The sequence below is a fragment of the Streptomyces luteolus genome, from assembly GCF_029968015.1.
GTDB classification, from domain to species: Bacteria; Actinomycetota; Actinomycetes; order Streptomycetales; family Streptomycetaceae; genus Streptomyces; species Streptomyces luteolus.
Window position 1 is genome coordinate 1 of sequence record NZ_JASCIS010000031.1, and the last position, 56,697, is coordinate 56,697.

The window sequence follows — 56,697 nt, forward strand, 5'->3', positions numbered from 1 at the left end:
ACCCGGTGACACCACCCCCCAGGTCATGTCTTCGACAGGGGGACACAGTCATGCCGGGCCCGAAGGCCAGCGGCCCTCTTGCAGGACCGCGAAGAAGATAACGGGGACCCCCATGACGCCGTGGCCTGATCCGCACAGATCGGGGAGGCGGACCCAGCCCTCCGGATGCACATCGGCGCGCTGCCGTCGCAGCAGCCGCCGGACTGGTGGAACATCAGCGGTCCGTGGTGCGCCCGCAGCCGCCGCACCAGTTCGGCGGCCGCGGGGGTCAGCTCCACGCGGGGCTCGTCAACCATGCGGACCAGTCCACGCCCCGCGACGTTGCAAGATCCGAAGGAGACGGCCTAGGCGCCGGCGCGGGCGCGGCGGCGCAGGACCGCGACCGTACCCGCCCCGGCGAGTGCGACCAGGCCCACGCCGATCGCGATGTCCGTGCCGGTGGTGCCCTCGTGCGCGCCGCCGAGTCCGCCGCGTACGCCCCGGGTCGGTGAGGGAGAGGCGGACGGGCCGGCGACGGTGATCGAATAGGTCGACGTGCCGCCGCCGGGGCAGGCGACGTCGACCGTGTGGCTGCCGGGGCGGGCGTTCCGCTTGATGGTGGCGTTGCCGGTGTAGAAGCCGCCGGAGCCGGAGGAGAGCGGGACGCTGCGGGTGAACGCGTCGGACGTGGCGGTCGCGGAGGAGGCGGTGCAGCCGCCGGAGACGGAGACCACGACGGACGCTCCGGGTGGGGCCGGGCTCGGCGTGATGGACAGGGACGGCTGCGGTTCCGCCACGGCCGCCCCGGCGACGCCGACGACGGCGAGGGAGGAGACGGCGAGGGAGCCGAGCAGGTGTGCAGGACGCATGGGGAACCCCACTTCCCGGCGCGGGCCGTCGTTCCGGATCCGTCGGCTGCCTGACCGCGCCGCGCTCTCATGGAACGTGGCCGGTGCGGGCGTCAGCACCTCGGTACGGACCGCCGAACGGGCGGCACCCGTCCGTGCCGCCGACCGAACCCGCTGGTCATACGACCGGGGCCGGGCGCCGCACCCGCCCGGCCCCGGTAGCCCGTGTGTGTGAGGGACACCCGGGCCGAGGGAGGAAGCCGAAGGAGCGAGCCGAGGAAGGTTGGTGCGGTCGCCGGGCCGCGGCTGTCCTCTGCTGCGCGGCCCGGCGACCAGATCGTGAGGGCCTGTCAGGCCTTCCGGACCGCCGCGTGACGTGTCGTCAGGATGCGGTGGACGAGCCGGGCGCCCGCGCGGGCCGTCCGGTGGTCGACGTCGAGGTCCGGGTTGAGCTCCGCCACGTCCACGACCAGCGGCTTGCCGCTCGCCGCGATCCGGGCGCAGACGCGCTCGACGATCTCCATCTGCACGCCGTGCGCGGCCGGGGCGCTGACGCCGGGCGCGACCGCGGCGGGCAGCACGTCGAGGTCGATGCTCAGGTGCAGCACGTCACCGCCGTCGACGAACGCGTCGGTGAACGCGTCCACCCTGGCCACGTCGAGCAGCCCGCACTCCGTGTCCGGCAGATACCGCACGCCGAGCGCGTCCGCCGTACGGAACAGATGCTCGGTGTTGCTCGGCTGGCTCACGCCGAGGACCTGGTAGTTCAGCCGCCGACCGTGCTCCTCCTCGCTCCGCGCCATCTGCAGGAACGGCGTGCCGGAGCTGGGGCGGACGTCGTCGCGCAGGTCGAAGTGCGCGTCCAGGTTCAGCACGGCGAGCCGTCCGCCGGACCGCAGCACGCCGCAGTCGCGCAGGCCCAGATACGTGCCGTACGCCACCTCGTGACCGCCGCCGAGGACGATCACCGGGGAGCCGCTGTCGAGCAGCGCGGTGACGGCCTCGCCGAGGCGCCGGTGGCCCGACTCCAGGTCTCCGTCGGCGACTTCGACGTCACCGGCGTCGAGCGCGGTCAGCGGGGCCGGGAGCGCCATCGACGCGAGGGCGGCCCGCAGCTCGCGCGGACCGTTCGCCGCGCCCTGCCGCCCCTTGTTGCGCCGTACGCCCTCGTCGCTGCGGAAGCCGACGAACGCCGCGTCCCACGGGCCGGGCTCACCACAGGCCGTACGGACGACGTGGTGCCAGCGCAGATGGGCGTCCCCGGGACCGTCGTCCCGGCCGTGCCACCGCTCCGCGGGCGCGTCCACGGGGACGGAGAGAGTGGCGCTCACTTGGCCTCGCCCTCGGTCATCGGGATGCGCACGCCGCGCTCGCGGGCCACGTCACCGGCGTGCTCGTACCCGGCGTCGACGTGCCGGATGACACCCATGCCGGGGTCGTTGGTGAGCACCCGGGACAGCTTCTGCGCGGCCAGTTCGGTGCCGTCGGCGATGCAGACCTGGCCGGCGTGGATGGAGCGGCCCATGCCGACGCCGCCGCCGTGGTGGAGGGAGACCCAGGAGGCGCCGGAGGAGGTGTTCACGAGGGCGTTGAGCAGCGGCCAGTCGGCGATCGCGTCGGAGCCGTCGAGCATCGCCTCGGTCTCGCGGTACGGGGACGCCACCGAGCCGGAGTCCAGGTGGTCGCGGCCGATGGCGACCGGGGCGGACAGCTCGCCGTTCGCGACCATCTCGTTGAACTTCAGGCCGGCGCGGTGGCGTTCGCCGTAGCCGAGCCAGCAGATGCGGGCGGGCAGGCCCTCGAAGGAGACGCGCTCGGCGGCCATGTCGAGCCAGCGGTGCAGGTGCTCGTTCTCCGGGAACAGCTCCTTGATGGCCTTGTCGGTGGCCTCGATGTCCTTCGGGTCGCCGGACAGGGCGGCCCAGCGGAACGGGCCGAGGCCCTCCTCGAACAGCGGGCGGATGTGCGCAGGGACGAAGCCGGGGAAGGCGAAGGCGCGCTCGTAGCCCGCCTTGCGGGCCTCGTCGCGGATCGAGTTGCCGTAGTCGAACACCTCGGCACCGGCGTCGAGGAAGCCGACCATGGCCTCCACGTGCAGCCGCATCGACTGCCGCGAGCGCTCGGTGAACCCGGCCGGGTCCGCCTCGCGCTCCTTGTCCCAGTTCTCGACCGAGACGCCGACGGGCAGGTAGGCGAGCGGGTCGTGGGCGGAGGTCTGGTCCGTGACGATGTCGATCGGGGCCTTGCGGCGCAGCAGCTCCGGGAAGACCTCGGCGGCGTTGCCGACGACGCCGATGGACAGGCCGCGGCGCTCGTCACGCGCCTGGACGGCCAGCTCCAGGGCGTGGTCCAGGTGGTCGGCCTTGACGTCGAGGTAGCGGGTGCCGATGCGGCGGTCGATGCGGGTCTCGTCGACGTCGACGCAGATCGCGACACCGTCGTTCATCGTCACGGCGAGCGGCTGGGCGCCGCCCATGCCGCCGACACCGGCGGTCAGCGTGATGGTTCCGGCGAGCGTGCCGTCGAACTTCTTGCGGGCGACCGCGCCGAAGGTCTCGTAGGTGCCCTGGAGGATGCCCTGGCTGCCGATGTAGATCCAGGAACCGGCGGTCATCTGCCCGTACATGGTGAGGCCGCGCGCCTCCAAGGAGCGGAACTCCTCCCAGTTCGCCCAGTCGCCGACCAGGTTGGAGTTGGCGAGCAGCACACGCGGCGCCCACTCGCTGGTGCGCATGACGCCGACGGGCTTGCCGGACTGCACGAGCATCGTCTCGTCGTCCTTGAGCGACTTCAGGGTCCGCACGATCGCGTCGTACGCGGCCCAGTCACGGGCGGCCTTGCCGGTGCCGCCGTAGACGACCAGGTCCTCGGGGTGCTCGGCGACCTCCGGGTCGAGGTTGTTCATGAGCATGCGCAGGGCGCCCTCCTGCTGCCAGCCGAGGCAGGTGAGTTCGCTGCCACGGGGTGCGCGGATGTGGCGGGCATCGGGGGAGGTGCCGGTCATGTTCACTCCAGGTCGCTTACGGAGGTACGGAGGTACGGAGGTACGGAGGTACGAGGTACGGAGGTACGGAGGTACGAGGTACGGAGGTACGCAGGCACACGCCGTACGAGGAGGTACGGGGGATGCTGTGTGCTCCATGACAGGCCCGGCGCGAGCCGCGATCCAGCGACGGGCCGCGAAGTTCTCGGATCCGAGAACGCGATCCGCCGCGGCCCCTGCCGCGACCGCCCTGACCAGGGCAAGTCGCCTCGCCTACACTGCCGGTGAGTCTCGGGCCGCGGCACGGCGGGCCGATGGGGGACGAGGACGGTGGACGGCTTGGTCGTGAGCGCTGAGGAACTCGCCAGGCTCTATGCGGCGCAGGAGCCCGGCTCGGCCCCGGCCTATCAGCGGGTCAAGGACCTGGTGGCGGGCCAGATCGCGGGCGGGAGCTGGCGCGAGGGGCAGGCGCTGCCCTCGGAGAGCCAGTTCGTGGAGTCCCTGGGCCTGTCCCGGATGACCGTCAACCGGGCCCTGCGCGAGCTGAGCGCCGAGGGCCTGCTGCGCCGCGTGATGGGTGTGGGCACCTTCGTGGGGCGGCGCAAGAGCAGCTCGGCGCTGGTCGAGGTGCACGACATCGCCGACGAGATCCGGGGCCGCGGCCATCAGCACACCGCCCGGGTGCTCTCCCTGCGCGAGGAGCTCCCGGACCCGGAGACCGGCGCCCAGCTCGGGCTCGACGGGCGGCGCAGCGCGTACCGCTCCCGGGTCGTGCACCTGGAGGACGGCAACCCGGTTCAGCTGGAGGACCGCTTCGTGCACCCGGACTTCGCGCCCGGCTATCTGCGGCAGGACTTCACGGCCCGTACGCCGTACGCGTTCCTGTCCGAGGTCGCGCCGCTCGGCCGGGGCGAGCACATCGTCGAGGCCGTGCTGCCCTCGGCCGAGGAGTGCGAGATCCTGCGCGTCGGCCCGTCCGAGCCCTGCCTGCTGATCCGGCGGCGTACCTGGTCGGGCGAGGCGGTCGTCAGCGTGACGCGGCTGATCCACCCTGGCTCGCGCTACCGCCTGGAGGGGACGTTCGACGCGCACTGAGGCGCGTACCGGACGCGGGACGCCGGCCGGACATCGCGGCCGTCAACCGGGCCGCCGCGCGTTCCAGGACCTCGCGCACCTCGTCGGGGGAGTGCTTGCTGTAGTGCCGCTGCCAGGTGGAGCTGAGCGCGGCGACGGGCCGCTCGTTGTGGTCGAACGCCGCTACCCCGAGCGACCTGAACCCGTCGGAGACCAGCTCGACCTCCTCCGACCAGCCGCGTTCCCGGTCGGTGGCGAGCAGGTCGATCAGCTCGGCGAGCGAGCGCGGCCCCTTGCCCGTCCGCGTGATCAGGCTGGCCTGGCGCGGGAAGAGGGCGCGCAGCTGGGCCGGTGAGGAGTGCGCGAGGACGGCCCGGCCGTTGGCCGTGAGGTGGGCGGGCAGCCGTACGCCGACATCGGTCACGAGCGCCAGGTCCGCCTCGCCGGAGCGGCCGGACGGCGGGCGCTCCTTGAGCAGGTACACCGTCTCCGCCCCGTGCACGATGCCCAGGTGCACGGTCTGCCCGAGTCGGGCGGAGGCGCTGCGCAGGATCGGATGGGCGAGCCGCTCCAGGGGTTCGTGCCGCAGATAGGCCGAGCCGATCTCGAACGAGGCGACCCCGAGGCCGTACGCCTGCTCCTTCGGCAGATACGTGACGAAGCCGCGGTCCACCAGGACGGTGAGGATGTGGTACGCCGACGAGCGGGGGATGCCGAGCTCGCGTGCGAGAGCGGCCGCCTGCACCGGTCCGGAGCGGCCCGCGAGATGCAGGAGAATGTCCAGGGCTCGCCCGACGGCGGGCGAGGCGCTCGACGTCGTCTCTCGTTCACCCATTGGTCCACCTCTTGACGGGCCTGTATATACAGGAATATACAAGGCCCTCGTCATGCGGGATGTGCCGACGGAAGCCGTAGACCGGCCCGTGATCCAACCCCGCCACCTCGTCCGGAACACGGCGTTCCAAGGAGGCCCTTCCTTGACCAGCGACACCTCGTCGTCCCTGCAGCGCGGGCTCAAGTCCCGGCACATACGCTTCATCGCCCTGGGTTCCGCCATCGGAACCGGTCTCTTCTACGGTTCCTCGGAATCCATCAAGGCGGCCGGGCCCGGTGTCCTGCTGGCCTATCTCATCGGCGGTGCCGCGGTCTTCCTCGTGCTGCGCTCGCTGGGCGAGATGGCGGTGAGCAGTCCGTGCGCGGGATCGTTCGGTGAATACGCAACAAAATACCTCGGAAGGCTGCCCGGCTTCCTCACGGGCTGGACGTACGCCCTGGAGATGATCGTCGTCTGCCTGGCGGACATCACGGCCCTCGGGCTCTACATGGGCTTCTGGTTCCCCGACGTGCCCCGCTGGATCTGGCTGCTCGCGGCCGTCGCCGTCATCGGCGTGATGAACCTGTTCAGTGTGAAGGTCTTCGGCGAGCTGGAGTTCTGGCTGTCGTTCGCCAAGGTCGTCGCCATCGTCGCGATGATCCTCGGCGGGCTCGCCATCCTCGTCTTCGGCATCGGCGGCGACGGCGGCGCGAGCGTCTCCAACCTGTGGAGCCACGGCGGCTTCCTGCCCAACGGGGTCCAGGGGCTCGTGCTCTCCTTCGCCGTGGTGATGTTCGCCTTCGGCGGCACCGAGATCATCGGCGTCACGGCCGGTGAGGCGCAGGACCCGGAGAAGACGATCCCGAAGGCCGTCAACACCATCCCCGTACGCATCATCCTGTTCTACGTCCTGACCCTCGCCGTGCTCATGTCGCTCGACCCGTGGAAGCACATCGGGGCCGAGGGCAGCCCGTTCGTGGAGATCTTCGCCGGGCTCGGCGTCACGGCCGCCGCGGGCGTGCTGAACCTCGTCGTGATCATCGCGGCGCTCTCCGCGATCAACAGCGACATCTTCGCGGCCGGCCGGATCATGTACGGCATGGCCGAGCGCGGCCAGGCCCCGGCCGTCATGCGCAAGGTCTCCCGCAACGGCGTGCCCACGATGACCGTCGGCATCATGATCGGCGCCCTGCTGTTCGGCGTGGTGCTCAACTACCTGATGCCGGAACGGATCTTCCTCGTCATCGCCTCGATCGCCACCTTCGCGACGGTGTGGGTCTGGCTGATGATCCTGCTGTCCCAGGTCGCCGCCCGCCGCCGGATGACCCCGGAAGAGGTCGCGGAGCTCAAGTACCCGGCCCCCTTCTGGCCGTACGGGCAGATCGTCACGATCGTCTTCATGGCGGGTGTGGTCGTGCTGCTCGCGTTCTCCGAGGACACGCGGATCGCCCTGATCGTGGGTGGGGTGTGGCTGGCCCTGATGACGGCGGTGTTCTTCCTCTTCGTACGGCCGGGGTTGCGTTCCGCCGAGCCGGTTGACCGTGAGTCGGTGGACGCCGCCGAGCCACTGGAGACCGCACCTCGGGCGTAGGGCGTTCTGTTCCCCTCCCCGCCCCTTCCCGAAAGTCCTCGCCGGACGGGCCTCCTCAATCGCCGGAGGGGCTCAAATTGAGCCCCTCCGGCGATTGAGGAGCGGGGCCCGGGGCGGAGCCCCGAAGCGCCGCAGGCTTTCGGGAAGGGGCGGGTCAGGGGAGGAAAACCGGCGGCACCGCGAACCACGCGGTGCCGCCGGTTCTCGTCTGTCAGGGGCACCGTCAAGCGTCTGGGATGCCAGACAGCAACCCCTCCGTACCCCCTGCCGAAACCCCCCCGACCTCAGGCTTCATTGACCCATGAACGAAACCTTCGTAGGGGTCGGCCCCCTCTCCGCCGCCGATGTCGTGTCCGTCGCCCGGCACGGGGCCCGCGTGACCCTCAGCCACGAAGCCCTCGGCGAGATCTCCCAGAGCCGCAAGGTGATCGAGAACCTCGCCGACGACGTGGTTCCGCACTACGGCGTCTCCACCGGCTTCGGCGCCCTCGCCACCCGCCACATCCCCGTCGAGCTCCGCGCCCAGCTGCAGCGCAGCCTCGTCCGCTCCCACGCGGCCGGTTCCGGCCCCGAGGTCGAGCGTGAGGTCGTCCGCGCCCTGATGCTGCTCCGCCTCTCGACGCTCGCCACCGGCCGTACCGGTGTGCGCCCCGAGACCGCGCAGGCCTACGCGGACCTGCTCAACGCCGGTATCACCCCGGTCGTGCACGAGTACGGCTCCCTCGGCTGCTCCGGCGACCTCGCCCCGCTCGCCCACTGCGCCCTGGCCGTCATGGGCGAGGGCCAGGTGCGCGACGCCGCCGGCGAGCTGGTGTCCGCCGCCGACGCGCTCGCCGCCGCCGGGCTCACCCCGGTCACGCTGCACGAGAAGGAGGGCCTGGCCCTCATCAACGGCACCGACGGCATGCTCGGCCAACTCGTCATGGCCGCCCATGACTTGAGGCTGCTCCTGCGTACCGCCGACATCGCCGCCGCGATGAGCGTCGAGGGCCAGCTCGGCACGGACGCCGTGTTCGCCGCCGACCTCCAGGCCCTGCGCCCGCACCCGGGCCAGGCCGCGAGCGCCGCCAACCTCACCGCGCTGCTCAAGGACTCGGGGATCGTTGCGAGCCACCGCGGCCCCGAGTGCACCCGCGTGCAGGACGCGTACTCGCTGCGCTGCAGCCCGCAGGTGCACGGCGCCGCCCGCGACACCCTCACGCACGCCGAGACGGTCGCCGACCGCGAGCTGGCCAGCGCCATCGACAACCCCGTCGTCACACCCGACGGCCGCGTCGAGTCCAACGGCAACTTCCACGGCGCCCCCGTGGCCGCCGTCCTCGACTTCCTCGCGATCTCCGTCGCCGACCTCGCCTCGCTGAGCGAGCGCCGTACGGACCGCTTCCTGGACGTCGCCCGCAACCACGGCCTCAACGCGTTCCTCGCCGACGACCCCGGCGTCGACTCGGGCCACATGATCGCCCAGTACACCCAGGCCGGAATCGTCTCCGAGCTCAAGCGGCTCGCCGCCCCGGCCTCGGTGGACTCGATCCCCTCCAGCGCCATGCAGGAGGACCACGTGTCCATGGGCTGGTCCGCCGCGCGCAAGCTGCGCCGCGCGATCGACGGCCTGACCCGGGTCGTCGCCGTCGAGATCCTCACCGCGGCCCGCGCCCTCGACCTGCGCGCCCCGCTGGAGCCGTCCCCCGCCACGGCCGCCGTCCTGGCGGGCCTGCGCGAGCACGTCGAGGGCCCCGGCACGGACCGCTACCTCGCCCCGGAGATCGAGTACGCCGTCCAGTACGTACGCGAGGGCCGCGCCCTCGCCGCCGCCGAGTCGGTGACCGGCGAGCTGGGCTGAACCGGCGGGCGTCGGCGGGGCGGGTCAGGAACCCGCCCCGCCGATCCGACGGCTCAACTGCTCGGCCGTACGCGACACTTGGGCCGCGATCCGCCGCTGCTCCGCCGCGTCGACCTCCGCCGCGGGGAACGTGACCGCCACCCCGGCCACCGGGTGTGCCTGGTGGTCGAGGACGGCCGCGGCGACCGAGGCGAAGCCCGGGGTCACCTCGCCGTCCTCCGTGGCGTACCCGCGGCGGCGGGCCTCCACGAGCAGGTGGCGGAGCGCGGTGAGTGAACCGGGGCCCGTCTCGTTGCGCAGGACGAACGCGGAGGTGTCGGGGAACAGGGCGCGTACCTGTGCCGGGGAGAGGCCCGCGAGGACCGCTCGGCCGCTGGCGGTCAGATGGGCGGGCAGCCGGACGCCGACCTCGGTGACCAGCGGGGCCCGGCCTGGGGCGCGTTCCTCGATGACGTAGATGACCTCGCGCCCGTGCAGCACGGCGAGGTGGGCGTTGTGGCCCGTACGGTCGACCAGCTTCGCCAGCGGCACCCGGGCCAGGCGCTGGAACGGGGCCTGACGGCTGTAGCCGGAGCCGAGCTCGAAGGCCCCGACCCCAAGGCCGTACCGCCGTTCCTCCGGCAGATGCACGACGAAACCCTCGCGCGCCAGTGTGTCGAGCAGGTGGTACGTGGTCGAGCGCGGCACCCCGACGTCCCGGCTGATCGCCGCCGCGGGCACAGGGCCTGCCTGCCCGGCGAGGTAACGGAGGATCGCGAGCACCTGAGCGGCGGCGGGTACTTGGGCCATGGCGGGAGGTTACGTCCGGGCCCGCGCCCCTTCCCGTAGGCCTGCCCCGATGTTCTGGGATCCGAGACACCGACCGGCGAGGTCTCAGGGGCCGACGATCTCGCGCAGCGCCGCCAAGTGCCCCTGGTACGCCTTGCGGCCCGCGGCCGTCAGCCGCAGCCACACCCGCTGCCGGGTGTCCCGCACGGCCTTGCGCTGCTCCACGTACCCGGCATCGATCAGTGCTCCTGTGTGTTTGCTCAACACCGATGCGGACAGGCCGAGTTGCTCCTGCAGCACCGCGAACTCGGCTTCCCCCGCCGCCTCCAGGAGTGCGCAGATGCGCAGCCGGTTCGGGGCGTGGATCAGGTGGTCGAAGCCGTTCAACGGGCGCCGGCCTTGCGGTGCAGTCGTACGAAGGCGAGGTGGAAGCCGACCGACACCGCGGCGGCGAGGGCTGAGGCGGCGACGATCCACGCCGACCGGCCCGTGAGCTTGAACGCCCAGGCCGAGCCCACGAGCAGGAGCGGGAGTCCGGTCACCAGCGGCACGGTCACCGTCTTCGGCAGGACGTCGAAGCGGAGCGCGACGCCCGTGCGGCGCCGCCAGGCGCGGCCCGCGTAGGCGAAGAGGGCCAGGTAGACGAGCGTCGACACCGCGAGCGTCGCCGTCCAGGCCGGGGTAGGGAGCAGCCAGTCGCGGTCGCTGAGCATCCCTCCGTAGGCGACGGGGAAGAGCGCGACGTACGCCGTGATCACCGTCGCGAACCAGAGCGGCCAGGGGGTGGCGGAGCGGGCCGCCGTCGACTCCTGGACGCACGCCGCGTCGGCGAGCGCGGCCCGCGCCTCGTCGGGGGTGGGCCGGTCGGGGAAGTGCGTGTCAGTTTCCACATCGGAAAGCGTATCGGTGAGTTTCCGGTGTGGCAAGTGAAGGGTTTCTGGTGTGGAAAGAGAGCGGTGGGGGGCAACTCCCTTACGCGTCGCGTAGTTGCCCTGAGATGCGCACTCCGTGCCGCATCTCCAGGGCGCGTGCAGGGGAGGCGGCGGCGAAGCCGCATGCCTCAGGGGCGCGGGGAACTGCGCGAGCGACCACGACGCCGCCGCACCCGTGCACGAGACCCCGACCGCCCCCGACCTGCCGCTGGGCCCGGGGGCGGGCATCCACCGCTGCACCGGCCCCGTGGACGTGGGCGGCATGTCGGGGGCGGTCGTGGCGTGCGGGATTGGGGTGAGGCGCTGGGCACTCTGACGATGTTCGGGATCATCGACGCGACGAGCGTGAACCGCGACCTGGGCAGCCCCGCGGCGGTGTTCTGGACGGGGGCGGGGGTCGCGGGGACGCTGGTGCGGAGGGGCTCGCGCTGAGCCCCTCCGGGGGGCCGTGCCTACTTCTTGCCGTCCAACCGCACGTCCTTCTTGTCGTCCAACCGCACGTCGACGTCGCCCCGCTCCGTCCAGAACCCCTCATCCGCGTCCTGCAGGCGCGAAGCCGCATGCTTCATGTGGCGGCGGACCGCGTCCCGGGCCGCGCGCGCGTCGCCGGACTCGACGGCCGCGAGGATCGCGTGGTGCTCGACCCGCACCGCCTCGATGAAGTCGTCCCGGCGAGCCTCGTTGGCGCGGGTGACGCGGATGCCGCCGCGCAGCACCTCGCCGAGGTAGCGGACGGTCGAGACCATGACCTCGTTGCCCGTCGACTCGGCGATCGACTGGTGGAACGCGAGGTCCTCGTCCACGCCGTCGCCCCCGGCGGCCACGGCCTCGTCGATCGCGGTGAGGGCCTGCCGCATCCGCTCGACGTCGGCCGGGGTGGCCCGGGTCGCGGCGAGGGAGGCCGCCTCGCCCTCCATGGCGCGGCGGACCTCCACGATCTTCAGGACCTTCGCCTTGGTCGCGGAGCCCTCGCCGTCCGCCTCCAGGTCGAGCGGCCGGGTGCGGCGCGGCATGACGAACACGCCGCGGCCCTGCCGGGGTTCGACGAGGCCGGCGTTGCGCAGCCGGGACACGGCCTCACGGATCACCGTGCGGCTCACGCCCAGCTGCTTCACCAACTCGACCTCGGTGGGCAGCTTGTCGCCCTCGGCGAGGCGTCCGGACTCGATCTCCTCCGAGAGGATCGCCGCGACCCGGTCGGCAAGCCGTACTGGGCCACTCACCTTGGAGAACATGCGTGCCAGTCTATCCGTCAGCCCTCGACCGCCCCGGCGGCGGCCGCCGCACCGGCGGTCACGGCTTCCGGGTGGTCCTCGACGTACGCCTGTACGACCGCCTCGAAACCGTCGTCGGGTGCGAGGCCGAGCGCCGCCGCCCGCGCGTTGTCGAAGACGGCGGGCCAGGAGCCGACGATCGCCTCGACCGCCGGGTCCGGCTCGACCGTCACGAGGTCGGCGACCGCGTCACCGGCGACCCGCCGCACGGTGTCGAGCATCTCCGCGACGGTGACGGTCAGCGCCGGAAGGTTCACCGGGAGCTCCCCGTCCAGCCGGCCGGGGCCGCTGCCGCGCTCCGCCTCGGCGATCCGCAGGATCCCCTCGACGGTGCGCCGCGGCGAGGCGAGCGCGACCCGCCGGTCCGGGCTGACCGGGCAGACCGCCGGAAGCCCGGCGAGCGGCTCGCGGACGATGCCGGACAGGAAGCCGGAGGCGGCCGCGTTCGGCTTGCCCGGGCGTACCGACACGGTCATCAGGCGGGCCACGCGCCCGTCGAGGAAGCCGCGGCGGGTGTACTCGGCGACGAGCTGCTCGCAGATCCGCTTCTGCACGCCGTAGCTGGAGCGCGGCGCGGGCAGCGTCGACTCGCTCACCACGGGCGGCAGCGGCAGCGCGGCGTCCGATCCGTACACCGCGACGCTGGACGAGAACACGATCCGGGGCAGCGGACCGCCCGCGGCGGCCTGGGCGCGGGCGGCCTCCAGGAGCGCCCGCGTGGTGTCCAGGTTGGCGCTCATGCCGAGGTCGAAGTCGGCCTCGCACTCGGCGGAGACGGCGGACGCCAAGTGGATCAGTACGTCGACGGGCTCCGCGAAGAGGTCGTCGAGCCGTTCCACGAGGTCGCCGCGGACCGCCCGCACCAGGGGGTCGGCCAGGAGCGGTGAGCCCTCGGGCACGAACCGGTCGGCGAGCACGAGCCGTTCGACGGGCGCCCCGCCCAGGGTGCGGCGCCGCAGCAGGGCCTCGGCGACCTTGTGCCCCAGGAAGCCGAATCCGCCGGTGATCACGATCCTCATGCCTGTGCTCCTCGGTTGTTCCTGTGCTGTGCGCCCTCGTGGTCCCGGATCCAGCCGAGCCCCTCGCTCGTGCCGGCGCGCGGGCGGTACTCGCAGCCGACCCACCCGCCGAAGCCCAACTCATCGACGACAGCGAGCAGATGACGGAAGTTCAGCTCGTTCGCGTCGTCCGGTTCGTGGCGGTCGGGCACGCCCGCGATCTGCAGATGGGCGACGCGGCCCGTGGGCAGGTCCCGGCGCAGCGTCGCCGTCAGGTCGCCCTCGACGATCTGGCAGTGGTACAGGTCCAGCTGCACCTTCAGGTGGGGCGCGCCCACCTCCCGTACGACGGCGTGTGCGTCGGCCTGCCGGTTCAGGAAGTAGCCGGGCATGTCACGGGTGTTGATCGGCTCGATGAGCACATCCACACCCGCGGCGGCGGCCCTCTCGGCGGCCCAGCTCAGGTTGGCCACGTACGTCGCGCGGCGCTCGGCCCACTGCTCGGGGGTCGCGTCCGCGGGTACGAGTCCGGCCATCACGTGCACCTGGCGGCAGCCGAGCACGGCCGCGTACTCCAGGGCCCGGTCGGTCCCGGCGCGCAGTTCGGCCTCGCGGCCGGGCAGTGACGCGAGGCCCCGCTCGCCCGCTTCCCAGTCGCCGGGCGGCGCGTTGAACAGCACCTGGCGCAGGCCGTGTTGGTCGAGCAGGCGGCGCAGTTCGGCCGGGTCGTGGTCGTACGGGAAGAGGTACTCGACGCCCTCGAAGCCGTCGGCGGCGGCCGCGGCGAAGCGGTCGAGGAAGGGGTGTTCCGTGTACATCATGGACAGGTTCGCGGCGAACCTCGGCATGGCTGCTCCTGTGCTCGGTACGGAAGCGGGTCCGGAAGTGGACGCGGACCCGGGCCCGGAAGCGGACGCGGACCCGGGCCCGGAATCGGTCCCGGTCCCGGTCCCGGTCCCGGTCATCGGTTGACGACCTGCTTCTTGGTCGTGAGGACCGCGGCGGCGCCGATGACGAGGCTCAGGGCAAGCACGTACATCGGGATCTCGGCCGACCCGGTGGCGTCCTTCAGCGCGCCGATCATGTACGGGCTGACGAAGCCCGCCAGGTTGCCCACCGAGTTGATCACGGCGAGCCCTGCGGCGGCAGCGGTGCCGCCGAGGAACGCGGTGGGCAGCGACCAGAACAGCGGGGCGCAGGTCAGCACACCGGCGGCGGCGCAGGACAGGGCGATGAGGGAGAGCGTGGTCGAGCCGCTCCAGCCCGCGGCCAGGGAGAAGCCGACGGCGCCCATGAGGCTGGGTATCACCAGGTGCCAGCGGCGCTCGCGGCGCTTGTCGGCGGAGCGGCCGAAGAGGTTCATCGCGACGAGCGCGGCGAGGAACGGCACGGCGCTGAGCACACCGATGGTGAGGGTGTCGTCGATGCCGGTCGACTTGACGAAGGTCGGCATCCAGAACGTCAGCGCGTACTGGCCCATCACGAAGCAGAAGTAGATGAGGCACATCAGCCACACCTTCGGGTCGCGGAAGCCGTCCCAGGCGCCGCCGTGCTTCTGGTGCGCGGTGTCCTTGGCGAGCGCCGCCTCCACGATGCCCTTCTCGTCGTCGGAGAGCCACTTGGCGCCGCGCACTCCGTTGTCGAGGTAGAAGAGGCAGGCCACACCGATCAGGATCGCCGGGATGGCTTCGAGCAGGAACATCCACTGCCAGCCCTGCCAGCCGTTCTTCCCGTGGAAGGCGTCCATGATCCAGCCGGAGAGCGGGTTGCCGAAGATACCGGCCACCGGGATCGCCGACATGAACATCGCGATGACGCGGGCCCGGCGGTGGGACGGGAACCAGTACGTGCAGTAGAGGATCACGCCCGGGTAGAACCCGGCCTCGGCGGCTCCGAGGAGGAAGCGGAGCGCGTAGAACGTCGTCTCGTCGGTGACGAACATGAACGAGCCGGAGACCAGACCCCAGGTGATCATGATCCGGGCGATCCAGGTGCGGGCGCCGATGCGCTGGAGCATCAGGTTCGACGGCACTTCGAAGAGGAAGTAGCCGATGAAGAAGAGCCCCGCACCGAGCCCGTACGCCGCTTCGCTGAGGCCGAGGTCGTCGGACATCTGCAGCTTGGCGAAGCCGACGTTGACGCGGTCCAGGTACGAGAAGACGTAGCAGAGGACCAGGAACGGGACGATACGGAGAACGACCTTGCGGAACACGGCGTTCTCGCGGGCGAGGTCGGGGGCCTCGGGCGTCGCGGTGGACGTGGACATGCGGAATCCTATCTGCGGCTCAGGGGATTCTCGGGCAGGAAGATGAACGGTCGTACGGGGACGGGTCGTACGGGGATGGGTCGTACGGGGATGGGTCGGCCGTCCCGGCGGTCACCAGGAGGCGCCGAACGTGGCCTTCAGTTCGTCGAGCGCGGGGACGGGGAGGGGCTCGGGGCGGCGGTCGGTCAGGAGCCAGAGGCGTGCGGTCTCCTCCAGCTCCTCGAGCACGGCGAGCGCGGACGCGGCGTCCGGGCCCCAGACGACCGGGCCGAGCCGGTCGAGCAGCACGGCCCTGATCGGGGTGGAGTCGGCGGCCCGCCGGGCGATGTGCCCGGCGACCAGGTCGGCCACGCGCGGATCGCCGGGCCGGTGGTACGGGACGAGCGGGACGTGCCCGACCTTCATGACGTAGTACGGCGTGATCGGGGGGAGCACGTCGTCCCGGCTCCACACGCCGGCCAGGGTCAGCGCGACGAGGTGCGTGGAGTGGGTGTGGATCACGAACCGGGCCGTGGGGTCGGCCTCGTAGATCCGCCGGTGCAGCGTGAGCGTCTTGCTGGCCCGGTCGCCCGCGACCCGGGTGCCGTCGGCGCCGACCAGGGCGAGGCGCTCCGGCGCGAGGAAGCCGAGGGCGGCGTCGGTCGGCGTGATCAGGTGCGCGTCGTCGAGCCTGGCGCTGAGGTTGCCGGCGCTGGCGTGCACGTACCCGCGTGCGAAGAGGCTGGTGCCGACGCGGACGATCTCGGCGCGGGCCGCGTCCACGGCCTGCTCGGAGGGGAGGGTCATGCGGGCTCCCCGGAGGCCGTGAGGCGGGCGAAGGCGTCCATGAAGAAGCCCGGGCCGCCGAAGTTGCCCGACTTCAGGGTGATGTGGAGGGTGTCCCCGCCGGGCAGCGCCGCCGCGCACCACGGCACGCCCGGGTCGATCTGCGGACCGATGCGCAGCCCGGTGAGGCCGAGTGCCCGCACGACCGCGCCGGAGGTCTCACCCCCGGCGACGGCCAACTGCCGTACGCCCAGGTCCACCAGGCCCCGCGCCACGCGGGCGAGGGTCTGCTCGACCAGCTCACCGGCCTCGGCGGCCCCGAGCCTGCCCTGCACGCTCTTGACGGTGTCCGGCGTCTCGGTGGAGTAGACGAGCACCGGCCCGTCGGCGAGGTGCCGGGCGGCGAAGGCGAGGGCCTCCCCGGCGACGTCCTCACCGGCGGCGATCCGTAGCGGGTCCACGCTGAACGCGGGCCGACCGGTGCTCAGGAACTCCCGCACCTGACCGTTGGTCGCGGTGGACACCGAGCCGGAGACGACGGCCTGGAGGCCCGCGGGCTCGGGGAGCCCGGCGGCGGCGCGGGACGGCTCGAAGCCCCAGTTGGCGGGCAGGCCGATGGCGAGCCCTGAACCGGCGGTCACCAGCGGGAGGCCCTTGACCGCCGCGCCGAGCGTGACGAGGTCGTCGTTGGAGACGGCGTCCACGATCGCGGCGCCGAACCCCTCCTTGCGCAACTCCTCGATACGGTCGAGGACTTCGTCCGCACCGGCCGCGACGGCGGTGTGGTCGATCAGACCCACCGGGCGCGCGGACTGCGACCGCAGTACGGACACCAGGTTGGAGTCCGTCATCGGCGTCAGCGGGTGGTGGCGCATGCCGCTGTCGCTCAACAGGACGTCCCCGACGAAGAGATGGCCCTTGAACACGGTCCGCCCGTTGTCCGGGAACGCCGGTGTGGCCACCGTGAAGTCCGTGCCGAGAGCGTCCATCAGGGCCTCGGTGACGGGGCCGATGTTGCCGTCCCGGGTCGAGTCGAAGGTCGAGCAGTACTTGAAGTAGATCTGCTCCGCACCCACCGAGCGCAGCCAGTCGAGGGCCCGCAGGGAGACCTCGACGGCCTCTTCGGCGGGCGTGGTCCGCGACTTGAGGGCGATGACGACGGCATCCGCGTCGACCGGCCCCGGGGTGCCGGGCGCGGGTACGTCGATCAGCTGGACGACGCGCATGCCCGCGCGTACGAGGTTGTTGGCGAGGTCGGTGGCGCCGGTGAAGTCGTCGGCGATGCAGCCGAGTCGGATCGTCATGGTCAGTTCTCCTCCGCCTGCCGGTGCTCGGGCAGCTCGACATCCTCCGGGCCGGGCGACTCGACGGCCTTCGGGCCGGGCGACTCGACATCCTTCGAGCCCGGCCGCTCGGCGTCCTTCAAGCCGGGCAGCTCGATCCCCGGGAAAGTCTTGATCACCGCGCTGTCGTCCTCGCCGCCCAGACCGGACGCGGAGGCGTGGAGGAACATCTGGTGCGCGGTGGCCGCGAGCGGCAGCGGGAACTTCTCCGGGCGGGCCGCGTCGAGCACCAGGCCGAGATCCTTGACGAAGATGTCGACCGCCGACAGCGGTGTGTAGTCCCCGGCGAGGACGTGCGCCATCCGGTTCTCGAACATCCATGAATTGCCCGCGCTGTGCGTGATCACCTCGTACAGCGCCTCGGCGGGCACCCCGGCCTTGATGCCGAGGGCCATCGCCTCGGCGGCCGCGGCGATGTGCACGCCCGCGAGCAGCTGGTTGACGATCTTCACCTGGGAGCCGGTGCCCGCCTCGTCGCCCAGCCGGTAGACGGTGCCGCTCATCGCTTCGAGCACCGGGTCGGCGACGGCGTACGCGGCGGGGGAGCCCGAGGTCATCATCGTCAGCTCGCCGCTCGCGGCCTTGGCGGCGCCGCCGGAGATCGGGGCGTCCAGGTAGAGCACGTCCCGCTCGGCGAGCCGCTGCTCCAGCCGGGCCGACCAGTTCGGGTCGGCGGTGGAGCACATCACGTACACGGAACCGGGACGCAGGGAATCGGCCGCCCCGCGGACGCCGCCCGCGCCGAACAGGACCGCCTCGACCTGTGCCGCGTTGACCACGACGCCGACGAGGACGTCGACCCCGGCCGCCAGCTCGGCGGCCGAGGCGCAGGCCGTACCGCCGTCCTCGGCGAAGGCGGTGGCCACCTCGGGGCGCAGATCGTGGACCCCGACGTCGAAGCCCGCGCTCCGCAGGCTGCGGGCCATCCCGAGCCCCATGGCCCCGAGGCCCACCACGCCCACGCGTGGCGGTGCCTGCCTGACCTGGTCGTTCATGAAACATCCTCGTTTCGCAGTGCGGTACGGGGCGGGAGCCCGGCACCGAAACCGTGCGGCGATCGCGTCATATGATGACCTGCGGACAGCGGCCCAGGGAACTGTGATGCCGGTCACAGGGCCGGGTCCGGCTCGCGCGAATTTCGAACCGGCCCGTCCTGGGCAGGACTTGCCGGACTTCGAACCGGCCCCTCCTGGGCAGGACTTCCCCATGGACGAACAGGAAGCCACTACTCCGGACGCGGCCGGTCTCGGCCCCTGGGCCCGCCACCGCCGCACACCCCTGTACGCGACCCCCCGCCTCACCGCCTACCGCGACGAGGTGACGTTCCCCGACGGCAGCACCGGCCCCTACAACTGGGTGCGCGTCCCCGACCAGGTGCGGGTGGCCGCCCTGGTCGATGGGGCGCTCCTCGTCTGCGAACAGCACCATTACCTGACCGGCGTGATGTGGCAGCTGCCGGGCGGCTCCGTCGACCCGGCGGACGGCGACTCCGCCACGGCCGCCCGCCGTGAACTCGCCGAGGAGACCGGCTACCGCGACGGCCACTGGACCGACCTCGGCACCCTGCATCCCCTGCCCGGCGCCGCCCCGGCCCGCGTGCACCTGTGGAGCACGGTCGACCCGGACCCGTACCCGGCGGCGCCGGAACCCGTGGAGGCGGACCTGAAGATCCATCACATACCCCTGGCCGAGGCGGTGTCGGCGGTCCGCGACGGGCGGCTGCGGTGCGCGGCGAGCGCGGCACTGGTGCTCGCGGTGGCCTTGGGGGAGGGGCGCAGGTCCTGACGACCGGACGGGCCTGGCCGCCCGCCCGGTCGCGGCGTCTCAAGTGCCCCGGTGAGCGGCCCCGCGCTGTTCCCAGGTGCCCCTTGCCGGTACCGCACGCGCCGCCTCCGCGAGCGCGGCGACGGCCGGTTCGCCCGCCCTGTCGCGGTGCCAGGCCAGGGCGGCGGTGGACGGCAGCAGATCCGGTACGTCGACGTAGCGGACGCCCGGACGCGGGAAGAGGTGGCGGGCGGTGGCGGGCAGCATCCCCTCCACACCGGACACCGTGGGCCGGTGTGTGGCGCGCACAGAAGGGGCGCGGTGTGTGGCGCGTACCGGAGGGGGCACCCGGTCAGGAACGAGTCAAGGAGGACCGACATGCCTGCAGTCGAGTACTGCCTGGTCGCCGTGGACTGCCCGGACCCGGTCGCCCTCTCGGGCTTCTACCAGGGGCTCCTCGGGGGCGAGGTGAAGAAGTACGACGACACCTGGTACGACCTGTACGCGCCGGGCGGCCACCGCATCGCCTTCCAGCGCGCCCCCGGCCACCGCCCGCCCCAGTGGCCGCGCGCCGACGACAACTCCCAGCAGCTGCACCTCGACTTCCACGTCAGGGAGATGGGGGCGGCCGAGACGCTGGCCCTCTCCTTGGGCGCGGTACCGCTCGACCTGGACGACCAGGACGGGCAGCGCGGCTTCCGGGTGTACGCGGACCCGGCGGGGCACCCGTTCTGCCTCTGCCAGGAGTGAGCCGCTCCGGCCGCCGCTTCGGCCGCCGCTCCGGCCGTGGCTCCGGTGGCGCGCGGCGCGCGCCCGAGCGGTCGCGGTGGTTCGCTTGAGGGTGGCAGGTCGCAGCCGCCGAGGCTCGCAGCCCGCTGAAGCGCGCAGCCCGGCGATGGACTCAGCCCTACGAAGGAACAGCCCATGAACGACCAGAGCACCACGAGCAAGGCAGCGGACGGCGCCCCGGCCTCCAGCAGCCGCTGTGTCACCGTGACGCTGAGTGACTGCAAGGCCGACGAGGCCCACGCCGTCCTCGACTACCTGAGCAGCCTGTTCCCGTACGAGGAGTCCGGCCCGGTGACTCCCGACAAGCACCCGCACACGCCCACGGTGTGGTCGGCCACCCTCGACGTGACGACACCGGCCACGGCGTCCAGCGTGCCGCGACGGCCCGTGGGCGTGCGCGGACCGGTCGAGGTCACGCTGCAGGGCACACCGCTGGACGTCCAGGCCGTCCACCGCGCCCTGGAGGACGCCTTCGAGTTCCACGACGAGGGCACGGTCTCGGGCGACCAGGAGCGGGAGGTGCAGTTGCGGATCAGCTCTCGGTGAGCCCAGGCCCGCCGGGCGCTCGGCCCACCAGCTCACCCGCCCACCGGCCACTCGCCCACCGGTTCAGCGGCCCACGCCTCACCCGCCCACCGGCCACTCGCCCACCGGTTCAGCGGCCCACGCCTCACCCGCCCACCGGCCACTCGCCCACCGGCTCAGCGGCCCCGGCGCACCCGGGCCGCCTTGCGTGCCTCGGCGAGCTTGCGGGCCTCGGCCGACTTGCGGGACCCTCCGCCGCCCTTGGCGCCCCTCGCGCCGCCCGCCGCCGTGTCGCCCTTGGTGCTTCCCAGGCCGCGGAAGGGCTGGTTGGTGTTCTTGGGGCGGGGCGCCGCACCGTCGAGCGACGTGCCGGAGGGCGTCCGCGCCCCGGTGATCCGGCTCAGCTCCGCCTCGCCCGAGCGCACCTTGGTGACCTTCGGCTCGACGCCCGCCTCCACCGTCACGCGGCTCAACTCCCGCCGCCCGCCGGACAGTACGAGCGTGACGACCCGGCCCGACTCCCCGGCGCGAGCGGTGCGCCCGGCGCGGTGCAGGTAGTCCTTGGCGTCGGTCGGCGGGTCGACGTTGACGACCAGATCGAGGTCGTCGACGTGCAGGCCGCGGGCCGCGACGTTGGTCGCCACGAGGGCGGTGACCTCCCCGTTCTTGAACTGCGCGAGCGTCCGGCCGCGCTGCGGCTGCGACTTCCCGCTGTGCAGCGCCGCGGCGTGCACCCCGCTCGCCCGCAGGTGCCGGGTGAGCTGGTCGACGCCGTGCCTGGTGTCGAGGAAGAGCAGGACACGGCCGTCGCGCGCGGCGATCTCCGTCGTGACGGCGTACCGGTCGGGCCCGTGGACGACGAGTACGTGGTGTTCCATCGTCGTGACCACGCCCGCGGCCGGGTCGACGGAGTGCACGACCGGCTCGCGCAGACAGCCCTCCACGAGCTGCGCGACGTCCCGGTCCAGGGTCGCCGAGAAGAGCAGCCGCTGACCGTCGGCCGCCACCAGGTCGAGCGCCTCCCTGACCTGCGGAAGGAAGCCGAGGTCACACATCTGGTCGGCCTCGTCGAGCACCGTGATCCGGACCCGCCCCAAGCGGACCGCCTTGCGCTCGACCAGGTCGTGCAGGCGGCCGGGGGTGGCGACGACCACCTCGGCGCCGTCCCGCAGCGCGGCGATCTGCCGGCCGATGGACAGGCCGCCGACGACAGTCGCGACGCGCAGCCGCAGCGCTTCGGCGTACGGCGTGAGTGCCTCGGTGACCTGCTGGGCCAGCTCGCGCGTGGGCACCAGGATCAGCGCGAGCGGCTGCTTCGACTCGGCCCGCCGCCCGGCCGTCCGGGCGAGCAGCGGCAGACCGAAGGCGAGTGTCTTGCCGGAACCGGTCCGCCCGCGCCCGAGCACGTCACGCCCCGCGAGCGCGTCGGGCACCGTTGCCGCCTGGATGGGGAACGGCTCGCGCACGCCCCGCTCGGCGAGGGCCCGCAGCACCGGGGCGGGCAGCCCGAGCCCGGCGAAGCCGGTGGTGTCCGGGAGGTCGGGGCGTTCGGGGTGCGTCATGAAGAGCCTTCCGCAGGCGTACGTACCGAGGAAGGCCCGGCAGGAGTGGTCAGCAGAACTTCAGCAGATCAGCAGAACTTCAGCAGAACTGAGGAGAGTCCCTGAAACAGTACCGGCGGAAATCCCGGTGCGGCGCCACGGGACCGGCGCCTACCGTGCCGGTATGCGCATCGTCTTCACCAAGGGCCCCGGCACGAGCTACGACATCGCGGTGCACCGTGAGGTGGGCGCGGCCCTGGCCCCGCGCGGCGGCCCCGGCGGACACCCGTACCTTCCGCATGACCTCGTGCACTTCCTCGTCGAGGCCGAGGCCGGCATCGAGCTCGGGGTGTACGGACGCCTGGCCGCCGGGGACAACGGCATGTTCTGGCCCGCCGACCCGGCCGAACGCGCCAGGGCCGCGCGCCGCCGCAAGCAGCGGCCGGCGAAGTCGACGCCGCGCGCCAAGGCCGACATGGAGCGTTCGGAGGCGCTGGCGGGCATCGCCGTACCGGTGTGGGAACTGCGCCGCGGCCACGCGAAGACCCTCCCGGCGTACGTGCCGCCGGAGGAGGCGGCCACCCCGCTCGTCGACCGCATCGTGACCCGCCTCGACACCTGCGCCGACCGCTGGCACGCGCTTCCGGTGGGCGGCTCGCTCGAACTGGACTGGGCCCGAACCCGCCTGACGGGCCGCTGAGTTGTGGCCGCCCCGATGCCCAGCCGGTCAGCCCTGCCCAGGTGTGCGTCGCGGCTCGCGTGTGCTCGACGGCTGTCACCTCCGTGACCTGCGGCCCGCAGGGAACCGGGGGGCACTCCCCGGCTGGGGTGCTATCGTCCGACACGTAACCGGGGAGCGTTCCCCGCTTGCTGGTGGGCGATGACGGAGGAGACGGGCATGGAAGGGACCGCACTCGTACTGGGCGGCGGGGGACCGGTCGGCGGCGCCTGGCTGGCCGGGGTGCTTGCGGGCCTCGCGGACGGCGGCGTCGACCTCGGGACGGCCGAGGTGGTCATCGGCGCTTCCGCGGGTGCGATCTTCGGCGCACGCCTCGCGTCGGGCGAGACACCCCGGTCGATGTACGAGCGCCAACTCACCGGCGCCGACCGGATCGAGCTGCACGTCAGCGCGGCGCGGACGTTCCGCTTCCTGTGGGCGGCGCTGGGGTCGAGAGACCCGGAGCGTTCCGTACGGCGCCTGGGGCGCGCGGCGCTCGCGGCCCGTACCGTCCCCGAAGCGGAGGTCTTCGACGCGTTGCGTCCGCTCCTGCACGGAGTGGAGGACTGGCCCGGGCGTGCCCTGCGCGTCGCGGTGGTGGACGCCGCGAGTGGCGGGCTCGCGCACTTCGACCGCGACTCCGGAGTCAGCCTCGCGCGGGCGCTCGCCGCGAGCTGTGCGGTCCCGCTGATCTGGCCGCCGGTCACGGCTCTGGGCCGACGTTGGATGGACGGAGGCAGCCGGGCGACCACGCCCTTCGGACTGGCCCACGGGTACCGCCGGGTCCTGGCCGTCTCGCCCATCCCGACCGCCGTCGGCCCGCACCCCCATGCGCGGCGGCAGGCCGACGAGCTGGCCGCCGAGGGCACCGCCGTCTCACTCCTCGTACCGGACAGGGCCGCGCGCCGCGCGATGGGCCGCGACATGACCGCCGACCACCGCCGAGCGGACGCGGCCCACGCGGGCCACCGCCAGGGAGTGGAGATGGCGGGTCCGGTGGCCGAGCTGGTGAGCGGCGGCTGACGGGAGCGTGCGCCGACCCGGTCGACTCGCCCTGTTCGCGCGGGTGCGTGCAGGCTGAGGGCGGTTCGGCCGGTGCTGACTACGTGGCTTCCTCGCGGCGCACCATCTCGCCGATCCACACCGGCGCGTACGGCGACGTGCAGCCGGGGGACGTCGGGTAGTCCTTGAGGACCTCCAGGCGTTCGCCGATGGCGAGGGCACGGGCGCGGAGCTCCGGGTGCTCGATGCCGATCTGGGCCAGGCAGGTGTTCATCGCCCACTGCAGCCGGTCCGGGGCGTCCCTCATCTCCGCCTCGACTACGTCCAGGAGTCCGGCCAGATCGAGGCCGTCCGGCTTCTTCACCACGCGCTCGGCGGTCAGCGCCCACCCGGCGCTCGCGACGGCCGGGTCCGGATCGGCGGACCAGGCCACGCGCAGCTCCTCGGCGTGCGGGCTCTTCTTCACCACGTAGTTCACGAGCCAGTCGTGCACCTTGGGCGTACGCGCCGCGCGCACCATGGCGTCCAGCTCGTCCCGGTCGAACGCCTTCGGGCGGCAGACGAGGAGCGCGAGGAGCTTCGCCGCGGTGTCGTCCGTCGCCCACAGCTCGCGGGCCAGCTCCTGCTGCGTCTTCAGCCGCTTCGCGAGCGCCCGCAGCTTGCTGAGGTTGACCCCGTGGTCGTCCCCGTGCCGCTCGTTGACCGCCCGCGCCTTCGGGTCGTCGAGCGCGGCCAGCTCGGCCCGCACCTCGTCCACCGACATCCCGCCCACCGCGGACCACCTTCCGTCGCTCCCGTACGCGGTCCTCACGTACCGGATTCAGCGTACGGCGGTGCCGGGACCGGGCGATTCAGTCGGTCGATTCAGTCGGGCGATTCAGTCCAGGGCCCGGACCCAGGCCGTCGTATCCCCCGGCAGCCGTCCGTCCGGGTCGACCGGGCCGCTGGCCAGCAGGAGTTCACCCTCGGGCAGCCGCACCGGGTCCGCCCCGAAGTTGGTGACGCAGTGCCAGCCGCCCGCGCGCCGGAAGTGCAGGACCTCCGCCGAACCCGAGTCGACCCACGCGAAGCCGGGCCCCGTGCCGAGCGCGCCGCGCAGCCGCAGCGCCGCGCGGTACAGGTTCAGCGTGGAGCGCTCGTCCTGCTCCTGCACGGAGACCGCGTACGCGCCGAACCAGTCCGGCTGCGGCGGCCGCGCCGGGCCGGGACCGAAGCCGAGGGACGGGCCGTCGGCCGTCCAGGGGAGCGGGACACGGCAGCCGTCGCGGCCCTTCTCCCGCCCGCCGGACCGGGACGCGACCGGGTCCTGGAGGACCTCCGCCGGCAGGTCGCCCACCTCGTGCAGGCCCAGCTCCTCGCCCTGGTAGATGTACGTCGAACCGGGCAGCGCCCAGGTCACCAGGGCCGCGGCGCGGGCGCGGCGCTCGCCGAGTGCGCGGTCCAGGGCCGGGGCGGACCCGTCCGTGAGCAGCCACTCCTTGGCGGCCTCGATGGCGGTGAGCTTCGGGTGCTCGGGGAGTCCGTACCGGGTGGCGACGCGGGCCGTGTCGTGGCAGCCGAGCAGCCAGGTCGTCGTGGACCCGCTCTCCGCGGCCTGCGCGAGGCCCGAGTCGATGGCCCGCGCGAAGTCCGCGGGCCGCCAACCCGCCTCCTGCATCTCGAAGTTGAAGGCCTGGCCGAGGCCGTCGGGCGAGGCGTAGCGGGCCCGGCGGGACGGGTGGGCGAAGGCCTCGGCGACCGCGAACCGCGGCGGCTCGTACGCGTCGAAGACCCGGCGCCAGGACGCGTAGATCTCGTGCACGGCGTCCCGGTCCCACAGCGGGTGCGAGCCGTCCGTGCGCGGCTCCGTGCCGACCTCGGACCACGGGGCGAGCGGCTCGGACAGATCCTTCGCGAGCCCGTGCGCCACGTCCACGCGGAAGCCGTCGACGCCGCGGTCCGACCAGAAGCGCAGCGTGTCGAGGAAGTCCTCGCGGACCTCGGCGTCGTCCCAGTTGAGGTCCGGCTGCTCCTTCGCGAAGAAGTGGAAGTACCACTGGCCGTCGCCGACCGGCTCCCAGGCGCGGCCGCCGAAGCACGACTCCCAGTCGCTGGGCGGGAGTTCACCGTTCGGGCCGAGGCCGTCACGGAAGAGGTAGCGCTCCCGCTCCCGCGAACCCCGCCCGGCGGCGAGTGCGGCCCGGAACCACTCGTGCCGGTCGGAGGAGTGGTTCGGCACGATGTCGACGACGACCTTGATGCCGGCGTCGTGCAGGGCCCGCACCATCGCGTCGAACGCGTCGAGGGTGCCCAGGCGCGGGTCGACGTCGCGGTAGTCGTCCACGTCGTAGCCGCCGTCGGCGAGCGCGGACGGGTAGAACGGGCTCAACCAGACGGCGTCGACGCCGAGTTGCCGCAGATAGGGGACGCGGGAGGTGACCCCGGCGAGGTCGCCGATGCCGTCCCCGTCCGTGTCGGCGAAGCTGCGGGGGTAGATCTGGTAGACGACGGCGTGCTTCCACCAGGTGTCGGACATGCGGAACTCCTGTGAGATGAAGGGTTGTTGGCAGAGGCAGGTGGTGCTGGAGGGGGAGTCACTTGATCGCGCCGCGCGTGACCCCCGACATCACCCAGCGCTGGGCGAAGAGGTACGCGAGCAGCGTCGGCGCCATCGCCATCAGGTAGGAGGCGAAGGCCACGTTGTAGTTGGAGGAGAACTTGAGCTGGAAGATCTTCTGCACCACGGGGATCGTCTGCATCGACGGATCGCCGATGATCATCGACGGCATCATGAAGTCGTTCCACGACATCAGGAACGCGAAGATCCCGACGGTCGCGTTCATCGGCGCGAGCAGCGGAAAGATCAGCTTCCAGAACGTCTGCCAGGTCGAGCAGCCGTCGATCCGCGCGCTCTCCTCCAGCTCGTACGGGATGGAGCGCAGGAACGCCGTGTACAGCAGGATGTTGAACGAGATCCCGAACAGGATGTGCAGCACGGCGACGCCGAGCGGATTGTCCAGGCCCACCATCGACGTCAGCTTCACCTGCGGCAGCGCCACCACGGGGAACGGGATGAACATCGCGGCGAGCAGGTAGAAGTACGACCACCGGAACAGCCTGCGGTCCCAGTTGCGCGCGATCGCGTACGCGGCGAGCGAGGACACGATCAGCTGGCCCGCCACCGCCACCACGCTGATCAGCAGCGAGACCGCGAACGCCCGGGGAAAGTCGGTGAGTTCCCAGGCCGTACGGAAGTTGCCGAGCTCCAGCGGCGAGGGCAGGTCGAAGCCGGAGCCGGAGGCCGCCTGGCGGTCGGTCTTCAGGGCCATGAGGACCGCGAAGACGAGGGGGACGAGCACGGCGAGCGTGCCCACCGCGAGCAGCCCTGTCCGCAACCGGCTCGCCGGACGGTCCTCCTCGCGGGCCCTGCGGTCGGTGATCGTCATGACAGGTTCACCTCGCGGTTGCGTACGAAGAGCAGTTGGAGCAGGGAGACGCCCGCGGTGAAGAGGAAGAAGACCACCGCGTTGGCCATCTGGAAGGCGTACTCGCCGTCCTCGAAACCGCCGAAGATCGTCATGGCGACGCTCATGGTCGCGGTCCCCGGACCGCCGCCGGTGAGGCCGACGATGATGTCGTACGCGTTCAGGAAGCCCTTGAAGCCCAGGATCGTGTTGATGACGACATAGCCGATGAGCAGCGGGAACGTGATGCTGCGGAAGCGGCGCCAGGGACCCGCGCCGTCCAGTTCGGCGGCCTCGTAGATGTCCTTCGGGACGGCCATCAGGCCGGCGAGATAGATGATCATCGCGCTGGGGGTGGCCTGCCAGGCCGTCACGATGACGACGGCCAGCCAGGCCCAACTCTCGTTCGCGAGCAGGCTGGTCTGCCCGGCCTCCCAGCCGAGATGCGTCGCGAGCGCCGGGACCGCGTTGGAGAACAGGTGGTTGAAGACGTACGCGATGACGATGCCGGAGATCACCATCGGGATGAAGTAGACACCGCGCAGCCCGGTCTTCCACCTGATGCGGCCGCCCAGCCCGATGGCAAGGAGCAGCGCCACGGCGTTGACCACCACGGTGGTGACGACCGCGAACCAGAGGGTGAAGCCGTACGACTCCAGGATGCGGGAGTCGCCGAGCATCGAGGTGTAGTTGCTGAGGCCGACGAACTCCCAGTCGCCGAAGCCCGCGTAGTCGGTGAAGCTGTAGAACATCCCCACCAGGCCGGTCATCGTGATGAACACGGTGAACAGCAGGACCGCGGGGATCAGCATCAGGTAGTAGGTCCGCTCGGCCCCGCGCCGGCGGCGCCGCGGCCCGCCCGGGTCCGGCGGCGGGGTGGCGGCCCGCTCGGGGCCTGGCCTGGTGATGGCCGGTGCGCTCATCGTCGGTTCCCTCCGGTCACCACGTCACAGGTTGCGCTGGGCGTAGCGCGCCCAGTCCTCGTCGAGCCGGTTGAGGAATGCCTCGGCGCTGCCGCCGGTCACCAGCTTCTGCAGATAGTTGTCGTGCGGGATCGCGCCGGGCAGATAGGTGCCGGCGCCCTGGAAGAAGCGGCCCGAGTCCAGATAGGGCTGCAGCCCCTCGACCCGCTCGTCGGCGACCGGTGGCGCGTTCTTCGTCGTCGACCAGCCGACGAACTCCGCGTTGTACGCGTCCATCACGTGCTGCCGCATCAGATGCCGCAGGAACGCCCGCGCCCCCTCCGGCTGCCGGGAGGCGTCCGGCACCCACAGGGCCAGGTCGAGATTGACCCGGACCTTGACGTCCTTCGGGTCCTCCGTGGCCGGCATGGCGAACGTGCCGAGCCGCAGCTCCGGGTTGATCTTCTCGACCTCGCCGAGCGCCCACGGCCCCTGCAGATACATCGCCGCTTGGCCGCGTGCGAACGCCACGTTCCCGTCGTAGTAACTCCGGCTCGCCGCGTCCCGGTTGGTGTACTTCCCGAGGGCGACCATCTTCTCGGCGGCGTCCCGGAACTCCGCGCCGAACGACACCTCCGCCCCCGGACCGGCGTCCGCGCCCTGCTCCTTGAGCCGCGCGAAGAACCCGGTGACGTCGAGGGCGCTCCCCGTCACGTAGTCGAACAGGCCCTGCGAGATGGTCCAGGTATCCTTGTACGTCTGGACGATCGGGACGATGCCCCGCGCCCGGAACGTCCGGCAGGCCCGCAGGAGTTCACTCCAGGTCGTCGGGACCGCGACGTCGGCCTGCTCGAAGAGCGCCTTGTTGTAGATGACGCCGGCGGCGGTCGCGGAGTACGGCAGCACGCTGGTCTCGGATCCGTACCGCGCGTACTGCCCGACGAGATCCTGGATCCGGTCGTCGATCCGTGACGCCTCCGGAAGCTTCCCCAGGTCCGAAAGGGCGCCCCGGGCAAGGAAGTTGGACGTCTCCAGGTTGTAGTTGTAACACCCCAGGTCGGGCGGCGTGCCCCGGACGAACTGCGGGACGAGCGGAGCGGGCGTCGAGTCGTGGACGACGAAGAACTCGGACTGCGCGGCGTTGAACCGGTCGACCAGACGGCGGAAGTACGGCACGGCCTCGGGCTTGTTCTGCAGGAACCGCACCCGCGTCCGCCCCTCGGCCGAGGACACGTACCCGGAGAGCACCGCACCGCCCGCGGCCGCGCCCGCGAGGGCTCCGCCGATCCGCAGGACCGTACGGCGGGACGGCCGGTGCCGCGACATCGTCGATGAACGCATGAGCCGGTCCCCTCAGTCCGCGAGACCTGGACGGGAATCGCCCGCCGCGTCCGGCTCCAGCCACACGGTCGTGTCCGGCGGGAGCAGCGGCCCGTCGAGCGGCGCGCTGGCGAGGACGACCCGCCCGGACGGCAACGCCACCGGCGCCGTACCGAAGTTGGTCACGCAGGCCCAGCCGCCCGGACGCCGGAAGTGCACCATCTCGGGCTCGTCGTCCACCCAGGTCAGCGACTCGTCGGTCTGCAGCCGCCGCCGCTCGGCCAGGGCCCGCCGGTAGAACGTCAGCGTCGAGCCCGGATCGCCCTGCTGCGCCTCGACGGAGTGCCCGGCGAACGCCTCGGGCTGCGGCAGATGCGCGTCCCCGGGCCCGAATCCGTACGACGGTCCGGACTCGGCCCACGGCAACGGCACCCGGCAGCCGTCCCGGCCCCGTTCGGCGCCCCGGGACCGCAGCCACGTCGGGTCCTGCAGCGCCTCCTCGGGCAGGTCGGCCACCTCGAACAGGCCCAGCTCCTCGCCCTGGTAGAGATAGGTCGAGCCGGGCAGCGCGAGCGCGAGCAGCGTCACGGCCCGGGCCCGGCGCAGGCCCCGCGCGAGGTCGGGCAGCGGGTCCTTGCCGCCGCCGAGCAGCCACGCGGGCAGGTCGGTGCCGTTCGGCAGGGCGTAGCGGGTGGCGTGCCGTACGACGTCGTGGTTGGAGAACACCCACGTGGACGAGGAGCCGGAGGCCGCGGCCAGGGTGAGGTTCTCGGCGATGATCCGGCGGAAGTCCTCCGGCTCCCAGCCGGCGCGCAGCAGATCGAAGTTGAAGGCCTGGCCGAGTCCCTCGGGGGAGGCGTAGCGGGCCCGTCGGTGCGCGGGCACCCAGGCCTCGGCGACGGCGGTGCGCGGCGGGTCGTACGCGTCGAAGACGGCGCGCCACTCGCGGTAGATCTCGTGCACCCCGTCCCGGTCCTGGAGCCGGTGCGTGCCGTCGGCCTGCCCGGCGGCGTCCAGCTGTGCCTGGTCGGGCAGCGGCTCGGAGAGGTCCTTCACGAGCATGTGCGCCACGTCGATGCGGAACCCGTCCACGCCCCGGTCGGCCCAGAACCGCAGCGTGCGGACGAAGTCGGCCCGCACGTCCGGGTGTTCCCAGTTGAGGTCGGGCTGCTCGGGCGCGAAGTTGTGCAGATACCACTCGCCGTCGCCCACGTGCTCCCAGGCCGGACCGCCGAACGTCGCCGTCCAGTCCGTCGGCGCCTCCTCGCCGTCCGGGCCGGTGCCGCGCCGGAACACATAGCGGTCACGGGCGGGCGAGCCGGGCCCCGCGGCCAGGGCTTCGCGGAACCAGGCGTGCCGGTCGGAGGTGTGGTTGGGGACGATGTCGACGACGATGCGGATGCCGGCGGCGTGCAGGGCGGCGACGAGGGTGTCGAACTGGTCGAGCGTGCCGATGCGGGGGTCGACGTCGCGGTGGTCGTCCACGTCGTAGCCGCCGTCGGCGAGCGCCGAGGGGTAGAAGGGGCTGAGCCACACCGCGTCCACGCCCAGCTCGCGCAGATGCCCGACGCGCGAGGTGATGCCGGGCAGGTCGCCGATGCCGTCGCCGTCGGAGTCGGCGAAGCTGCGCGGATAGATCTGGTAGACGACCGCCTGCCGCCACCAGGCCTCGGTCTCGTTCCCCGGGGTTCCGGTCACCTCGTACGCCGGTGCGCCGGACGCGTCCTGGCGCGTTTCGAGGGTCTCCACAGCCGTGTCCACCATGGGCGGGTCCTTTCGCCGGGTATTAAATCTAGGAACTAGATTTATTAACTCGCTGTAAGCTAGGCGGGCATTCAGAGGGGGTCAAGAGGTTGGTCGAGAGAACATCGTCGGCGTCGACGCGGCAGATCCGGGAGGCGAACCTCCGCGCGGTCCTGCACCGCATGTGGGACTCCGAACCCGTCACCGGCACGGACCTGATCGACTCCACCGGGCTCACCCGCGCCACCGTCCACGGCGTGTGCGAGGACCTCACCCGGCGGGGCTGGATCCACGAGGTCGAGAACCAGCGCGAGCATGGGGGCTACCGCATGGGCCGCCCCGCCCGGCGGTACGCGTTCCAGCCCCTGGCGGGCGTCGTCGTCGGCGTCGACTGCGGCCAGCACCGCGCCCGCGCCACCGTCACCGACCTGCGCGGCCGTACGCTCGCCCGGCACGGCAGCTCCTTCTCCGGCCCGGAACACACCCCCGAGGAGCGGCTCGACGTCCTGAGCCGCACGATCCTCGCGGCCCTCACGGCGGCGTCCGTACCGCCCGAGCGGGTGCTCGTGGTCGTGACCGGCGTCCCGGCGCCCGTCGACGCCGGGGGCCGCACGGCGGGGTCGGTCAACCCCTTCTGGGAGCAGATGAACCCCGACATCGCCGGGCACCTGTCCCGCGAGCACGGCTGGCGGGCCATCGTCGACAACGACGCCAACCTCGCGGCGGAGGCGGAGCGTTGGCAGGGCGCGGGGCGCGGCCTGGACAATTTCGTCACGCTGCTCACCGGCGAACGCATCGGCGCGGGCATCGTGGACGACGGCAACCTGCTGCGGGGCGCGCGCGGCGGCGCCGGTGAGATGCGCTTCCTCGACCTGATCGAGGGCGTCGGCTCCGCGCACGGCATCGCCAGACTGGCCCGCGACTGGTCCCAGCAAGCCGTGCGCACGGACGCCCACCCCGAGTCCCCGCTACGGGACCTGGCGCCCGAGGGTATCGACGCCGAAGCGGTCTTCACGGCGGCCGAGGCCGACGACCCGCTCGCGGTGGACGTGGTCGAACGCATCGGCGCCCGCTTCGCCCGCATCGTCGGCGCCCTGGCCGGGCTCCTCGACACCGAGCGCATCGTCCTCGCGGGCGCCCCCGCCCGCTCCTGCGCCCCGATCCGCCGCGTCATCGAGCGCGACCTGCCGCAGTACGTGCACCCGCCCCTCCCCGAGATCGTCATCTCGGACTTCGGCGACGAGATCGTCTCCGTGGGCGCGGTGTGGCGCGCCCTCGACCATGTGCGCGAACACGTGGTGGAGATCGATTTGGTGACGGGGCGCCAGGGAGCCGGGGTCGAGGCGGAGGTCGGCTGAGGGATCGGCGGTGGAGGTCGGCTGGGGCGTCGGCGGTGAGGGATCGGCGGTGAGGTCGGCTGGGGCGTCGGCGGGTGAGGTGACGTTCAGGGGCCCTCTTGTGGCCGAGGGTCCGGACTGGTTTGATCGATGATCGATCAAACCTGGAGGTCTCGCCGTGCAGCAGCCAGCCGAACAGCCGACCCGGCAGCCGGTCACCGTCGTCACCGGCGGCAGCCGGGGCATCGGAGCCGCGATCTGCGTGCGCCTGGCAACCGAAGGCCATGACGTCGTCATCGGCTACCGCTCCGACACCTCGGCCGCCAAGGAGGTCGCCGAGGCCGTCACCGCCCAGGGCCGCCGCTGCCTGACCGTACGCGTCGACACCGCCGACGAGGCCGACGTCGACCACCTCTTCGCCGCCGCCCGGCAACTCGGTCCGGTCACCGGACTGGTCAACAACGCGGGCGTCAGCGGACCCAACGGCCCCCTCGTCGAGGCCGACGCGGAGGGCATGCGCCATGCCCTGGACGTCAACGTCCTCGGCTACCTCCTCTGCGCCCGCCGCGCCGTACGCGACATGGCACCCCGGGGGAGCGGCGCCATCGTCAACATCTCCTCGGCCGCCGCGACGCTCGGCGGGCCCGGCCAGTACGTGCACTACGCCGCGGCCAAGGCGGCCGTCGACGCGATGACCGTGGGCCTCGCCAAGGAGGTCGCGCAGGACGGCATCCGGGTCAACTGCGTTGCGCCGGGCACGGTGTGGACCGACTTCCACGAGGATCCGCAGCGCCCCGCCAAGGTGGCCACGACCATCCCGATGGGCCGCGCCGGCCGCCCCGACGAGATCACCGGCGCCGTCTCCTGGCTCCTCTCCGACGACGCCTCGTACGCGACCGGAGCCGTGGTGCGCGTGGCGGGCGGACTCTGACGGCCCGAGCCAGGCCCGAGTCCCGCCAGGCCCGAGTCTCACCAGGCCCGGGTCTCACCAGGCCCGGGTGTTGCTCCGCGCCACGACTTGTGGGGGCGGCTGCACGCCGGACGGCAGCAGAGGGTCGGGCTCCGGTTCGCCCCAGTGGCTGTGCAGCGGCAGGACACCGGCCCAGATGCCGAGGGCCGCGTCCGGGCTGTCACCGTCGTCCGGCCCGCCCGTGCGGATCTTCACCGAGGCCTCGTCCAGGCTCAGGGCGAGCAGCGCGGTGGCGGCCGGCTCCTTGCGGTTCGGGCGGCGCGCGTACTCCCACTGGCCGGGCGTCGCGTGCTCGGTCAGCAGGCGCAGCCCGGCCGACTTCTCGTCCGGGTCCGTGACCGGGCGGGGTACGCCGTAGACCATCGCGCAGCGGTAGTTCACCCCGTGCTCGAACACGGATCGGGCCAGGACCAGGCCGTCCACGTGCGTGACGGTGACGCACACCATGGCCTCCGGCGCGGCGACCAGGCTGCGGCTCGCGACCGAACCGTGGAAGTAGAGGTGCCGGCCGTCGCTGCCGTACACGGTGGGCACGACCATCGGGACCCCGTCGAGGACGACACCGAGATGGCAGACGAACCCCGCGTCGAGGATCGCGTTCAGCTCCGCGCGGTCGAGACTTCCCTGCTCCCGCAGGCGCCGATGCCGGGTCCGGTCCGTTCGCGGGAGCTCGGCCGGGAGTGCTGCGGGGAGCTGGTGTTCTGCCATGACATCCATCCGAAGTCGTAAGAGGAACCTCTCGCGTCTGCAGACGATATCCGCCGTACACGTGCTTGAGTACTTCGAAATTCGTTGTCTACGTCCAGCCTTGAAGCGGAAATCGACAGGTCAGCGTCGTACGGCCGTCACCGCCACCCGCGCCCCCGGCACCGCCCACACCCAGGCCCTGCCCCCGCGCTGGACCACGACGGCCCCGCCCCGGGCCGTGACGCGCCAGTCGTCGGAGGGGAGGGACAGTTCGGTGAGGTGGGAGCGCCGTGCCGCGTCGTACGTCAGCCGATACGTGCCCGTCGCGGGGTCGTACGAGGAGGACCTGACGGTGCCCGCGACGGCCTCCGCGTACGGCTCCGCCGTGAGTTCCTTGTTCGTACGGAAGGCGCCGGACTCGTCCACGGCGCAGTACCCGCCGCCGTAGCACCACACATAGCCCGCCCAGCCGGAGCTGTAGCGGCCGAGGGAGGACATGGCGTCGCGGTAGAAGCGGTCCATGTTCGGCAGGGAGTTGTTGAGCGGGCCCCATTCGCCCACGACCACCGGGACCCCGTACTGCTTCGGGTACCGCGTGACGGCCCGCTCGTACGCCTCGATCCAGCCCGCCGACGGGTCGTAGTCGGCGCCGCCCTCCATCGCGGTGTTGTAGAAGTGCGGCGCGTACACCACCTTCTCGTCGTCGATGCGGCCGAGTCCGGTCGGGACGCCCTCGCCGACGATCGGGGTCGGCTCGACGAAGACCCAGTTGTCGTCGTCCACCGAACGGATCGCGTCGGCGAGGCGGTTGTACATCGGGGTGAGGTGCTCGCGTTCGATACGCCGGGCGGCGTCGGGGAGTTGCTCGCCGGGGCGGAGCTCTCCCATCGGCTCGTTGATCAGGTCGTAGCCGAACACGGCCGGGTGGTCGGCGAAGCGGGTCGCGAGCACCCGCCACATCCGGGCCTGGGCGCGCCGCAGGTCCTCGTCCTCGTAGAGATGCGTGAACGCGCGCTGCACGGCCGGCTGGAAGTACTCCGAGAACCAGTCCTCCGGGTTGGGCTCGAAGGGCAGGCCGTCCGTTCTGGTGGCCCATTCGGGCATGCCGCGGTGCCCGAAGGCGGGCCCGAACACGTCCTGGTGCGCGTCGAGGAGGACGCGTACGTCGTGCCGCTCCGCCCAGTCCAGGATCCGCTCGATCTTTTGCAGGTAGGAGCGGCTGTAGTGGCCCCGGCGGGGTTCGAGGTCGTCCCAGAACACCAGCAGACGGGCGAAGTTGAAGCCCTTGGCCCGCATGTCGCGGAAGTGCTTCTCCTCGATCGCGGAGAGGGCCGCGTCGCCCCGGTTCGCCTTGTCCTCGACGTTCCAGCCGCGCAGCGTGAGCGTACGGCCGCGCTCGTCGGTGAGCGCGGGGATCGTGGAACGCGGACTCGCGGAACGCGCGGCGGCGTCGTCGGCGTGGGCGGCCGGGACGGGGAGGAGAAGGACGGCTGTCAGCGCGGCGGCCAGGGAGGCGACGAGGGTTCTGCGCAGCAAGCGGGGCTCCAGGTGGTCAAGTTGCCCAGAGGGAACGGGAGTTGGTCACCCGTGGTTCTACTCGTTGGTACGGAAGATGGGAATGGGCGGGGCGCGGCAACCCGGCGGGCGTACGGGCGGGGGACCGGCGCTGTCAGCGGGTGGCGCGGAGCTGGAGCAGATACGTCGCCGTCAGCGCCACCGCACGCTCGCCGTCGTGCGACAACTCCTCCAGGGCGCGGGTCGCCCGGTCCCCGGGAATGTCCGCGAGGGCCTGGGTGAGCCGTCCGCGCGCGGGTGCCGCCGTGGCGTCGTCGGCGAGACGGTCGACGAGTGCGGTCGCGATCCGGTCCGCCGTCGCCGTGTCGCTCGCGAGGGCGGCGAGGACGTCGGCCGCGTCGGTGTCGTTCCTGCCCGCCACGACCATGTCCACCAGCGTCGGGACCACCTCGGGCACCCCGCGCGTGCCGAGCGCCAGCGCCGCGTGCCCGCGGACCACGACGTCCGCGTTGCCGAGCGCCTCCCGCAGCCGCGCGGTGGCCCCGTCGCCGGGCAGCTCGGCGAGCGACTGCACGGCCCGCTCCCGTACGGCGGCGAGGGGCGAGCCCAGGCCCTCCGCGAGGAGAGCGGGCACGCCGGGGCCCGCGCCCGCGCCCTCGGCCATGCCCTGGCCCTCTCCTCGGCCTTCTCCCGCGCCTTCACCCGCGCGTTCTCCCGCGCGTTCACCCGCGTCCGAGTGGGCGAGGGCCCAGCGCAGCGCCCCGGCGACGTTCGGGTCCGCCTCGTTCAGGGCCGCCTCGACCAGGGCCTCCACCGGAACCGGAACCTCGTCCACGGCGGAGAGCGCGGCGCGCTGACGCGTCTCCGTGTGCTGCGACCCGAGCGCCTGGAGCAGGGAGACGACCTGCAGCACCTCCTCCCACCCGCCCGGCTCCGCGGCGTCGATCCGGCGCAGCCGGGTGAGCAACTCGGTCTCGGCGGCGATGCGTTCACGCGTCTGCCGGATCAGGTCGTCGACGAGGGCGGACGGCGTGAACCCCGGATCGTCGAGGGCGCGCCCGATCTCGCGCAGGGACATCCCGAGCGAACGCAGGCTCTCCACGTGGAAGATCCGCCGGATGTCGTCCCCGGAGTACTCCCGGTAGCCCGAGCTCGTCCGCCCCGTCGGCCGCACCAGGCCCAGCGACTCGTAGTGCCTGAGCATGCGCGCACTGACGCCGGAGCGCCGGGCGACCTCGCCGATCAGCATGCGCTGGATCCTTCCTGGGGCTGGTGTGCGCCGGACGGGCTGAATCTCACGGTGCCGGGCGGCGTCGGTTGCGGGACGGGGCCGGTGCGGGGCGGCGCCCGGCAGCACCTACTCCAGCACTCGTACCCGCTTCGCCTCCTCGATCGCGAACTCGAACCCGGTGTCAGGGTCGTGCAGCAGCCGCTCCGTGGCGAGCGCGTGGGTGCGCACCCCCGGGTCGGTGGCCGCCGCGGCCGTACGCAGCACCGGAACGATCAGCTCGCCCAGGGCGATCAGCGCCCGGCTGAGGCTCAGCTGCGTCTCCCGGTCACCGCGCCCCAGCTGCGTCGCGAGCACGGCGGCAAGCCCGGCCTCCTCGCCCTCCGGTACGAGCAGGACCGCGGCCCGCCAGGCGCTCCGGGCCACCTCGTCCTCGGGATCGGCGAGGAGCGCCGGGGTGATCGCCGGCCAGGCGCTGCGGTCCCCGATCTTGGACAGCGTGTGCAGGGCCTGACTCCGGGCCTGCACACGCTCCGAGCGGACCTCCCGGAGCAGCTCGGGCAGCGTCAGGTCCACCGGGTGGCGGGTGAGCGCCCAGGTCAGCATGTCGCGGACGAAGAACTCCGGCTCGACCGCGCAGCGCTCGACCAGCTTGCCGACGAACCGCGGGTCCGGCTCCGTACCGACCGCCATCGCCGCCCGCAGCCGCACCGACGCACGGCCGTCCGCCAGGCCCGCCGTCGCGGCCGCCGCATCCCCGCCCAGGGTCTCCATGGTCATCGGGACCACCTCCTCGACCAGGAGTCAAGGGCTTGTCACGGTGTCAAGGTCAAGCGATCCCGCCCGGATAGTGCCCGGACAGCGCGCGGACCGGGCGCCGGAGGGCCGTGAGGAAGCGCGGTTACGAGGTGGAGACAGAGCCGCCACCGATACGGGACACCAGGTCAGCCGGTGCGGAACGCGCGCGGACGCGGCCGCGCGCGACCCTTTTCGTCGCAGGTGACCCCTTGACCGCCGTACCCCAAAGGTTTAACTTGCGGTAGCAGTAGATGCACGATCGCCGAAAGGAGGCGACCAGCGGATGAACACCAACTCCGACCTCGGCCGCCTCGCCCAGCTCACGGTCTGGGTGCCTGGCCGGATCGCGCACGGCTGCTGAACCCGCCGTTCTGACGGGCCGCTTCACGGCACCGTCCCCCGGGTTTCCCCTCACATCCCTCTCCCGTCACACCTGCCGGTATTGCCTTGCCTTCCGGTACGTCGATGACGCATGCCGTAGTGCGCCCGCCCCAGCTCGCGCGGAGCGTCCGAACACAGAAAGCTGCCGACCTTGGCGAACACGATGAACCAGCCGATCGCGCACCGAACCGAGGGCCTGTCATGACGGCGGCACGGATCACGGTCAACGGCACCGAGACGCCCCTCGCCCCGGCTGCGCCCCACACCACCGTTCTCGACTTCCTGCGTGACCGCGGCCTCACCGGCACCAAGGAAGGCTGCGCCGAGGGCGAATGCGGCGCCTGTTCGGTCCTGGTGGCCCGGCCCGGCGTGGACAAGCCCACCGACTGGGTCGCGGTCAACGCCTGCCTGGTCCCGGCCGCCGCCCTCGACGGCCAGGAGGTCGTCACCTCCGAAGGCCTCGCCACCATCGGCGAGCCCGGCACGGCACCTGAACTGCACCCCGTACAGCAGGAGATGGCCGTCCGCGGCGGCTCCCAGTGCGGGTACTGCACCCCGGGCTTCGTCTGCAGCATGGCCGCCGAGTACTACCGGTCGGACCGCTGCGAGCACGCGGAGACGGAGGCCGGAGCCGCCGACGGCACCGACGGCGCCGACCACGAGCACGGCCCCAACGGCTTCGACCTGCACGCCCTGAGCGGCAACCTCTGCCGCTGCACCGGCTACCGGCCGATCCGCGACGCCGCGTTCGCCGTCGGCGAGCCCACCGACGAGGACCCGCTCGCACAGCGCCGCGAGCAGGCCCCGCCCGCGCCGGCAGCCACCGAGTACACCCAGGACGAGTCCGTCTTCGTACGGAAGAACACCCTCGCCGAGACCCTGCAGGTGCTGCGCGAGCGGCCCGACGCGGTGGTCGTGGCCGGGTCCACGGACTGGGGCGTCGAGGTCAACATCCGCTCCCGCAGGGCGAGTTGCGTCGTCGGCCTGGACCGGCTCCCCGAACTGCGGGAGCTGCGCGTCGAGTCCGACCACATCGAGCTCGGGGCCGCGCTCACGCTCACCGAGATCGAGCGCCGCCTCGACGGTGAAGTCCCGCTGCTCGCCGAGCTGTTCCCGCAGTTCGCGTCCCGGCTGATCCGCAACGGCGCCACCCTCGGCGGCAACCTGGGTACCGGCTCGCCCATCGGTGACAGCCCGCCGGTGCTGCTCGCCCTGGAGGCGTCGCTCGTGCTCGCCGACGCCGACGGTGAGCGGGAAGTGCCGCTCGCCGACTACTTCACCGGTTACCGGCAGAGCGTGCGCCGTCCCGGTGAGCTGATCCGGGCGGTGCGCATCCCGCGCCCGCTCTCGCCGGTCACCGGCTTCCACAAGATCGCCAAGCGTCGCTTCGACGACATCTCCAGCGTCGCGGTCGCCTTCGCCCTCGACATCGAGGACGGGATCGTCCGCAAGGCCCGCATCGGCCTGGGCGGCGTGGCCGCCACCCCGATCCGGGCGCTTGAGACCGAGGCCGCCCTGGAGGGCAAGCCCTGGTCGGCGGAGACCGTCGACGCCGCGGCCCGAGTGCTGCGCGGTGCGGGCACGCCGATGAGTGACCATCGGGCCAGTGCCATCTACCGTTCCGCGATGCTCGGCCAGAGCCTGCTGAAGTTGCACGCACAGACCACCGAGGCGGTGTCGTCATGAGCCATCTGTCCGAGCGTCCCGAGAAGCCCGTAGTCGGTGTTTCGCTGCCGCACGAGAGTGCCTTCCAGCACGTCACCGGCGGCGCGCTCTACACCGACGACCTGGTCCAGCGCACCAAGGACGTGCTGCACGCCTACCCGGTCCAGGTCATGAAGGCCCACGGCCGGATCACCGCGCTGCGCACCGAGCCCGCGCTCGAAGTGCCGGGCGTGGTCCGGGTGTTGACCGGCGCCGACGTGCCCGGCGTCAACGACGCGGGCATGAAGCACGACGAGCCGCTCTTCCCCGAAGAGGTCATGTTCCACGGCCACGCCGTCGCCTGGGTGCTCGGCGAGACCCTGGAGGCGGCCCGGCTCGGCGCGGAGGCCGTCGAGGTCGAACTCGACGAACTGCCCTCCCTGATCACGCTCCCGGAGGCGATCGAGGCCGGCAGCTACCACGGTGCCCAGCCGCTGATGGAGACCGGCGACACCGACGCGGGCTTCGCCGACTCCGCGCATGTGATCTCCGGCGAGTTCCAGTTCTCCGGCCAGGAGCACTTCTACCTGGAGACGCACGCGGCCCTGGCCCAGGTCGACGAGAACGGCCAGGTGTTCATCCAGAGCAGCACCCAGCACCCGTCCGAGACCCAGGAGATCGTCTCCCACGTGCTCGGCGTGCCGTCGAACGAGGTGACGGTGCAGTGCCTGCGGATGGGCGGCGGCTTCGGCGGCAAGGAGATGCAGCCGCACGGCTTCGCCGCCATCGCCGCCCTCGGCGCCAAGCTGACCGGCCGGCCGGTCCGGTTCCGGTTCAACCGGACCCAGGACCTGACCATGTCCGGCAAGCGGCACGGATTCCACGCCACGTGGAAGATCGGCTTCGACGCGGAGGGCCGCATCCAGGCCCTCGACGCCACCCTGACCGCGGACGGCGGCTGGAGCCTGGACCTGTCCGAGCCGGTCCTCGCCCGCGCGCTGTGCCACATCGACAACACGTACTGGATCCCCAACGCGCGGGTCGCCGGGCGCATCGCCAAGACCAACACGGTCTCCAACACCGCGTTCCGCGGCTTCGGCGGACCGCAGGGCATGCTCGTGATCGAGGACATCCTCGGCCGCTGCGCGCCCCAGCTCGGCCTGGACCCGATGGAGCTGCGGGAGCGCAACTTCTACCAGCCTGGCCAGGGCCAGACGACGCCGTACGGCCAGCCGGTCACGCAGGCCGAGCGGATCTCCACCACCTGGCAGCAGGTGCAGGAGGTGGGCGGCATCGCCGACCGCAAGCGCGAGATCGCGGCCTTCAACGCCGCGCATCCGCACACCAAGCGGGCCCTCGCGCTCACCGGCATCAAGTTCGGCATCTCGTTCAACCTCACCGCCTTCAACCAGGGCGGCGCGCTCGTGCTGATCTACAAGGACGGCTCGGTCCTGATCAACCACGGCGGCACCGAGATGGGCCAGGGCCTGCACACCAAGATGATGCAGGTGGCCGCGACCACCCTGGGCATCCCGCTGCACAAGGTCCGCCTGGCCCCGACGCGTACGGACAAGGTGCCCAACACCTCGGCCACCGCGGCGAGTTCGGGTGCGGACCTGAACGGCGGCGCGATCAAGAACGCCTGCGAGCAGCTGCGCGAGCGGCTCCTCCAGGTGGCCGCGAGCCAGCTGGGTTCGAACGCCTCGGACGTGCGCATCGTCGAGGGCGTCGCACGCTCCCTCGGCAGTGACAAGGAGCTGGCCTGGGACGATCTGGTCCGCACCGCGTACTTCCAGCGGGTGCAGCTGTCGGCGGCCGGTTTCTACCGGACCGAGGGGCTGCACTGGGACGCCAAGACGTTCCGGGGCTCGCCGTTCAAGTACTTCGCCAACGGCGCCGCGGCGACCGAGGTCGAGGTGGACGGCTTCACCGGCGCGTACCGCATCCGCCGTGTGGACATCGTGCACGACGTCGGCGACAGCCTCTCCCCGATGATCGACATCGGTCAGGTCGAGGGCGGCTTCGTGCAGGGCGCGGGCTGGCTGACGCTGGAGGACCTGCGCTGGGACGTCAGCGACGGGCCGAACCGCGGCCGGCTCCTCACCCAGGCGGCGAGCACGTACAAGCTGCCGAGCTTCTCGGAGATGCCCGAGGAGTTCCACGTCACGCTCCTGGAGAACGCGACCGAGGAGGGTGCGGTCTACGGCTCCAAGGCGGTCGGTGAGCCGCCGCTGATGCTGGCGTTCTCGGTGCGCGAGGCGCTGCGGCAGGCCGCCGCCGCGTTCGGGCCCACCGGCGCCGTCGTCGAACTGGCCTCGCCCGCGACACCGGAGGCGGTGTACTGGGCGATCGACTCGGTCCGCGAGGCTCCTGTGGACGCCGAGCCGGCCGAAGGCCACCGCGCGGAAGTGCTGAGCGGTGCCTGACATGGCCTGGGTCGCCGCGGTCGCGCGGTTGCGGGCACGCCGGGAGTCCGGCGTGCTCGTGACCGTCGTGACCGTGCGCGGCCACGCCCCGCGCGAGGCCGGAGCGAAGCTCGTCGTCGGACGGACCGGGGCCTGGGGCTCGATCGGCGGCGGCAACATCGAGGCCGTCGCGATCGACCGCGCCCGGGAGTTGATCGAAGCGGCCAAGTCGGAGCCCGAGTTGATCGACTTCGCCCTGAACGACAAGGTGACCAACCAGCACGGCGTGCAGTGCTGCGGCGGCACGGTCCAGGTGCTGCTCGAACCGCTGCCCGTGGTGCGGGCGGTGGCCGTCTTCGGCATCGGGCACGTCGGCCTGGAGCTGGCGCGCATCCTCGTACGCCAGGACCTCGATCTGCATCTGATCGACAGCCGCGCCGCCATGCTCACCGATGAGCGGCTCGGCGTCCTCGGGGACGCGGTGGCGCAGCTGCATGTGCATCACACGCCGCTGCTGCCCGAGGAGGTGCTGGAGGACCTGCCGCAGGGCACGCACGTCCTGATCATGACCCACGACCACGCCGAGGACGCCGCCCTGTGCGACGCCGCGCTGCGCAGCTCGCACCTCGGCTCCGTCGGCCTGATCGGTTCGGCGGCGAAGTGGGCGCGTTTCCGCAAGCGCCTGTCCACCGAGGGCGGCCACGACGACGCCGCCATCGACCGGATCAAGACGCCGATCGGCCTGCCCGACATCACCGGCAAGGACCCGTCGACGATCGCCGTGAGCGTGGCGGCGGATCTGCTGCGCACGTTCGAGGCGGCGGAGGAGGGCTGACACCGCCTCGGGCGGTGTCAGCCCCGGGTCGGCCCCGGTCAGCTCCGGGTCAGCTCCGGGTCGGCCCCGGTCAGCCCCGGGTCGGCCCCGGTCAGCCCCGGTCAGCCCCGGTCAGTTCCGGTCAGCCCCGGTCGGCCCGGTCACCCTCGATCCGCCTTCGTGCAGGTCGCCAGGGCCCCCGCCTCGTGGTGCGGGCGCCCGGCGGGGAGCCGTCAGCGACGCGGGACGGTTCGGCACGGCCTGCCGGAACGTCGGCCGATGGCTGCCGTCCTCGGCGCGCCAGGTGCCGAGGAAGCGCTCGCCGAGCCGCTTGTGGACGGTGCGCTGCTCGCCGAAGCCCTGCCCGGCATGCCAGTCGAGTGTCGTACGGCTGTTCCAGGTCTTCGTCGAGAACGCCGCCGACCGCCCGTCGCCCGCGACCCGGACCCGGTCCCAGCCGTCCCAGTCCTTGGAGACGTGGGTGTCCCAGGCACCGAACTCCCCGGTGCCGACGGCCGCGGCGGACTCCGTCGGCGGCTCACCGTCGCGACCCGGTGCCCGTCGCCCCAGCTCGACGACCGCCTCGTCGTCAGTCCTTCACGATTCGGGACGCGTCGGCCCCCGTCCCACACCCGGTGACACCGCCCACGGCCACGAGTGCCGCGGCGCCCCCCGACCCCTCACCCGAACGGCTCGCCAAGGGGACAGCCGCCGGGGCAGGACCTTCACTGGGAGGCATGGCTCGCCTCGACCAAGCGCCCGCCCGGCGCCTTCGCTCAGCCGCTGCCCTGGGCCTTGTCGGGGCCCTCGCCGTCGCGGGCTGCTCGGGCCTCGACAACACCGCGGCCCTCCGCGCGGCACCCACGCCGACCTCGGAGTTGTCCTCCGCGCCGCCCGCCCAGCCGCCCCCGAGCCTCACCCGGGACAAGGTCGACGCGGCTGTGGACCAGCTGGACGAGGTCGTCCAGGACGCCATGCGCAGGACCGGTGTGCCGGGCGTGGCCGTCGGTGTGGTCCATGACGACGAGGTGCTGTACCTGAAGGGCTTCGGGGAGCGGAAGGCCGGTGCGGAGGGGAAGGTCGGGGCCGACACCGTGTTCCAGCTCGCCTCGGTCTCCAAGCCGGTCGCCTCGACCGTGGTCGCCGCGGAGGTGGGGGGAAAGACCGTCGGCTGGGACGACCCGGTCGTCAAGTACAGCCCCGGCTTCACCCTCAAGGACCCCTGGGTCACCGACCACGTCACGCTCGCCGACCTGTTCTCGCACCGCAGCGGGCTGCCCGACCACGCCGGTGACCTCCTGGAAGACCTCGGCTACGACCGCTCGTACATCCTGGAGCATCTGAGGTACGAGCCGCTGGCCCCGTTCCGGGCGAGCTACGCGTACACCAACTTCGGGCTGACCGAGGCCGCGGTCGCCGTCGCGCGGGCGGCGGACACCAGCTGGGAGAAGCTGTCGGAGGACAAGCTGTACGGGCCGCTCGGCATGGACTCCACCAGCTCCACCTTCGCCGACTACGAGAAGGCCGAGAACAAGGCCGTCGCACACGTGAAGCAGGGTGACACCTGGAAGGCCGCGTACGTGCGGGACGCCGAGGCGCAGAGCCCGGCCGGCGGGGCCAGCTCCACCGTGCGGGACATGGCGAAGTGGCTGCGACTGCAGCTCGGCAACGGCAAGTTCGACGGCAAGCAGGTCGTCGACGGCGAGGCCCTGGCCGAGACGCATCTGCCGCACATCGTCTCCCAGCCGCCGCCCGCCCCCGCGGGCAGGACCGGGTTCTACGGCCTCGGCTGGAACGTCAGCTACGACGACCAGGGCAGGCTCAAGCTCGGCCACTCCGGTGCGTTCGAGCTGGGGGCGGCCACCAACGTGACGTTGCTGCCTTCGGAGAACCTCGGCATCGTCGTCCTCACCAACGGCTCACCCGTCGGCGTGCCCGAGTCGATCTCCAGCACGTTCCTCGACACCGCGCAGACGGGCGGGCCCACCGTCGACTGGCTGGCGTTCCTCGGCCCGCTCCTCCAGCAGTCGGCGGAGGGCGAACGCTCCGAGACCGACTACGCCAAGCCCCCGAAGGACGCGACCCCGGCCAAGGAGGACGACGCGTACACCGGTACGTACGCCAACGACTACTACGGCCCGATGACGGTCAGCGTGGAAGGCGACGAGCTCATCATGCAACTGGGCCCGAAGAAGCAGCGGTTCCGGCTTACGCACTACGACGGGGACACCTTCAGCTACAGCACTACGGGCGAGAACGCGGTGGGGTTGTCCGGCGTGACGTTCACGGTCGACGCCGAGGGGCGTGCGGAGAAGGTCCGGGTGGAGAACCTGGACGCGAACAAGCTGGGCACGTTCACGAGACAGTGAGCGTCGGCTGGATTGCTCCCCTCCCCGCCCCTTCCCGAAAGCCTGCGGCGCTTCGGGGGCCAGCCCCCGGACCCCCGCTCCTCAAACGCTGGAGGGGCTGGATTTGGCCCCCCGGGCTACTGCATCTGCCGCCGCACCAGCTCGTGCAACCGCCCGCCCGTGTCCGCCAACAGCTGGGCCGGTGGGCCCTGTTGGACGACGCGGCCCTCCGACATGACGATGACGCGGTCGGCGCCAAGGACCGTGGAGAGCCGGTGGGCGATCACGATGCGGGTGGCGTTCAGGGTGCGGGTGCTGTCCATGACCGTGCGCTGCGCCTCGTTGTCCAGGGCACTCGTCGCCTCGTCGAAGAAGAGGACGCGGGGGCGGCGGATCAGGGCCTGGGCGATCATCAGGCGCTGGCGCTGCCCCCCGGAGATCGCGCCGCCGCCGGAGATCATCGTGTGCAGCCCCATCGGCATCCGCTTGATGTCCTCGGCGAGGCCCGCCATCGCCGCCGCCTCCCAGGCCTCCTCCTGCGTGAACGACTCGGCTCCGCAGATGCAGTCCAGGATCGAACCGGTCAGCGGCTGGGCGTTCTGCAGCACCACACCGCACTGCCGGCGCACCGCCGACTGGTCGAGGGCCGCGAGGTCCTGACCGTCGTAGAGCACGCTCCCCGCGACCGGCTCGTCGAAGCCGATCAGCAGGCGCAGCAGCGTCGACTTGCCGCAGCCGCTCGGGCCGACCACGGCCACGAACTCGCCCGGCCTGATCGAGAGCGACACGTCGTCCAGGACCAGCGGACCGTCGTCGGAGTAGCGGAAGGAGACGCCGCGCGCCTCGATCCCGCCCTGCAGCTCGCCCGGCTGGGTGCTCCCGGCGCGCACCTCCGGGGCCTCGTCGAACACCGGCTTGATCTGCTCGAACATCGGCAGCACCGAGGCCGCCGAGAGCAGTGCTCCGGTGAGCTGCGTGACGGCCGTCAGGAGCATCGTCACGGCCGTGCTGAAGGTGAGGAACTCGGCCGCGGTCAGGCTGCCCCTCGCCGGTCCCGCGAGCAGCACGAACATGATGAGCGTGCAGAGCGGCAGATAGACGGAGTTGAGGACCGTCGTGACGTTCTTGATGCGGCCGGCCCGCTGCTGGAGCTCCCGGCTGCGCGCGAACTCCCCGGCCCAGGCCGCGTACGCGAAGCTCTCCGCCCCGGCGACGCGCAGCTTGGGCAGTCCGCGCAGGGTCTGGAACGCCTGGTTGTTCAGCTTGTTGGAGAGCTCCACCAGACGCCGCTGCCAGCGCAGTTCCCACAGCCCGAGGGTGAGGAACACGGCCGCGATGACGACGAGCATCCCCAGCGCGGCCAGGGCGAGCGGGACGCTGTAGAGCAGGAGCAGTACGACGTTCATCGCGCCGATCGAGGACGCCTGCAGGGCGACCGGGCCGATGCCCGACAGAACCCGCCGGATCGCGCTCACGCCCATCGCCGCACTCGCCAGCTCGCCCGTGGAGCGGGCGGAGAAGAAGCGTGTGGGCAGCCTCAACAGCCGGTCCCAGACCGCCGGTTGGAGGGCGCTCTCCATCCGGCCCTCCATCCGGAGGACGGTGAGGTTCTGCAACAGCATGAACGCCGCGGAGACGATGCTGGTGATCATGACGGCCACGGACACCTGGACGATCAGGCTCGTCTCGGCGTTCGGCACGAAGACACCGAGCACCTGCCCCGTGGCGATCGGCACGAGCGCGCCGACCACGACCGTCACCAGGGAGGCGAGCGCGAGATTGCGTACGTCGACGCCACTGCCGCGCAGACTGAACAGGGCGATCCGCCACGGCGTCAACGGCCGGTCCGGCAACGGCCGGTAGAGCATCACGGCCCGGGGCTCGAACTCGTCCGCGTTGGACTTGTCGACCCGGGTGCGCCGCCCCGACGTCGGGTGCACCGACTCGTAGCCGCCGCGCCGCCAGAGCAGCGCGACCGGAGTACCGCTCACGCGGTGCCCCACCAGTGGGCCCGCGTTCTCCCGCCACCAGCGGCCGTCGAGCCGCACGGCACGCGTACGGATCCGGGAGGCCACCGCGATCTGCTCCACCGGGTCGATCCGGTCGCTGACGGCGCCGCCCTCCACCGTGTCGGCCAGCGTGATGCCCGCCGCCTCGGCGACCAGACGACAGGCCGCGTACGTCGCGTCCCGGCCGCCGGCCGACTCCGTACGACGGGACGGACCCCGCCTGCCCGAGCGGCCGATCGAGGCGATCAGCGTGCGGTCGGCCTGCTCGCGGACGTTCTCGCCCGCCTTGATCCCGGCCGCCGTACGGTCCTCGTGGGCCCGCTCCAGGCGTTCGATCCAGCGGTCGAGCGCGGAAAGGAGCCGCCACTGCTGGTTGACCATCCGCTGCCACATCGCCGGGTCGACGAGCAGGTCGCCCGCCGCCTCGCCGCTGTAGGCCGCGCCGTACTGCACGCTGCCGGGCACGACCGGCATCCAGAGGATCTCGTCGTCGGCCACCACCTCGTCCCCGATGTTGCGGCCGTCTAGCGGCGCCTCGAAGAGGACCCGGTGGCCGCGTCCGATGCCGAGCGCGAAGGCGTGCTCCAGGAGGCTCAGCGCCTGGTCCTGGGTGTCGTACTGACTGGGGAACTGCTGCTCGTACGTCCAGGTGTCGCCGTAGTCCGCGCGGTACAGCTCGCGCAGCGGGATCCGGCGCAGCTCGCACCCGGCGAGGGGGCGGCCGACCAGGGTGTGCTGGGGGCCCTCGACCGGGCCCAGGAGCAGCGTGCCCGGTTCGAGACGGCCGAGGTAGTGCCAGTGGCCCTGCTGCACCGCGTCGACCGCGAACAGGTCGAGGGCGCCCGACACGACGAGCCACAGCACCTGCGGGCCCTCCAGGTGCACGCTGCGCAGGCCCGCGCAGTCGACCGGAGTGCCGAGCGCGCCGAACGCGGCGGCCACGGTGTCTTCGGCGCCGCCGGAGTACGCGTGCTGTTCCGGTACGGAGGTCACCTCAGTGCTCCTTGACCAGGTCGGCGTAGGCGCCGCCCGCGGCGACGAGGTCCTCGTGGCGGCCGCGCTCCACGATCTGGCCGTGGTCGAGCACGACGATCTCGTCGCTGTCGCGCACCGTGCTCAGCCGGTGGGCGATGACGACGCAGGCGCAGCCGCGGCGCCGCAGGTTGTCGATGACGGTCTGCTCGGTCTCGGCGTCCAGGGCGCTGGTCACCTCGTCGAGGACGAGGATGCTCGGGCGGCGCACCAGAGCCCGCGCGATCTCCAGGCGCTGCCGCTGGCCGCCGGAGAAGTTCCGGCCGTCCTGCTCGACCCGGCCCTGGATGCCGCCGGGCCTGCGGGCCACGATCTCGTACAGGCAGGCGTCCTTGAGGGCGGCGACCACGTCGTCGTCGGGGATCGACGGGTCCCACAGCGCGACGTTGTCGCGGACCGTGCCCTCGAAGAGGAAGACGTCCTGGTCGACGAAGGACACGGAGGCGGAGAGCGCTCCGCGCGGGATGTCCTCCAGGCGCTGCCCGTCGATGCGGATCGTGCCCTCCCACGGGCTGTAGAGCCCCGAGATGAGGCGCGAGACGGTCGACTTGCCGCTGCCCGAGCCGCCGACCAGGGCGACCTGCTGGCCGGGTCCCACCGTCAGCGTGAACCCGCTCAGGAGCGGCTTGTCGAGGGGGCTGTAGCCGAAGGTGATGTCGTCGAGGGCGACGTGCCCCTTCAACCGCCGTGTGCTGGCTGCCGGTTCGGGGCGCGTGTAGAGCGGGTCGACGGGGAAGTTCTCCACGTCCTTGAGGCGGGCCACGTCGGCGGCGAAGTCCTGGATGCGGCCCGCGACGCCGTTGAGGCGGGTGATCGGCGCGGTGAAGCGGGTCACGAGCGCCTGGAACGCGACGAGCAGGCCGATCGACAGATGCCCCTCGACCGCGCGCAGTCCGCCGATCCACAGGATCAGCGCGCTGTTCAGGGTCGCGAGCGCCGGCGCGACGATGCCGAGCCACGCGCTGGGCACACCGAGCTTCTGCTGCTCCTCCAGGGTGGTGGCGTGCTGCCCTGCCCAGCGCCGGAAGTAGCCGTCCTCGCCGCCGGTGGCCTTCATGGTCTCGATCAACTGCAGACCGGTGTACGAGGTGTTGGTGAGCTTGGCGCTGTCGGCCCGGAGCTTCTGGGTGCCGGTGGCGCGCAGCCGGATGACGATCCGCATCGCGACGACGTTCAGGAGGGCGATGCCGACGCCGACGAGGGTGAGCTGCGGATCGTACGTCCACAGCAGGGCCGCGTAGAGGAGCACGACGATGCCGTCGACGGCGGTGGCCGTCAGGTCGCGGGCCAGGGTCTCGGCGACCGCGTCGTTGGACGCCAGGCGCTGCACGAGGTCGGCGGGGCTGCGCTGGGCGTAGAACGTGACGGGCAGGCGGAGCAGATGGCGCAGGAACCGGGCGCTGCCCAGCGTGGAGGAGATGATGCGGCCGCGCAGCAGGTTGGCCTGCTGCAGCCAGGTCAGGACCACGGTGAGCGCCACCATCGCGCCCATCGACGCGAACAGAGCGCCGAGCAGCGAGGTCTGATGCTCGATCAGGAACAGGTCGATGTACGTCCGGCTGAGCGCGGGCAGCGCCGCCCCGACCGCCACGAGCAGCAGGCTGGCCAGGAGCGCCGCGAGCATCGTGCCCGTGGTGCCGCGAAGGCGGGCCGGCAGGGCCTTCATGACGCCGGGCCTGCGGCCGCCCGGGCGGAACTCCTCGCCGGGTTCGAGGACCAGGACGACGCCGGTGAAGCTGGTGTCGAAGTCCTCCTCGGGTATGAACCGGCGGCCCTTGTCCGGGTCGTTGATGTACACGCCCCGGCGGCCGAACCGGCGCCCCGCGCCGTCGTACACGACGTAGTGGTTGAACTCCCAGAACAGGATCGCGGGCGCCTTGACCTCGGCGAGCGCGGCGGGCTCCATCTGCATGCCCTTGGCCGTGAGGCCGTAACTGCGGGCCGCCTTAAGGACGTTGCTGGCGCGCGAGCCGTCGCGGGAGACACCGCAGGCGATGCGCAGCTCCTCAAGGGGGACATGCCGTCCGTGGTGGGCGAGGACCATCGCGAGAGCGGCGGCGCCGCACTCCACGGCCTCCATCTGCAGGACGGTGGGCGTACGGACCGTCTTCGGCCGCCTGCCCTTCGACGCCGGGCGCGGTGCCGCACGGCGCCCGCCGCGCCGTTGGGGCTCCGGGCGGTGCCTGCGCCGGCCGCCGGGGGGCGGCAGTTGCTGCTGGTGAGCCGGGGAGGGGTGCGGTGCGGTCACGGAAGCAGCCAATCGATCGGGCGCTGCTCCGCGAGGTGGAGGGCGCCGTCGGCCGGGGTCATGGAGTCGAGCGCGAAGGGCGGTCCGCCGGCGGCCGACCAGGCGAGGCCGGACTTGGTGCCCGACTTCTCCAGCTGTACAAGGACGGCCACGGGCGGCCCGCCGCGCGTGAACTGCCCGGCGAGTTCCTTGTCGCCGAGAAAGCCGGTGATGCGCTGTCGGCTCTGCGTGGCGCGTCCGACGGCCTTCACGCTGCCGCGCAGCGTCCCGTACTGCTCGGTGGGCACGGACTGCACGGTGAGGTCGACGGCGGCGCCGACGGGGACGGTGGCCGCGCTGTCGGCGGGTACGTAGAGCATGGCGACGAGCGGGTCGCCGGCCTTGGCCACCCGTTCCAGGGTCGCGACGTCGGCGCCGGTCGTGACGACGGTGCCGATCCTGGCGGAGAGCGCGCTGACGCGTCCGGCGGCGATCGCGCGCACGACCTTGTCGCCCTGCTGCGTACGGACGTTGAGCACGGGGTCGCCCGCGGCGAGGCGGTCGCCCTCCTCGGCGAGGACGCGGGTCACCTGACCGGTGACGGGGCTCTGCAGGACGTAACTGCCCTGTCCGTACGTGAGGATTCCGGGCGCCCGGAGTGTCGAGGTGACCGAGCCGGTGACGGCCCAGACGCTCGCCGCGGCCATGACGACGAGGGTGACGGCGAGGACGAGCAGGCCCTGCGGTCGGGCGTAGCGCACCGGTACGTCGAGTTCCTCGGGCGACTGCAGCTTGGACAGAGCCTGTTGGCGGAACTGCACGGAACGCTTCTTTCCTTACTGTGCCGGTGGCTGTGCCTGTGGCGACCGCAAGCCCCGGAACTGGATGTTCCGGGGCTCACGGATCAAGGGTGCCTCAATGAGTTCGAGACTCAGAGACCGGCGACCGTGCTGGTGGCCAGGCCCTGGAGGGGGGCCGTGTTCAGGCCGGTGGTGCCCTCGACGGTGCCCACGACGGTGCCGAGGGTGGAGGAGACCGGGGCGACCGAGTCGACGGTGTTCACGACGGTGCCGACGGCGGCGGCCGAGAGGCCGGCGGCGACGTTGTCGAGGTCGGCGTCGGCGAGCTCGGCGGTCTGGACCTGGGGGGTGTTGTTCATGGTGAAGCTGCCCTTCTCATGAGTGGTGCAAAGGTGTTTCCAGGGGCCCGCGGAACCAGGGATGTGAATTCCGCGGTGGCGAGGATCAAAGCACGTTGACGGCAGGTGCATCCAATCCCCGATGCGGCCGTCGATCACGGCCGCGGCATCGAATCACCGCTGCGTGCAGGCGGGTTCACCGCGTGGCGGCAGCTCCTTCACAACATTCACAGGGGGAAATGAGGGGCGCGGCACGACTCCGCCCAACAAATCGGACACCTGCCAGCTGAAGGCCACCGCATGTGGCCCATGCACGGAAATTCAGGGGCGACCACGGGCTGAATAGCGTGACCCTGATGCACATTCGATGTGCAGGTTTACTGAAGGCGTGCTGAATCGGTTCCGAAGCGGACACAGGGGCTAATAGCCCGTCAGGTCATGCCCGGTCCTGACCTGCCCGGCACCGGCCGTGACCCACCGTGGCGCGGCCGCGACCCGCGGGTGGTGGCACCGGGCCCCGCGGGAGGTGCGCCCGCGACCCGCACGAGGTACGCCCGCGACCCGCAGATGGCATCGTCGGGGGAGTGGAGCTACGTCACCTTTCCGGATTCGTCGCCGTCGCCGAGGAGCTGCACTTCGGCCGTGCCGCCGAACGCCTGCACATCGCGCAGTCACCGCTGAGCCAGCAGATCCGGCTGCTCGAACGGGACCTCGGGGTCCGGCTGTTCGACCGGACGACCAGGTCCGTGCGGCTCACCAGCGCCGGGCGCGCGCTGCTCGAACCCGCCCGGCATCTGCTCGCCGAGGCCTCGGCCGTCCGCCGGACCGTGCTCGCGGCACACCTCGGCGAGGTCGGCCGCGTCACCCTCGGCTTCGCGGGTGCCAGCAGTTACTCCGCCCTGCCGGTCCTCACGCGCGCGGTCACCTCCGAACTCCCCGGCATCGAACTGGTCCTGGAGGGCCAGACGTACACCGGTGAGGCCCTGGGCCGGATCGCCGACGGATCCCTGGACATCGGTTTCGTGGCGCTGCCGGTGCGGCGCGGCATCAGCGCACGCGTCGTACGGGTGGAGCGGCTGCTGCTCGCGCTGCCGGACAGCCATCCGCTCGCCGAGCGCACCGAGGTCGCCATCGCGGAGCTGGCGCGTGAGCCGTTCGTGACGTTCCCGCAGGCCCGCGGGTCCGCCGTGCGCGAGGCCATGGTGCAGGCCTGCCACGAGGCCGGGTTCGCCCCGCGGATCGCCCAGGAGGCACCCGACTCGTACAACCTGCTCGCCCTGGTCGGCGCGGGTGTGGGGCTCGCGGTGGTGGTCAGCTCGGCGCGCAACATCCAGCTGGAGCACGTCGTGTTCCGCCCGCTCGCCGGGGACGACGTGCCTGTGCTGCCCATCGCGCTCGGCTGGCGCACCGGCGACTCGTCCGCGGCCCTTGCGGCGGTGCTGCGGGTGGCCGAGCAAGTGCTGCCCACTCCGGCGGAGTTCGAGGGAACGGCCGAGGGCCAGGGGACCGCGTGACTATGACGGATGACGTCTCAGTGGGCGCCCTGATTGGTCTTGGACACCTCCTAATCGGCCGGTGCAGAGTGGCCCACGTCTCGCGACGGAGCGGGGACCGGCCGCTCGGCCCCCGCCCATGGCTTCCGTAGCGGGATCTGCCGCTACGAGAGGACGCTCGTCATGCAGCAAGAGACCCCGGAGAAGGGCACCCCAGCCCAGAGCAGCCCTGGGGAGGACACCTCCGAGGCCCCGCCGCCCACCGCCCGCGACGCCAGACGCGCCGGGATCACCGCATTCGTCGGCACCACCATCGAGTGGTTCGACTTCTACATCTACGGCGCGGCCTCCGCGCTCGTCCTCGGCAAGATCTTCTTCACCGGTATCCCGCCCGCCGTCAGCACCCTCGCGGCCTTCGCCACCTTCTGGGTCGGCTTCCTCGCCCGGCCGCTCGGCGGCCTGATCTTCGGACACTTCGGCGACCGCTACGGCCGCAAGAAGGCCCTGGTCACCACCCTCACCATGATGGGCACGGCCACCTTCTGCGTCGGACTGCTCCCCGGATACGCCGAGATCGGCGTCGCCGCCCCGATCCTGCTCGTCGTCCTGCGCATGGTCCAGGGCGTCGCCATGGGCGGCGAGTGGGGCGGCGCGGTGCTCATCGCCACCGAGTACGCCCCGCCGAAACGCAAGCTGCTCTACGGGGCCTTCGCCCAGCAGGGCTCCCCGGTCGGGAACCTGCTCGCGACACTCGCCTTCCTCGGCATCGCCCAACTCCCGGACGCCGAGTTCGAGGCCTGGGGCTGGCGCGTCCCGTTCCTCGCCTCCGCCGTGCTCGTGATCGTCGGCCTGTTCATCCGGTTGCGGCTCGCCGAGACCCCCGAGATGCTGGCCGCCCTGAAGCGCAGGCAGACCACCAGGCTGCCCATCAAGGACGTGCTCACCCGCTATCCGCTGCTCGTCGTCCTCGGCGTGTTCGCCGGTACGGCAGGCGTCGCGATCACGTATGTGAAGACCACGTTCGCGCTCTCCTGGGCCACCACCGACCTCGACTTCGACCGCACCAGCTTCCTCACCGTCATCTCCCTCGCCCTCGTCGTCCAGGTCGTCGTCCAGCCCTTCGGCGCCGTCCTCGCGACCAAGTGGCCGGTGAAGAAGGCCGTGTTGTGGATGCTGATCCCCGAATTCGCCCTGCTGCCGCTGATGTTCCTGCTCGTCGGCACCGGAGACTTCTGGCTCGCCGCGCTCGGCATGGCCCTGGCGACCTTCCCGCACGCCATGTACTACGCGGCCCTCGCGGGCATCCTCGCCCGCGTCTTCCCCGTCGAGGTCCGCTACACCGGCATGTCCCTCTCGTACCAGCTCTGCACGACGCTCTTCGCCGGGACCGCGCCGGTCTTCGCGCAGTACCTGCTCACCACCTCCGGCTCGATCTGGCCGGTCGTCGCACTCGGCCTCGGCTACACCGCGGTGACCCTCGCCGGCGTCATGCCCCTGCTCACCCGTACCGCCGGGCAGCCCGAGGCGATCCCGTCCCGCACTCGTCAGGAGACACGTCCATGAACTACGCCGACCAGGACCCGGCGCTGCGCCCGCTCCTCGACCGGATCCTGTCCGCCGAGGACCGCGCCCGCGTCGAGCCGCTGCTCACCGAACTGGGCGCGCTCGCCGCCGGGGAGCTCGACCGGCAGGCCGCCCTCGCCGACGCCAACCCGCCCAAGCTGCGCCCGTACACGCCGGACGGCGAACGCGTCGACGCGATCGAGTACCACCCGGCGCACGACCGCGTCGCCTCGATCGCGTACGAGCGGTTCGGCCTCGCCGCGATGTCCCACCGGACCGGCGTCCACGGCTGGCCCACCACCGTCCCGCACACCGTCAAGTACGCGCTCTCCTACCTGTACGTCCAGTCCGAGTTCGGCATGGCCTGCCCGCTGTCGATGACCGACTCGGCCGCCCGCATCCTGGGCCTCTTCGACCCGGAGCGGTACGCCGACGAGATCGCCGCCCTGTCCTCCACCGACCCCCAACACCGCGTCACCGGCGCGATGTTCATGACCGAGAAGCAGGGCGGCACCGACGTCGGCCGCACGGAGACCGCCGCCACCGACCACGGCACGCACTGGACGCTCACCGGCCAGAAGTGGTTCGCCTCCAACCCGGCCGCCGAAGTGGTCCTCACTCTCGCCCGGGTTCCGGGGCAGGGCGAGGGCACCCGCGGACTCGGCATGTTCCTCGTGCCACGCCTTCGCCCGGACGGCAGCCGCAACTCCGTCCGCGTCGACCGCCTCAAGGACAAGCTCGGCTCCCGCTCCATCGCGAGCGGGGAGGTCACCCTCGAAGAGGCGTACGCGACCCCGGTCGGTCAACTCGGCCGCGGATTCCGGCAGATGGCCGAGATGGTCAACGTCTCCCGCCTCTCCAACGCCATGCGCGCCACCGCCCTCATGCGGCGCGCCGTCCGCGAGTCCGTCGACCACACCCGCACCCGCGAGGTCTTCGGCAAGCCGCTCTTCGAGCAGCCCCTGATGCGGGCCACGCTGCTGCCGCTGCTCGTCGACGCCGAGGCCGCGCTCGGGCTCGTCCTCGAAGCGGCCGCCCGCCTGACCGAGGCCGACCAGGGGTCCGCCGCCGCCCGTGACCTGATCCGGGTCCTCACCCCGCTCGCCAAGCACACGCTGTGCAAGCGCGCCCGTACCGTCACCGGCGAGGCGATGGAGATCCGCGGCGGCAACGGCTACATCGAGGACTGGGTCAACCCGCGCCTGCTGCGCGACGCGCACCTCGGCTCCATCTGGGAGGGCTCCTCCAACGTCATCGCCCTCGACGTGCTGCGCTGCATGCGCCGCCAGAACACCCACCACACCCTCGCCGACACCTACGGCCCCTCGGCCACGGGCCGCCTCGCCGACCGCTGGAAACTGCTCCGCGAGAAGGGCGACGCACTCCTCCAACTCCCCCCGGACGAGCAGGAGATGAGGATCGGCCGGTACGCGGACGAGCTCACCCGCGCCGTGATGGCCACGCTCCTCTTCGAGCAGGCCGATCACGAGGCCGCCACGACCGGCAACGGGCGTACCCTCCTGGTCGCCCAGGCCCACCTCGCCCTGATGGACGACCCGGACGCGCTGCCCCGCACCGCCCTCGACCACCTCGCCGAACTGGCCGACGGGGGCATGGTGCCCCTCGGAGCCGTCCCCGACCAGGTGTCCGGCCCGCACGCCCCGGAGGCCCGCCGTGACTGAACCCGCTGTCGCCCCCCTCGCCGGCATCAAGGTCGTCGACCTGTCCAAGATCCTGGCCGGGCCGTACGTCACGATGTCCCTCGCCGACCTCGGCGCCGACGTCGTCAAGGTCGAACACCCCGAAGGCGGCGACCCCACGCGTTCCTGGGGCCCGCCCTTCAACGGCCCCGACGCCACGTACTACCTGGCCGCCAACCGCAACAA

The 56,697-nt window shown here is 72.1% G+C and carries 49 protein-coding genes and 1 pseudogene (1 of these 50 only partly in view); 19 read left to right on the forward strand and 31 right to left on the reverse strand.

What is annotated here, in order from left to right; all coding sequences use genetic code 11:
* Positions 1 to 164: 164 nt before the first annotated feature.
* From QIT00_RS26145 to hutU, 4 genes and pseudogenes are all read right to left on the reverse strand, one after another.
* A pseudogene (locus QIT00_RS26145) lies at positions 165 to 296 on the reverse strand (DUF779 domain-containing protein); the annotation flags it as partial.
* Between the two features lie 48 nt (positions 297 to 344).
* Positions 345 to 848 (reverse strand): hypothetical protein, encoded by a 504-nt coding sequence (locus QIT00_RS26150; RefSeq protein WP_282537857.1) that lies wholly within the window; start codon positions 846 to 848, stop codon positions 345 to 347.
* 329 nt (positions 849 to 1,177) lie between these two features.
* Positions 1,178 to 2,158 carry a formimidoylglutamase gene (gene hutG, locus QIT00_RS26155; RefSeq protein ID WP_282537858.1) on the reverse strand — a complete coding sequence of 327 codons (981 nt, stop codon included), beginning with the start codon at positions 2,156 to 2,158 and terminating at the stop codon, positions 1,178 to 1,180.
* Complete coding sequence (gene hutU, locus QIT00_RS26160; protein ID WP_282537859.1) at positions 2,155 to 3,831, reverse strand: urocanate hydratase; 1,677 nt, start codon at positions 3,829 to 3,831, stop codon at positions 2,155 to 2,157. The genes hutG and hutU overlap by 4 nt, the downstream gene beginning before the upstream one ends.
* Before the next feature lie 324 nt (positions 3,832 to 4,155).
* Here hutU and hutC point away from each other — a divergent pair, with 324 nt between their 5' ends.
* A complete protein-coding gene (gene hutC / locus QIT00_RS26165) occupies positions 4,156 to 4,905 on the forward strand; it encodes a histidine utilization repressor (protein WP_282537860.1) in 750 nt (249 codons plus the stop codon).
* Here the strand turns inward: hutC and QIT00_RS26170 are convergent.
* Positions 4,838 to 5,719, reverse strand: a complete 882-nt coding sequence (locus QIT00_RS26170; protein WP_282537861.1) for an IclR family transcriptional regulator — start codon at positions 5,717 to 5,719, stop codon at positions 4,838 to 4,840. The genes hutC and QIT00_RS26170 overlap by 68 nt on opposite strands.
* A gap of 142 nt (positions 5,720 to 5,861) precedes the next feature.
* On the opposite strand from QIT00_RS26170, the gene QIT00_RS26175 reads away from it, so the two are divergent.
* Positions 5,862 to 7,289 carry an amino acid permease gene (locus tag QIT00_RS26175; protein WP_282537862.1) on the forward strand — a complete coding sequence of 476 codons (1,428 nt, stop codon included), beginning with the start codon at positions 5,862 to 5,864 and terminating at the stop codon, positions 7,287 to 7,289.
* A gap of 301 nt (positions 7,290 to 7,590) precedes the next feature.
* The gene (gene hutH / locus QIT00_RS26180; protein ID WP_282537863.1) at positions 7,591 to 9,129 is read left to right on the forward strand and encodes a histidine ammonia-lyase; all 1,539 of its coding nucleotides are present in this window, start codon (positions 7,591 to 7,593) and stop codon (positions 9,127 to 9,129) included.
* 24 nt (positions 9,130 to 9,153) lie between these two features.
* Here the strand turns inward: hutH and QIT00_RS26185 are convergent, their stop codons facing one another.
* From QIT00_RS26185 to QIT00_RS26195, 3 genes are all read right to left on the reverse strand, one after another.
* The gene (locus tag QIT00_RS26185; RefSeq protein ID WP_282537864.1) at positions 9,154 to 9,918 is read right to left on the reverse strand and encodes an IclR family transcriptional regulator; all 765 of its coding nucleotides are present in this window, start codon (positions 9,916 to 9,918) and stop codon (positions 9,154 to 9,156) included.
* Between the two features lie 84 nt (positions 9,919 to 10,002).
* Entirely contained in the window at positions 10,003 to 10,284 is a 282-nt protein-coding gene (locus tag QIT00_RS26190) for a transcriptional regulator (protein WP_282537865.1), read from the reverse strand.
* A complete protein-coding gene (locus QIT00_RS26195) occupies positions 10,281 to 10,787 on the reverse strand; it encodes a hypothetical protein (protein ID WP_282537866.1) in 507 nt (168 codons plus the stop codon). Before QIT00_RS26195 ends, QIT00_RS26190 begins: the two co-directional genes overlap by 4 nt.
* 324 nt (positions 10,788 to 11,111) lie before the next feature.
* Between QIT00_RS26195 and QIT00_RS26200 the strand changes: the two genes are divergently transcribed.
* Positions 11,112 to 11,261 carry a hypothetical protein gene (locus QIT00_RS26200; RefSeq protein ID WP_282537867.1) on the forward strand — a complete coding sequence of 50 codons (150 nt, stop codon included), beginning with the start codon at positions 11,112 to 11,114 and terminating at the stop codon, positions 11,259 to 11,261.
* Positions 11,262 to 11,281: 20 nt separating this feature from the next.
* Here the strand turns inward: QIT00_RS26200 and QIT00_RS26205 are convergent, their stop codons facing one another.
* The 7 genes from QIT00_RS26205 to ltnD form a co-directional block, all read right to left on the reverse strand.
* The gene (locus tag QIT00_RS26205; protein ID WP_282537868.1) at positions 11,282 to 12,064 is read right to left on the reverse strand and encodes a FadR/GntR family transcriptional regulator; all 783 of its coding nucleotides are present in this window, start codon (positions 12,062 to 12,064) and stop codon (positions 11,282 to 11,284) included.
* A 17-nt stretch (positions 12,065 to 12,081) separates the two neighbouring features.
* Entirely contained in the window at positions 12,082 to 13,122 is a 1,041-nt protein-coding gene (denD, locus tag QIT00_RS26210) for a D-erythronate dehydrogenase (protein WP_282537869.1), read from the reverse strand.
* Entirely contained in the window at positions 13,119 to 13,949 is an 831-nt protein-coding gene (gene otnI / locus QIT00_RS26215) for a 2-oxo-tetronate isomerase (protein ID WP_282537870.1), read from the reverse strand. Before otnI ends, denD begins: the two co-directional genes overlap by 4 nt.
* Positions 13,950 to 14,062: 113 nt before the next feature.
* Positions 14,063 to 15,367 carry an MFS transporter gene (locus tag QIT00_RS26220; protein ID WP_282537871.1) on the reverse strand — a complete coding sequence of 435 codons (1,305 nt, stop codon included), beginning with the start codon at positions 15,365 to 15,367 and terminating at the stop codon, positions 14,063 to 14,065.
* A gap of 111 nt (positions 15,368 to 15,478) precedes the next feature.
* Complete coding sequence (locus QIT00_RS26225; protein WP_282537872.1) at positions 15,479 to 16,153, reverse strand: class II aldolase/adducin family protein; 675 nt, start codon at positions 16,151 to 16,153, stop codon at positions 15,479 to 15,481.
* A complete protein-coding gene (gene otnK / locus QIT00_RS26230) occupies positions 16,150 to 17,436 on the reverse strand; it encodes a 3-oxo-tetronate kinase (RefSeq protein ID WP_282537873.1) in 1,287 nt (428 codons plus the stop codon). Before otnK ends, QIT00_RS26225 begins: the two co-directional genes overlap by 4 nt.
* Before the next feature lie 2 nt (positions 17,437 to 17,438).
* Positions 17,439 to 18,470 carry an L-threonate dehydrogenase gene (gene ltnD, locus QIT00_RS26235; protein ID WP_282537874.1) on the reverse strand — a complete coding sequence of 344 codons (1,032 nt, stop codon included), beginning with the start codon at positions 18,468 to 18,470 and terminating at the stop codon, positions 17,439 to 17,441.
* Positions 18,471 to 18,681: 211 nt separating this feature from the next.
* On the opposite strand from ltnD, the gene QIT00_RS26240 reads away from it, so the two are divergent.
* Entirely contained in the window at positions 18,682 to 19,260 is a 579-nt protein-coding gene (locus tag QIT00_RS26240; RefSeq protein WP_282537875.1) for an NUDIX domain-containing protein, read from the forward strand.
* Between the two features lie 39 nt (positions 19,261 to 19,299).
* Here the strand turns inward: QIT00_RS26240 and QIT00_RS26245 are convergent, their stop codons facing one another.
* Entirely contained in the window at positions 19,300 to 19,548 is a 249-nt protein-coding gene (locus QIT00_RS26245; RefSeq protein WP_282537876.1) for a hypothetical protein, read from the reverse strand.
* A 69-nt stretch (positions 19,549 to 19,617) separates the two neighbouring features.
* Between QIT00_RS26245 and QIT00_RS26250 the strand changes: the two genes are divergently transcribed.
* Entirely contained in the window at positions 19,618 to 19,989 is a 372-nt protein-coding gene (locus QIT00_RS26250) for a VOC family protein (protein WP_282537877.1), read from the forward strand.
* Positions 19,990 to 20,163: 174 nt separating this feature from the next.
* Positions 20,164 to 20,574, forward strand: a complete 411-nt coding sequence (locus tag QIT00_RS26255; protein ID WP_282537878.1) for a hypothetical protein — start codon at positions 20,164 to 20,166, stop codon at positions 20,572 to 20,574.
* 155 nt (positions 20,575 to 20,729) lie between these two features.
* Here the strand turns inward: QIT00_RS26255 and QIT00_RS26260 are convergent, their stop codons facing one another.
* Positions 20,730 to 22,115 (reverse strand): DEAD/DEAH box helicase, encoded by a 1,386-nt coding sequence (locus QIT00_RS26260; RefSeq protein ID WP_282537879.1) that lies wholly within the window; start codon positions 22,113 to 22,115, stop codon positions 20,730 to 20,732.
* A 163-nt stretch (positions 22,116 to 22,278) separates the two neighbouring features.
* Here QIT00_RS26260 and QIT00_RS26265 point away from each other — a divergent pair, with 163 nt between their 5' ends.
* Positions 22,279 to 22,794, forward strand: a complete 516-nt coding sequence (locus tag QIT00_RS26265) for a hypothetical protein (RefSeq protein ID WP_282537880.1) — start codon at positions 22,279 to 22,281, stop codon at positions 22,792 to 22,794.
* A 198-nt stretch (positions 22,795 to 22,992) separates the two neighbouring features.
* A complete protein-coding gene (locus tag QIT00_RS26270; protein WP_282537881.1) occupies positions 22,993 to 23,835 on the forward strand; it encodes a patatin-like phospholipase family protein in 843 nt (280 codons plus the stop codon).
* Between the two features lie 79 nt (positions 23,836 to 23,914).
* On the opposite strand, the gene QIT00_RS26275 is transcribed toward QIT00_RS26270, so the two are convergent.
* The 6 genes from QIT00_RS26275 to QIT00_RS26300 all read right to left on the reverse strand — a co-directional run bounded on the left by QIT00_RS26275 (position 23,915) and on the right by QIT00_RS26300 (position 31,243).
* Complete coding sequence (locus QIT00_RS26275) at positions 23,915 to 24,577, reverse strand: DNA alkylation repair protein (protein ID WP_282537928.1); 663 nt, start codon at positions 24,575 to 24,577, stop codon at positions 23,915 to 23,917.
* 114 nt (positions 24,578 to 24,691) lie between these two features.
* Positions 24,692 to 26,329 carry a glycoside hydrolase family 13 protein gene (locus tag QIT00_RS26280; RefSeq protein ID WP_282537882.1) on the reverse strand — a complete coding sequence of 546 codons (1,638 nt, stop codon included), beginning with the start codon at positions 26,327 to 26,329 and terminating at the stop codon, positions 24,692 to 24,694.
* Between the two features lie 58 nt (positions 26,330 to 26,387).
* Positions 26,388 to 27,239 (reverse strand): carbohydrate ABC transporter permease, encoded by an 852-nt coding sequence (locus QIT00_RS26285; protein WP_282537883.1) that lies wholly within the window; start codon positions 27,237 to 27,239, stop codon positions 26,388 to 26,390.
* Positions 27,236 to 28,180 carry a carbohydrate ABC transporter permease gene (locus tag QIT00_RS26290; protein ID WP_282537884.1) on the reverse strand — a complete coding sequence of 315 codons (945 nt, stop codon included), beginning with the start codon at positions 28,178 to 28,180 and terminating at the stop codon, positions 27,236 to 27,238. Before QIT00_RS26290 ends, QIT00_RS26285 begins: the two co-directional genes overlap by 4 nt.
* Before the next feature lie 24 nt (positions 28,181 to 28,204).
* The gene (locus QIT00_RS26295) at positions 28,205 to 29,500 is read right to left on the reverse strand and encodes an ABC transporter substrate-binding protein (RefSeq protein WP_282537885.1); all 1,296 of its coding nucleotides are present in this window, start codon (positions 29,498 to 29,500) and stop codon (positions 28,205 to 28,207) included.
* A gap of 12 nt (positions 29,501 to 29,512) precedes the next feature.
* Positions 29,513 to 31,243, reverse strand: coding sequence for a glycoside hydrolase family 13 protein (locus QIT00_RS26300; protein WP_282537886.1), 1,731 nt, complete (start codon positions 31,241 to 31,243; stop codon positions 29,513 to 29,515).
* An 89-nt stretch (positions 31,244 to 31,332) separates the two neighbouring features.
* Between QIT00_RS26300 and QIT00_RS26305 the strand changes: the two genes are divergently transcribed.
* Together QIT00_RS26305 and QIT00_RS26310 are read left to right on the forward strand one after the other, a co-directional pair.
* On the forward strand, positions 31,333 to 32,580 hold the full coding sequence (locus tag QIT00_RS26305; protein WP_282537887.1) for an ROK family transcriptional regulator: 1,248 nt from the start codon (positions 31,333 to 31,335) through the stop codon (positions 32,578 to 32,580).
* Positions 32,581 to 32,737: 157 nt separating this feature from the next.
* Positions 32,738 to 33,490 carry an SDR family NAD(P)-dependent oxidoreductase gene (locus tag QIT00_RS26310; RefSeq protein WP_282537888.1) on the forward strand — a complete coding sequence of 251 codons (753 nt, stop codon included), beginning with the start codon at positions 32,738 to 32,740 and terminating at the stop codon, positions 33,488 to 33,490.
* A gap of 54 nt (positions 33,491 to 33,544) precedes the next feature.
* Here QIT00_RS26310 and QIT00_RS26315 read toward each other — a convergent pair whose 3' ends face one another.
* From QIT00_RS26315 to QIT00_RS26330, 4 genes are all read right to left on the reverse strand, one after another.
* A complete protein-coding gene (locus tag QIT00_RS26315; protein ID WP_282537889.1) occupies positions 33,545 to 34,237 on the reverse strand; it encodes a pyridoxamine 5'-phosphate oxidase family protein in 693 nt (230 codons plus the stop codon).
* Between the two features lie 120 nt (positions 34,238 to 34,357).
* Positions 34,358 to 35,749 carry a cellulase family glycosylhydrolase gene (locus QIT00_RS26320; protein ID WP_282537929.1) on the reverse strand — a complete coding sequence of 464 codons (1,392 nt, stop codon included), beginning with the start codon at positions 35,747 to 35,749 and terminating at the stop codon, positions 34,358 to 34,360.
* A gap of 136 nt (positions 35,750 to 35,885) precedes the next feature.
* Positions 35,886 to 36,980: a MerR family transcriptional regulator gene (locus QIT00_RS26325; RefSeq protein ID WP_282537890.1), complete on the reverse strand. Its 1,095-nt coding sequence runs from the start codon at positions 36,978 to 36,980 to the stop codon at positions 35,886 to 35,888.
* 108 nt (positions 36,981 to 37,088) lie between these two features.
* Positions 37,089 to 37,739, reverse strand: a complete 651-nt coding sequence (locus QIT00_RS26330) for a HEAT repeat domain-containing protein (protein WP_282537891.1) — start codon at positions 37,737 to 37,739, stop codon at positions 37,089 to 37,091.
* Positions 37,740 to 38,339: 600 nt separating this feature from the next.
* Between QIT00_RS26330 and QIT00_RS26335 the strand changes: the two genes are divergently transcribed.
* The 4 genes from QIT00_RS26335 to QIT00_RS26350 all read left to right on the forward strand — a co-directional run bounded on the left by QIT00_RS26335 (position 38,340) and on the right by QIT00_RS26350 (position 45,370).
* Complete coding sequence (locus QIT00_RS26335; protein WP_282537892.1) at positions 38,340 to 39,824, forward strand: xanthine dehydrogenase small subunit; 1,485 nt, start codon at positions 38,340 to 38,342, stop codon at positions 39,822 to 39,824.
* On the forward strand, positions 39,821 to 42,208 hold the full coding sequence (gene xdhB, locus QIT00_RS26340) for a xanthine dehydrogenase molybdopterin binding subunit (protein ID WP_282537893.1): 2,388 nt from the start codon (positions 39,821 to 39,823) through the stop codon (positions 42,206 to 42,208). The genes QIT00_RS26335 and xdhB overlap by 4 nt, the downstream gene beginning before the upstream one ends.
* Before the next feature lies 1 nt (position 42,209).
* Positions 42,210 to 43,022, forward strand: coding sequence for a xanthine dehydrogenase accessory protein XdhC (xdhC, locus tag QIT00_RS26345; protein WP_282537894.1), 813 nt, complete (start codon positions 42,210 to 42,212; stop codon positions 43,020 to 43,022).
* A gap of 716 nt (positions 43,023 to 43,738) precedes the next feature.
* On the forward strand, positions 43,739 to 45,370 hold the full coding sequence (locus tag QIT00_RS26350; protein ID WP_282537895.1) for a serine hydrolase: 1,632 nt from the start codon (positions 43,739 to 43,741) through the stop codon (positions 45,368 to 45,370).
* A gap of 116 nt (positions 45,371 to 45,486) precedes the next feature.
* Here the strand turns inward: QIT00_RS26350 and QIT00_RS26355 are convergent, their stop codons facing one another.
* The 4 genes from QIT00_RS26355 to QIT00_RS26370 form a co-directional block, all read right to left on the reverse strand.
* Positions 45,487 to 48,351, reverse strand: coding sequence for an NHLP bacteriocin export ABC transporter permease/ATPase subunit (locus tag QIT00_RS26355; protein WP_282537896.1), 2,865 nt, complete (start codon positions 48,349 to 48,351; stop codon positions 45,487 to 45,489).
* 1 nt (position 48,352) lies between these two features.
* Positions 48,353 to 50,638 (reverse strand): NHLP family bacteriocin export ABC transporter peptidase/permease/ATPase subunit, encoded by a 2,286-nt coding sequence (locus QIT00_RS26360; RefSeq protein ID WP_282537897.1) that lies wholly within the window; start codon positions 50,636 to 50,638, stop codon positions 48,353 to 48,355.
* On the reverse strand, positions 50,635 to 51,438 hold the full coding sequence (locus QIT00_RS26365; RefSeq protein WP_282537898.1) for an HlyD family efflux transporter periplasmic adaptor subunit: 804 nt from the start codon (positions 51,436 to 51,438) through the stop codon (positions 50,635 to 50,637). The genes QIT00_RS26360 and QIT00_RS26365 overlap by 4 nt, the downstream gene beginning before the upstream one ends.
* A gap of 110 nt (positions 51,439 to 51,548) precedes the next feature.
* Complete coding sequence (locus QIT00_RS26370) at positions 51,549 to 51,776, reverse strand: type A2 lantipeptide (RefSeq protein ID WP_282537899.1); 228 nt, start codon at positions 51,774 to 51,776, stop codon at positions 51,549 to 51,551.
* A 563-nt stretch (positions 51,777 to 52,339) separates the two neighbouring features.
* Here QIT00_RS26370 and QIT00_RS26375 point away from each other — a divergent pair.
* From QIT00_RS26375 to QIT00_RS26390, 4 genes are all read left to right on the forward strand, one after another.
* Positions 52,340 to 53,269, forward strand: a complete 930-nt coding sequence (locus tag QIT00_RS26375; RefSeq protein WP_282537900.1) for a LysR family transcriptional regulator — start codon at positions 52,340 to 52,342, stop codon at positions 53,267 to 53,269.
* Between the two features lie 162 nt (positions 53,270 to 53,431).
* Complete coding sequence (locus tag QIT00_RS26380; protein WP_282537901.1) at positions 53,432 to 54,811, forward strand: MFS transporter; 1,380 nt, start codon at positions 53,432 to 53,434, stop codon at positions 54,809 to 54,811.
* Complete coding sequence (locus QIT00_RS26385) at positions 54,808 to 56,493, forward strand: acyl-CoA dehydrogenase family protein (protein WP_282537902.1); 1,686 nt, start codon at positions 54,808 to 54,810, stop codon at positions 56,491 to 56,493. Before QIT00_RS26380 ends, QIT00_RS26385 begins: the two co-directional genes overlap by 4 nt.
* Positions 56,486 to 56,697, forward strand: the 5' end (the start) of a protein-coding gene (locus QIT00_RS26390) for a CaiB/BaiF CoA transferase family protein (RefSeq protein ID WP_282537903.1). It continues 1,078 nt past the right edge of the window; the window shows 212 of its 1,290 coding nt (coding positions 1–212); the start codon lies at positions 56,486 to 56,488; the stop codon falls past the right edge of the window. Before QIT00_RS26385 ends, QIT00_RS26390 begins: the two co-directional genes overlap by 8 nt.

What these genes read in the sequence shown, in the direction of transcription:
- QIT00_RS26260 (WP_282537879.1), bottom strand. Translation starts at nt 22,115, where the DNA reads ATGACGCACCCCGAACGCCCCGACCTCCCGGACACCACCGGCTTCGCC.
- QIT00_RS26290 (WP_282537884.1), bottom strand. Translation starts at nt 28,180, where the DNA reads ATGAGCGCACCGGCCATCACCAGGCCAGGCCCCGAGCGGGCCGCCACC.
- xdhC (WP_282537894.1), top strand. Translation starts at nt 42,210, where the DNA reads ATGGCCTGGGTCGCCGCGGTCGCGCGGTTGCGGGCACGCCGGGAGTCC.
- hutH (WP_282537863.1), top strand. Translation starts at nt 7,591, where the DNA reads ATGAACGAAACCTTCGTAGGGGTCGGCCCCCTCTCCGCCGCCGATGTC.
- QIT00_RS26335 (WP_282537892.1), top strand. Translation starts at nt 38,340, where the DNA reads ATGACGGCGGCACGGATCACGGTCAACGGCACCGAGACGCCCCTCGCC.
- QIT00_RS26300 (WP_282537886.1), bottom strand. Translation starts at nt 31,243, where the DNA reads ATGGTGGACACGGCTGTGGAGACCCTCGAAACGCGCCAGGACGCGTCC.
- QIT00_RS26225 (WP_282537872.1), bottom strand. Translation starts at nt 16,153, where the DNA reads ATGACCCTCCCCTCCGAGCAGGCCGTGGACGCGGCCCGCGCCGAGATC.
- QIT00_RS26280 (WP_282537882.1), bottom strand. Translation starts at nt 26,329, where the DNA reads ATGTCCGACACCTGGTGGAAGCACGCCGTCGTCTACCAGATCTACCCC.
- QIT00_RS26255 (WP_282537878.1), top strand. Translation starts at nt 20,164, where the DNA reads ATGAACGACCAGAGCACCACGAGCAAGGCAGCGGACGGCGCCCCGGCC.
- QIT00_RS26185 (WP_282537864.1), bottom strand. Translation starts at nt 9,918, where the DNA reads ATGGCCCAAGTACCCGCCGCCGCTCAGGTGCTCGCGATCCTCCGTTAC.
- hutU (WP_282537859.1), bottom strand. Translation starts at nt 3,831, where the DNA reads ATGACCGGCACCTCCCCCGATGCCCGCCACATCCGCGCACCCCGTGGC.
- ltnD (WP_282537874.1), bottom strand. Translation starts at nt 18,470, where the DNA reads ATGAACGACCAGGTCAGGCAGGCACCGCCACGCGTGGGCGTGGTGGGC.
- QIT00_RS26380 (WP_282537901.1), top strand. Translation starts at nt 53,432, where the DNA reads ATGCAGCAAGAGACCCCGGAGAAGGGCACCCCAGCCCAGAGCAGCCCT.
- QIT00_RS26250 (WP_282537877.1), top strand. Translation starts at nt 19,618, where the DNA reads ATGCCTGCAGTCGAGTACTGCCTGGTCGCCGTGGACTGCCCGGACCCG.
- xdhB (WP_282537893.1), top strand. Translation starts at nt 39,821, where the DNA reads ATGAGCCATCTGTCCGAGCGTCCCGAGAAGCCCGTAGTCGGTGTTTCG.
- denD (WP_282537869.1), bottom strand. Translation starts at nt 13,122, where the DNA reads ATGAGGATCGTGATCACCGGCGGATTCGGCTTCCTGGGGCACAAGGTC.
- QIT00_RS26330 (WP_282537891.1), bottom strand. Translation starts at nt 37,739, where the DNA reads ATGACCATGGAGACCCTGGGCGGGGATGCGGCGGCCGCGACGGCGGGC.
- QIT00_RS26370 (WP_282537899.1), bottom strand. Translation starts at nt 51,776, where the DNA reads ATGAACAACACCCCCCAGGTCCAGACCGCCGAGCTCGCCGACGCCGAC.
- otnK (WP_282537873.1), bottom strand. Translation starts at nt 17,436, where the DNA reads ATGACGATCCGACTCGGCTGCATCGCCGACGACTTCACCGGCGCCACC.
- QIT00_RS26315 (WP_282537889.1), bottom strand. Translation starts at nt 34,237, where the DNA reads ATGGCAGAACACCAGCTCCCCGCAGCACTCCCGGCCGAGCTCCCGCGA.
- QIT00_RS26275 (WP_282537928.1), bottom strand. Translation starts at nt 24,577, where the DNA reads ATGTCGGTGGACGAGGTGCGGGCCGAGCTGGCCGCGCTCGACGACCCG.
- QIT00_RS26350 (WP_282537895.1), top strand. Translation starts at nt 43,739, where the DNA reads ATGGCTCGCCTCGACCAAGCGCCCGCCCGGCGCCTTCGCTCAGCCGCT.
- QIT00_RS26295 (WP_282537885.1), bottom strand. Translation starts at nt 29,500, where the DNA reads ATGCGTTCATCGACGATGTCGCGGCACCGGCCGTCCCGCCGTACGGTC.
- QIT00_RS26170 (WP_282537861.1), bottom strand. Translation starts at nt 5,719, where the DNA reads ATGGGTGAACGAGAGACGACGTCGAGCGCCTCGCCCGCCGTCGGGCGA.
- QIT00_RS26270 (WP_282537881.1), top strand. Translation starts at nt 22,993, where the DNA reads ATGGAAGGGACCGCACTCGTACTGGGCGGCGGGGGACCGGTCGGCGGC.
- QIT00_RS26205 (WP_282537868.1), bottom strand. Translation starts at nt 12,064, where the DNA reads ATGTTCTCCAAGGTGAGTGGCCCAGTACGGCTTGCCGACCGGGTCGCG.
- QIT00_RS26240 (WP_282537875.1), top strand. Translation starts at nt 18,682, where the DNA reads ATGGACGAACAGGAAGCCACTACTCCGGACGCGGCCGGTCTCGGCCCC.
- QIT00_RS26150 (WP_282537857.1), bottom strand. Translation starts at nt 848, where the DNA reads ATGCGTCCTGCACACCTGCTCGGCTCCCTCGCCGTCTCCTCCCTCGCC.
- QIT00_RS26220 (WP_282537871.1), bottom strand. Translation starts at nt 15,367, where the DNA reads ATGTCCACGTCCACCGCGACGCCCGAGGCCCCCGACCTCGCCCGCGAG.
- QIT00_RS26385 (WP_282537902.1), top strand. Translation starts at nt 54,808, where the DNA reads ATGAACTACGCCGACCAGGACCCGGCGCTGCGCCCGCTCCTCGACCGG.
- QIT00_RS26285 (WP_282537883.1), bottom strand. Translation starts at nt 27,239, where the DNA reads ATGACGATCACCGACCGCAGGGCCCGCGAGGAGGACCGTCCGGCGAGC.
- otnI (WP_282537870.1), bottom strand. Translation starts at nt 13,949, where the DNA reads ATGCCGAGGTTCGCCGCGAACCTGTCCATGATGTACACGGAACACCCC.
- QIT00_RS26265 (WP_282537880.1), top strand. Translation starts at nt 22,279, where the DNA reads ATGCGCATCGTCTTCACCAAGGGCCCCGGCACGAGCTACGACATCGCG.
- QIT00_RS26325 (WP_282537890.1), bottom strand. Translation starts at nt 36,980, where the DNA reads ATGCTGATCGGCGAGGTCGCCCGGCGCTCCGGCGTCAGTGCGCGCATG.